At 42.7% G+C, this 57,671-nt stretch carries 54 protein-coding genes and 1 tRNA gene (2 of these 55 cut by a window edge); 48 read left to right on the plus strand and 7 right to left on the minus strand.

Translation table 11 applies throughout. The annotated features are described in order from the left end of the window. The 29 genes from MTO98_RS28270 to MTO98_RS28410 form a co-directional block, all read left to right on the plus strand. Nucleotides 1-21: the 3' portion of a hypothetical protein gene (locus MTO98_RS28270; RefSeq protein ID WP_243482320.1), read on the plus strand. The gene continues 537 nt to the left of window position 1, outside the view; only the last 21 of its 558 coding nucleotides appear in the window; its start codon lies off the left edge, out of view; the stop codon is at nucleotides 19-21. 5 nt (nucleotides 22-26) lie between these two features. Further along, nucleotides 27-1,052: a glycosyltransferase family 2 protein gene (locus MTO98_RS28275; RefSeq protein WP_243482321.1), complete on the plus strand. Its 1,026-nt coding sequence runs from the start codon at nucleotides 27-29 to the stop codon at nucleotides 1,050-1,052. Between the two features lie 4 nt (nucleotides 1,053-1,056). After that, the gene (locus MTO98_RS28280) at nucleotides 1,057-1,968 is read left to right on the plus strand and encodes a nucleotide-diphospho-sugar transferase (protein WP_243482322.1); all 912 of its coding nucleotides are present in this window, start codon (nucleotides 1,057-1,059) and stop codon (nucleotides 1,966-1,968) included. Then, nucleotides 1,965-2,591, plus strand: a complete 627-nt coding sequence (locus MTO98_RS28285) for a DapH/DapD/GlmU-related protein (protein WP_243482323.1) — start codon at nucleotides 1,965-1,967, stop codon at nucleotides 2,589-2,591. Before MTO98_RS28280 ends, MTO98_RS28285 begins: the two co-directional genes overlap by 4 nt. Further along, on the plus strand, nucleotides 2,588-3,487 hold the full coding sequence (locus tag MTO98_RS28290) for an NAD(P)-dependent oxidoreductase (RefSeq protein WP_243482324.1): 900 nt from the start codon (nucleotides 2,588-2,590) through the stop codon (nucleotides 3,485-3,487). Before MTO98_RS28285 ends, MTO98_RS28290 begins: the two co-directional genes overlap by 4 nt. After that, complete coding sequence (locus MTO98_RS28295) at nucleotides 3,466-4,611, plus strand: glycosyltransferase (protein WP_243482325.1); 1,146 nt, start codon at nucleotides 3,466-3,468, stop codon at nucleotides 4,609-4,611. The genes MTO98_RS28290 and MTO98_RS28295 overlap by 22 nt, the downstream gene beginning before the upstream one ends. Before the next feature lie 9 nt (nucleotides 4,612-4,620). Continuing rightward, nucleotides 4,621-5,544: a glycosyltransferase family 2 protein gene (locus MTO98_RS28300; RefSeq protein ID WP_243482326.1), complete on the plus strand. Its 924-nt coding sequence runs from the start codon at nucleotides 4,621-4,623 to the stop codon at nucleotides 5,542-5,544. 16 nt (nucleotides 5,545-5,560) lie between these two features. After that, nucleotides 5,561-6,274: an FkbM family methyltransferase gene (locus MTO98_RS28305; RefSeq protein WP_243482327.1), complete on the plus strand. Its 714-nt coding sequence runs from the start codon at nucleotides 5,561-5,563 to the stop codon at nucleotides 6,272-6,274. A gap of 4 nt (nucleotides 6,275-6,278) precedes the next feature. Further along, the gene (locus tag MTO98_RS28310) at nucleotides 6,279-7,076 is read left to right on the plus strand and encodes a glycosyltransferase (protein WP_243482328.1); all 798 of its coding nucleotides are present in this window, start codon (nucleotides 6,279-6,281) and stop codon (nucleotides 7,074-7,076) included. An 8-nt stretch (nucleotides 7,077-7,084) separates the two neighbouring features. Then, entirely contained in the window at nucleotides 7,085-8,473 is a 1,389-nt protein-coding gene (locus MTO98_RS28315) for an MBOAT family protein (protein WP_243482329.1), read from the plus strand. Continuing rightward, on the plus strand, nucleotides 8,473-9,585 hold the full coding sequence (locus MTO98_RS28320) for a hypothetical protein (RefSeq protein ID WP_243482330.1): 1,113 nt from the start codon (nucleotides 8,473-8,475) through the stop codon (nucleotides 9,583-9,585). Before MTO98_RS28315 ends, MTO98_RS28320 begins: the two co-directional genes overlap by 1 nt. Nucleotides 9,586-9,605: 20 nt before the next feature. Continuing rightward, nucleotides 9,606-10,448 (plus strand): glycosyltransferase family 2 protein, encoded by an 843-nt coding sequence (locus MTO98_RS28325; RefSeq protein WP_243482331.1) that lies wholly within the window; start codon nucleotides 9,606-9,608, stop codon nucleotides 10,446-10,448. Then, nucleotides 10,445-11,656 carry a glycosyltransferase family 4 protein gene (locus MTO98_RS28330; RefSeq protein WP_243482332.1) on the plus strand — a complete coding sequence of 404 codons (1,212 nt, stop codon included), beginning with the start codon at nucleotides 10,445-10,447 and terminating at the stop codon, nucleotides 11,654-11,656. The genes MTO98_RS28325 and MTO98_RS28330 overlap by 4 nt, the downstream gene beginning before the upstream one ends. Further along, nucleotides 11,656-12,579 (plus strand): glycosyltransferase, encoded by a 924-nt coding sequence (locus MTO98_RS28335; RefSeq protein WP_243482334.1) that lies wholly within the window; start codon nucleotides 11,656-11,658, stop codon nucleotides 12,577-12,579. The genes MTO98_RS28330 and MTO98_RS28335 overlap by 1 nt, the downstream gene beginning before the upstream one ends. Then, nucleotides 12,580-13,497 (plus strand): hypothetical protein, encoded by a 918-nt coding sequence (locus MTO98_RS28340; RefSeq protein ID WP_243482336.1) that lies wholly within the window; start codon nucleotides 12,580-12,582, stop codon nucleotides 13,495-13,497. Between the two features lie 3 nt (nucleotides 13,498-13,500). Further along, on the plus strand, nucleotides 13,501-14,436 hold the full coding sequence (locus tag MTO98_RS28345) for a hypothetical protein (RefSeq protein WP_243482338.1): 936 nt from the start codon (nucleotides 13,501-13,503) through the stop codon (nucleotides 14,434-14,436). An 11-nt stretch (nucleotides 14,437-14,447) separates the two neighbouring features. Further along, nucleotides 14,448-15,368 (plus strand): glycosyltransferase family A protein, encoded by a 921-nt coding sequence (locus MTO98_RS28350; RefSeq protein WP_243482340.1) that lies wholly within the window; start codon nucleotides 14,448-14,450, stop codon nucleotides 15,366-15,368. Continuing rightward, the gene (locus MTO98_RS28355) at nucleotides 15,358-16,536 is read left to right on the plus strand and encodes a glycosyltransferase (protein ID WP_243482342.1); all 1,179 of its coding nucleotides are present in this window, start codon (nucleotides 15,358-15,360) and stop codon (nucleotides 16,534-16,536) included. Before MTO98_RS28350 ends, MTO98_RS28355 begins: the two co-directional genes overlap by 11 nt. A gap of 39 nt (nucleotides 16,537-16,575) precedes the next feature. Continuing rightward, on the plus strand, nucleotides 16,576-17,604 hold the full coding sequence (locus MTO98_RS28360) for a glycosyltransferase family 4 protein (protein WP_243482343.1): 1,029 nt from the start codon (nucleotides 16,576-16,578) through the stop codon (nucleotides 17,602-17,604). Further along, entirely contained in the window at nucleotides 17,601-18,824 is a 1,224-nt protein-coding gene (locus MTO98_RS28365; RefSeq protein WP_243482344.1) for a hypothetical protein, read from the plus strand. The genes MTO98_RS28360 and MTO98_RS28365 overlap by 4 nt, the downstream gene beginning before the upstream one ends. Beyond that, nucleotides 18,821-20,104 carry a hypothetical protein gene (locus tag MTO98_RS28370; RefSeq protein WP_243482345.1) on the plus strand — a complete coding sequence of 428 codons (1,284 nt, stop codon included), beginning with the start codon at nucleotides 18,821-18,823 and terminating at the stop codon, nucleotides 20,102-20,104. Before MTO98_RS28365 ends, MTO98_RS28370 begins: the two co-directional genes overlap by 4 nt. Further along, the gene (locus tag MTO98_RS28375) at nucleotides 20,091-20,981 is read left to right on the plus strand and encodes an FkbM family methyltransferase (RefSeq protein ID WP_243482346.1); all 891 of its coding nucleotides are present in this window, start codon (nucleotides 20,091-20,093) and stop codon (nucleotides 20,979-20,981) included. The genes MTO98_RS28370 and MTO98_RS28375 overlap by 14 nt, the downstream gene beginning before the upstream one ends. Continuing rightward, the gene (locus MTO98_RS28380) at nucleotides 20,982-22,145 is read left to right on the plus strand and encodes a glycosyltransferase family 4 protein (protein WP_243482347.1); all 1,164 of its coding nucleotides are present in this window, start codon (nucleotides 20,982-20,984) and stop codon (nucleotides 22,143-22,145) included. Beyond that, entirely contained in the window at nucleotides 22,132-23,541 is a 1,410-nt protein-coding gene (locus MTO98_RS28385; RefSeq protein WP_243482348.1) for an exosortase Y-associated Wzy-like protein, read from the plus strand. The genes MTO98_RS28380 and MTO98_RS28385 overlap by 14 nt, the downstream gene beginning before the upstream one ends. Before the next feature lie 70 nt (nucleotides 23,542-23,611). After that, complete coding sequence (locus MTO98_RS28390; protein ID WP_243482349.1) at nucleotides 23,612-24,235, plus strand: bifunctional 2-polyprenyl-6-hydroxyphenol methylase/3-demethylubiquinol 3-O-methyltransferase UbiG; 624 nt, start codon at nucleotides 23,612-23,614, stop codon at nucleotides 24,233-24,235. Further along, nucleotides 24,232-25,095 carry a glycosyltransferase family 2 protein gene (locus MTO98_RS28395; protein WP_243482350.1) on the plus strand — a complete coding sequence of 288 codons (864 nt, stop codon included), beginning with the start codon at nucleotides 24,232-24,234 and terminating at the stop codon, nucleotides 25,093-25,095. The genes MTO98_RS28390 and MTO98_RS28395 overlap by 4 nt, the downstream gene beginning before the upstream one ends. Beyond that, a complete protein-coding gene (xrtY, locus tag MTO98_RS28400) occupies nucleotides 25,092-25,658 on the plus strand; it encodes an exosortase Y (protein ID WP_243482352.1) in 567 nt (188 codons plus the stop codon). The genes MTO98_RS28395 and xrtY overlap by 4 nt, the downstream gene beginning before the upstream one ends. After that, complete coding sequence (locus tag MTO98_RS28405) at nucleotides 25,645-26,196, plus strand: WcaF family extracellular polysaccharide biosynthesis acetyltransferase (RefSeq protein ID WP_243482354.1); 552 nt, start codon at nucleotides 25,645-25,647, stop codon at nucleotides 26,194-26,196. The genes xrtY and MTO98_RS28405 overlap by 14 nt, the downstream gene beginning before the upstream one ends. Nucleotides 26,197-26,271: 75 nt before the next feature. Next, the gene (locus MTO98_RS28410) at nucleotides 26,272-27,798 is read left to right on the plus strand and encodes a hypothetical protein (protein WP_243482356.1); all 1,527 of its coding nucleotides are present in this window, start codon (nucleotides 26,272-26,274) and stop codon (nucleotides 27,796-27,798) included. Between the two features lie 169 nt (nucleotides 27,799-27,967). Here the strand turns inward: MTO98_RS28410 and obgE are convergent, their stop codons facing one another. From obgE to MTO98_RS28430, 4 genes are all read right to left on the minus strand, one after another. Then, the gene (obgE, locus tag MTO98_RS28415; protein WP_243482360.1) at nucleotides 27,968-28,975 is read right to left on the minus strand and encodes a GTPase ObgE; all 1,008 of its coding nucleotides are present in this window, start codon (nucleotides 28,973-28,975) and stop codon (nucleotides 27,968-27,970) included. A 112-nt stretch (nucleotides 28,976-29,087) separates the two neighbouring features. Then, nucleotides 29,088-29,666 (minus strand): adenylate kinase, encoded by a 579-nt coding sequence (locus MTO98_RS28420; RefSeq protein WP_243482362.1) that lies wholly within the window; start codon nucleotides 29,664-29,666, stop codon nucleotides 29,088-29,090. 100 nt (nucleotides 29,667-29,766) lie between these two features. Continuing rightward, nucleotides 29,767-29,840 (minus strand) — tRNA-Arg (locus MTO98_RS28425). 60 nt (nucleotides 29,841-29,900) lie between these two features. Next, entirely contained in the window at nucleotides 29,901-30,362 is a 462-nt protein-coding gene (locus tag MTO98_RS28430) for a redoxin domain-containing protein (protein WP_243482363.1), read from the minus strand. A gap of 192 nt (nucleotides 30,363-30,554) precedes the next feature. On the opposite strand from MTO98_RS28430, the gene MTO98_RS28435 reads away from it, so the two are divergent. The 5 genes from MTO98_RS28435 (at nucleotide 30,555) to atpC (ending at nucleotide 38,943) form a co-directional block, all read left to right on the plus strand. Next, on the plus strand, nucleotides 30,555-32,954 hold the full coding sequence (locus tag MTO98_RS28435) for an ABC transporter permease (protein WP_243482366.1): 2,400 nt from the start codon (nucleotides 30,555-30,557) through the stop codon (nucleotides 32,952-32,954). Nucleotides 32,955-33,025: 71 nt separating this feature from the next. Continuing rightward, nucleotides 33,026-35,428, plus strand: coding sequence for an ABC transporter permease (locus tag MTO98_RS28440; RefSeq protein WP_243482368.1), 2,403 nt, complete (start codon nucleotides 33,026-33,028; stop codon nucleotides 35,426-35,428). 452 nt (nucleotides 35,429-35,880) lie between these two features. Beyond that, nucleotides 35,881-36,867, plus strand: a complete 987-nt coding sequence (locus MTO98_RS28445) for an NAD(P)H-quinone oxidoreductase (protein ID WP_243482369.1) — start codon at nucleotides 35,881-35,883, stop codon at nucleotides 36,865-36,867. Between the two features lie 173 nt (nucleotides 36,868-37,040). Next, entirely contained in the window at nucleotides 37,041-38,546 is a 1,506-nt protein-coding gene (atpD, locus tag MTO98_RS28450) for a F0F1 ATP synthase subunit beta (RefSeq protein WP_110585555.1), read from the plus strand. 145 nt (nucleotides 38,547-38,691) lie between these two features. After that, on the plus strand, nucleotides 38,692-38,943 hold the full coding sequence (gene atpC / locus MTO98_RS28455) for an ATP synthase F1 subunit epsilon (protein WP_091174059.1): 252 nt from the start codon (nucleotides 38,692-38,694) through the stop codon (nucleotides 38,941-38,943). A gap of 208 nt (nucleotides 38,944-39,151) precedes the next feature. Here atpC and MTO98_RS28460 read toward each other — a convergent pair whose 3' ends face one another. After that, the gene (locus MTO98_RS28460) at nucleotides 39,152-39,448 is read right to left on the minus strand and encodes a hypothetical protein (RefSeq protein ID WP_243482370.1); all 297 of its coding nucleotides are present in this window, start codon (nucleotides 39,446-39,448) and stop codon (nucleotides 39,152-39,154) included. Nucleotides 39,449-39,556: 108 nt separating this feature from the next. Then, nucleotides 39,557-41,062: a TlpA disulfide reductase family protein gene (locus tag MTO98_RS28465; protein ID WP_243482371.1), complete on the minus strand. Its 1,506-nt coding sequence runs from the start codon at nucleotides 41,060-41,062 to the stop codon at nucleotides 39,557-39,559. Between the two features lie 170 nt (nucleotides 41,063-41,232). Between MTO98_RS28465 and MTO98_RS28470 the strand changes: the two genes are divergently transcribed. From MTO98_RS28470 to ilvA, 14 genes are all read left to right on the plus strand, one after another. Next, entirely contained in the window at nucleotides 41,233-41,466 is a 234-nt protein-coding gene (locus tag MTO98_RS28470) for a hypothetical protein (protein WP_243482372.1), read from the plus strand. 354 nt (nucleotides 41,467-41,820) lie between these two features. After that, on the plus strand, nucleotides 41,821-43,527 hold the full coding sequence (gene ilvD / locus MTO98_RS28475; protein ID WP_243482373.1) for a dihydroxy-acid dehydratase: 1,707 nt from the start codon (nucleotides 41,821-41,823) through the stop codon (nucleotides 43,525-43,527). Between the two features lie 142 nt (nucleotides 43,528-43,669). After that, nucleotides 43,670-45,406, plus strand: coding sequence for a biosynthetic-type acetolactate synthase large subunit (gene ilvB, locus MTO98_RS28480; protein WP_243482374.1), 1,737 nt, complete (start codon nucleotides 43,670-43,672; stop codon nucleotides 45,404-45,406). Between the two features lie 36 nt (nucleotides 45,407-45,442). Next, nucleotides 45,443-46,045 (plus strand): acetolactate synthase small subunit, encoded by a 603-nt coding sequence (gene ilvN / locus MTO98_RS28485; protein ID WP_243482375.1) that lies wholly within the window; start codon nucleotides 45,443-45,445, stop codon nucleotides 46,043-46,045. Between the two features lie 208 nt (nucleotides 46,046-46,253). Continuing rightward, nucleotides 46,254-47,312: a ketol-acid reductoisomerase gene (ilvC, locus tag MTO98_RS28490; RefSeq protein ID WP_243482377.1), complete on the plus strand. Its 1,059-nt coding sequence runs from the start codon at nucleotides 46,254-46,256 to the stop codon at nucleotides 47,310-47,312. A gap of 92 nt (nucleotides 47,313-47,404) precedes the next feature. Continuing rightward, nucleotides 47,405-48,823, plus strand: coding sequence for a 3-isopropylmalate dehydratase large subunit (gene leuC / locus MTO98_RS28495; protein ID WP_243482379.1), 1,419 nt, complete (start codon nucleotides 47,405-47,407; stop codon nucleotides 48,821-48,823). Between the two features lie 132 nt (nucleotides 48,824-48,955). Continuing rightward, nucleotides 48,956-49,291: an antibiotic biosynthesis monooxygenase gene (locus MTO98_RS28500; protein WP_243482381.1), complete on the plus strand. Its 336-nt coding sequence runs from the start codon at nucleotides 48,956-48,958 to the stop codon at nucleotides 49,289-49,291. 5 nt (nucleotides 49,292-49,296) lie between these two features. Then, complete coding sequence (leuD, locus tag MTO98_RS28505; RefSeq protein WP_243482382.1) at nucleotides 49,297-49,887, plus strand: 3-isopropylmalate dehydratase small subunit; 591 nt, start codon at nucleotides 49,297-49,299, stop codon at nucleotides 49,885-49,887. A 112-nt stretch (nucleotides 49,888-49,999) separates the two neighbouring features. After that, entirely contained in the window at nucleotides 50,000-50,794 is a 795-nt protein-coding gene (locus tag MTO98_RS28510) for a methyltransferase domain-containing protein (RefSeq protein ID WP_243482383.1), read from the plus strand. Nucleotides 50,795-50,852: 58 nt separating this feature from the next. Beyond that, the gene (leuB, locus tag MTO98_RS28515) at nucleotides 50,853-51,923 is read left to right on the plus strand and encodes a 3-isopropylmalate dehydrogenase (RefSeq protein ID WP_243487955.1); all 1,071 of its coding nucleotides are present in this window, start codon (nucleotides 50,853-50,855) and stop codon (nucleotides 51,921-51,923) included. A 15-nt stretch (nucleotides 51,924-51,938) separates the two neighbouring features. Beyond that, nucleotides 51,939-52,322, plus strand: a complete 384-nt coding sequence (locus MTO98_RS28520) for a hypothetical protein (protein WP_243482384.1) — start codon at nucleotides 51,939-51,941, stop codon at nucleotides 52,320-52,322. Between the two features lie 294 nt (nucleotides 52,323-52,616). Then, on the plus strand, nucleotides 52,617-53,375 hold the full coding sequence (locus MTO98_RS28525; RefSeq protein WP_243482385.1) for a methyltransferase domain-containing protein: 759 nt from the start codon (nucleotides 52,617-52,619) through the stop codon (nucleotides 53,373-53,375). A 198-nt stretch (nucleotides 53,376-53,573) separates the two neighbouring features. Then, a complete protein-coding gene (locus MTO98_RS28530; protein ID WP_243482386.1) occupies nucleotides 53,574-54,740 on the plus strand; it encodes a 2-isopropylmalate synthase in 1,167 nt (388 codons plus the stop codon). Between the two features lie 2 nt (nucleotides 54,741-54,742). Beyond that, nucleotides 54,743-55,993 carry a threonine ammonia-lyase IlvA gene (gene ilvA / locus MTO98_RS28535; RefSeq protein ID WP_243482387.1) on the plus strand — a complete coding sequence of 417 codons (1,251 nt, stop codon included), beginning with the start codon at nucleotides 54,743-54,745 and terminating at the stop codon, nucleotides 55,991-55,993. Between the two features lie 205 nt (nucleotides 55,994-56,198). Here ilvA and ftcD read toward each other — a convergent pair whose 3' ends face one another. Beyond that, nucleotides 56,199-57,671, minus strand: partial view of a glutamate formimidoyltransferase gene (gene ftcD, locus MTO98_RS28540; RefSeq protein WP_243482389.1) — the 3' portion only. It continues 219 nt past the right edge of the window; only the last 1,473 of its 1,692 coding nucleotides appear in the window; its start codon lies beyond the right edge, outside the window; its stop codon occupies nucleotides 56,199-56,201.

Genomic DNA, 57,671 nt, shown 5'->3' on the forward strand with positions numbered 1-57,671 from the left:
CCGGACAAATCGGTTAATTAGAAAAATTGAATAGCGGAGTATCAGTTATTGTGTGTTGTTATAATAGCAGCAAACGGCTTCCCGAAACCATTAAACACCTGGCCTTACAAAAGGTGCCTGCATCTGTTAAATGGGAAGTTATTATTGTTGATAACGCTTCGACAGATGATACCGCAGCTATCGCAAAAACTGAATGGGAGAAATACGGATTAACCAATCCCCCTTTTACCGTCGTGAACCAACCTGTTGCCGGATTGAGCCATGCCCGGGACATGGGTTTAAGTCATGCAAGATATGAATACCTCCTTTTTTGCGATGATGATAACTGGCTTTTTGACAATTATGTTGAGCGCGTGTTTCAAATAATGAGCAACGATAGCCAGATAGGTGTATTGGGAGGATGCGGATTGATAGAGGCCGAACAACCGGTGGCGCTTTCTGAAAAACTAATAAAATCCACTACAGTTTGGGGACCTCAAACATGGGCTGCCGATAGTCACTGGGTTTATGGTGCCGGGTCTGTTTACCGCAAAAGTATATTACTTGAATTAAAAAAGGCTAACTGGCACCAGGTAACAACCGGCCGCATAGGTAAAAAACTGCTTTCGGGCGAGGACGTTGAAATGTGCCTGATGAATTACTTAATGGGCTATAAGATAGTAGCCGATGATAGCCTGAAGTTTAAGCACTTTGTTCCGCTCGACAGGCAAAACATCGCCTATGTGTTAAAGGCGGCATTTTGGCTAAACTACAGCAGCGTTTTACTCAATGGGTATTTTACCCTGGTTAATAATAAACGGACTATTGAGCAAAGCATAAAGCATGACCTGCTTTTGGCAGCTAAATCGCTGGCCCGGGTTATAGTTAGTCTGTCTTATCAAAAAGCAGTTAAATTCCGTCCAATAAGCGTCGAACAAAAAATTTCATACTATCAAAAATGTGGTCAGCTCAAATCATTGCTAACTAACAGGGCGCTGATAAAAGATCAATATCAGCATGTAAAACAAATATTAAATACTGTAAAAACATCCCGGGCTTTAACCGGCCATTGAAATTATGGGCTATCCTGTACCCGTACTATTTTTAATATTTAACCGCCCGGATTTTACAGATATGGTTTTTGAAGCAATAGCCGAAATTAAACCTCAATACCTGTATATAGCTGCCGATGGGCCAAGGCCGGATAAACCTGACGATATCGGCTTATGTACCAAAACACGTTCAATAATAGAACGCATAAACTGGAACTGTGAGGTTAAAACGTTGCTAAGAGATAAAAACCTGGGATGCAGATCGGCAGTTAGTGAAGCTATCAGCTGGTTTTTTGAAAACGTAAGCGAAGGTGTTATTTTAGAAGATGACTGCCTGCCCGACAAAACATTTTTCCCTTTTTGTGCTGAGTTACTGGAAAAATATCGCTTTGACAACAAGGTAATGTCGATATCAGGTTCAAACTTATTGCCTGAGGGCTGGAAAAAAAACACACAATCATATCATTTGGCACACGGCGGCATTTGGGGCTGGGCTACATGGAAACGTGCATGGAGCCTTTATGATATAGAAATGAAAAGCTGGCCTGAACAGGAAACAAAAGCGAAGATCAAAACCCAGCTTGGTACTCCAGAATGGTATAACAGCTATTATGGCATGTTTGAATCATCTTTCAACAAATCATTAAATACCTGGGATATTCAATGGTTTTACAGCATCTTAATTAACAACGGCACGGCCATTAACCCGTCCGTAAATCTTGTAAAAAACATAGGTTACGGAAACGGCACCCATACACATTCGGCAGATGATGCCATTGCCAGTTTAACATTAAACGCAATGAACTTTCCGCTGATCCATCCCCAAAAAATGCTTTTGGATATCGATTATTTGAAGCAGGTTTACGCGTATCTTAACAAAAGATACAAAAGTTCTATATTGAACAAGGCATTGAGGTTATTGAAAATAAAATCATGAAACAGTTTATAAAAAGGGCACTACTGGCTTTTTTTGAAAAGATCAACCTTGTTCATTTAATTCACCTGCTTCAGGAAAAACAAAGCAAACGCAATATCCAGTTAAGCATTACCGACCTTGGCGCTACCTTTTACCCGGAGGCAGTAGTATCAAATTCGCTTGATAAATCAAGGATAATAGTAGGCAAAGGAACCCATATCCGCGGAATGCTTAACATATTTAAATACGGCGGCAAAATTACAATTGGCGAAAACTGTTACATTGGCGATCATACCAGGATCTGGTCGGGCGAAAGTATAACCATCGGCAATTTTGTGCAGATCTCGCACAATGTAAATATTATGGATACCAACGCTCACGAGCTTGAAGCTATTGAGCGGGCCGACAGATGGATGGATTTGTTACGCAACGGGCATTGGGCCGATAAAGGCAACGTACTTACTGCCCCAATCATCATTGATGATTATGCATGGATCAGCCTTAACGCTGTAATTTTAAAAGGCGTCACTATTGGTAAAGGAGCCATTGTTGCAGCCGGAGCAGTGGTTACTAAAGATGTTGAACCGTTTACTATGGTTGCAGGTAATCCCGCACAATTTATAAAAACACTACCTCAGCAATGAAAATACTTATCATAGGCTCTAAAGGATTTATTGGTTCGGCTTGCTATAGCTACTTTAAAAGCCAGCCAGGTCATGAAGTTTATGGTGCCGATGTAATGGTAGAATATGACGATCCTAACTACTTTTTAATTGATGCTACCAATGCCGATTTTAAAAAAGTATTCAGCGATCATCGGTTTAACTGGTGTATTAATTGCGCAGGTGCAGCATCGGTACCAGAATCATTCAATAACCCTGAGCGCGACTATCTGCTAAATGTTCATCACCTGGTGAGTATCGTCAACGCAATAAAAGAGGGCAACAGCGGCTGCAGGCTCATCCAAATGTCGAGCGCGGCAGTTTACGGCAATCCACAAGTACAACCAATTAAAGAAACTCATACGCTTGCCCCCCTTTCACCTTACGGTATTCATAAAAAACAGGCCGAAGAACTTTGCCGTTTGTATCATGATCATTTCGGATTAAGCGTTCATATCTTCCGCGTGTTCTCGGCTTATGGGGAAGGTTTAAAAAAACAACTGTTTTGGGACCTTTACAAAAAATCACAAAGCCAGGACAACATAACACTATTTGGCACTGGAACCGAAACACGCGAATTTATTCATGTAACTGATATTGTAAAAGCCATGGGCCTGTTTATCACTGCGAATAAACCGGGATTTAGTATTACAAATATTGCCAATAATAATACAATCACTATAGCAACAGCTGCCGAAACATTTTTAAAGTACATAGGCTTTAGCGGCGCTTTATCATTTACAGGTACCAACCGCATTGGCGACCCATTGTACTGGCAGGCAGATAACAGCCAATTGATCAGCATGGGCTATCAACAACAAGTAAGCTTTGACGACGGCATAAATAACTATTGTAAATGGCTAAAAGGAAAAGAATAGGGTTAAGTTATGCCTATAACGAAAACTGGATAGGCGGCACCTATTATATCGAAAACCTTATAAACGCATTAAACTCGCTCAATGATGAGGAGAAGCCGCATATTGTTTTACTTACCGATAGTTACGAAAACTTTAAAGTAGCCCGGCAAAAGTTCAAATACCCTTATATCAGCTTTCAACTCGGTTCGGGCGAAGCTAATAAAGCATTTCAATTTATGAACAGGGTAACAAACAGGCTGTTTAAAATCCGCTTGTTTAATCAGAAAATTAAAGGACTCGATGCTATTTTCCCTTATTATAAAAGTGAACAGCAATCAGCAGCAAAAAAGAAAATATATTGGGTGGCTGATTTCCAGGAGCATTTTGCACCTGAATTTTTCAGTAAAGAAGATATTGCCCCTCGTCTGCAATATCAGGAAGAAATTCAGGTTTCGGCCGAGCATTTGATTGTAAGTAGTAATACAGCTCTTGGGCATTTTAAATCTATTTTCCCTAAGCATAAGGTTACTGTAAACGTTATGCCTTTTGCGGTAACGCATCCTCCCTATCATAACCTTGATATTAAATCACTGCTCGAAAAATATCAGTTACCTGAAAGATATTTCATTTGTCCCAACCAGTTTTGGAAACATAAAAACCAATTAGTGGTACTAAAGGCTGTTAAAGCGTTAAAAGCCAAAGGCATCGAAATTACGGCGGCCTTTACCGGTAATACCAACGATTATCGAAATCCACATTATTTTACAGAATTGAAAGCTTTTGTTGAACAAAACAACCTGAGCAACAATATTAGCTTCCTGGGATTTATTGACCGGCGGGACCAGCTTCAGCTAATGAATAATGCTATTGCCATTATTCAGCCCTCGTTGTTTGAAGGCTGGAGCACGGTTGTTGAGGATGCCAAGCTGATGAACAAATTTTTGCTGGTTTCTGATATCGAAATCCACAGAGAGCAACTGGCTGACAGTTCGGCCCGCTTTTTTGATCCTTATGATTCCGGTCAGCTGGCATTATTACTTGAACAGGCCAATGAACAGCTGTCCCCTCCCCCACTATTTGAAAAAAATACTTATCATGAAAATGTTAAAAAGGTGGGCCGGACATTCCTGGAGATCGTAGGTTAAACAATAAATATGAACCTTCCCGATCTTCAATCATATCGTTCAAACTTTATCAGCAAAGGTGTTCAGTTGCCTCTACCTGTAGTAGCAGGCACCAGTAACGGATTATTGCACCTTTTACCATCGCCTCCACCCGACAGAACAGGCTGGCCCTGGAACGAGCAGGTGGAACCAACCGTTTATGATAACAAAATAAACTGGCCAAAGCTTACCATCGTAACGCCATCCTATAACCAGGCTAATTTTCTGGAGCAAACCATCAGGGCTGTGCTCCTACAAAATTACCCCAACCTGGAGTATATCATTATTGATGGCGGCAGCACTGACCAATCCAAACAGATCATTGAAAAATATGCCCCCTGGCTTAGCTATTATCAAAGCGAAAAAGATAACGGGCAAAGCCATGCCATTAATATGGGGTTCAGCCTTTCATCGGGCAGGTACCACGCTTGGATCAATAGTGATGATTATTACCTGAAGGGCGTTTTTCACAAGGTTGTAAGCAAATTTATGAGCACCAAAGCCGATTTTATATACGGCTACGGAAACGACTATAATGTACTATCAGGTAAAACAAGTATAACAAGGGTATTACCTTTTATCGATTATTTTATCAAGATCCCCAGCCTTGTTCAGCCATCTACCTTTTGGAGCGCCGGTATTCATGAGCCGGTTTGGGAAGAGCTTCACTGCTCCCTTGACTTCGAACTGTGGCTCAGGCTGGTAAAAGGACACAGCAGGGCGTTGATCAAGGAGCCGCTTTCTGTAGCTAACGTACATGACCAGGCCAAAACCCATTCATCCAAAATGAAAGCACAATGGGAGGCCGATCATCAGAAAATATGGGCTGCCGACGCACATGGCACCGTTCACGAATGGAAAAAGATCGTTTTTTTAAACCGGATCAGGATTAAGCTTTACAGCTGGTTTAGTTGATCACTTAAACTTTAACATGGGTAAATATTATAGCCAATACGAACAGGATAAGTTTTTAAATGAGGTGTTATTTAAAAATAAAAAGAATGGCGTATTTATAGATATTGGTGCAAATGATGGGGTCACTATAAGTAACTCTTATTTTTTTGAGAAAAACTTAGGTTGGACCGGAATCTGTTTTGAACCGCTTGCCGAAGCATTTAATAAACTTGAAAAAAACCGAAATTCAATTAATATTAATGGTTGCGCATCGGATAAGGACTACCTGGACACATTTTACAACGTACATGGCTATGGTGAGATGCTAAGCGGCTTAAAATCACAGTACGACGAAAGGCATTTGGATCGGATTAACAAAACCATTGAAGAACACGGTGGCTATATCACCGAAACTGAAGTACAATGTTTTGATGTTAACAACGCATTGAAAAAAAACGGCATTAAAAAAGTTGATTTCATAAGTGTTGATACCGAGGGTGGTGAGCTAAAAATTTTGCATGCAATAGATTACGAAGCGTCGAAAATAAAAGTGGTTGTAGTTGAAAATAATTATTCGACACCAGATATTTTTCATTTTATGAGAAGCAAAGGCTATGTCAGGGTAGCGTATCTATCAACCGACGAGATTTATTTACACCCTAAATATTATGGTTATCTGAGTGCATTTATAATCAGATGCAGATTAAAGTTCACCCAACTCGGCTCCAGATTTAATTCGGCAAGCCATTAAACAATTGAAACTTCCCATTTCAGCTATAGTTGTTGGCTACAATGAGGCACCGCTGTTAAAAAACAGCCTACCCCAACTGTCCTTTTGTAAAGAGGTGCTGTATTTTGATTTGGGCTCTGTTGATGGTTCAAGAGAAATTGCCGAAAGTTTAGGTGCCCGGGTTATACTTCACGAAAAAGTTGACGGATGTGAATGGATCCATGCAAAATATGCAAACAGCACCCAATACGAATGGCTGCTTATTACCGACCCGGACGAAACACTAAGCCAGGAATTAATTGAGGAGATTTCGATGCTCTTCAGCAAGCCTGATGAACTTGAAAAAGTGGGTGAAATTACAGCCCCCTGGATATTTTATTTTAAAAATAAAAAGCTAACGGGTACCCATTGGGGAGGCATTAGCCGAAGGACCCTCTTGGTACACAACAAACGTTTTGAATTTAAAGCACTGGTACACGTTGGCCGGAAAGTTTTACCCGGATATTCTACCCTCAATATTGAATATACCGGCAAAAACTTCATTCATCATTACTGGATGTCGGGCTATAAAAAACTGTTTGAAAAACACCTGAGATACTTAAAAAACGAGGGCGAGGCCCGTTATAAAACAGGAAGGCGGGCTACCATTAAAGGTATCATAGCCGAGCCTTTCCGCTCCTTTAAATATAGTTACAAATCCAGGCAGGGGTATAAAGACGGCCTTACTGGCCTGTTCCTTTCTGTATTTTGGGCATGGTACGAGTGTACTGCCCAAATAAAAAATTACAACTACCAGCGTGCTGTTCAAAAAAAACACAATTAAATTCCTAAATGCTTTTTAACTCCCTGCTGTTCCTGGTATTTTTTGTAATTGTAACCATTACCTATTACCTGCTGCCGCATAAAATAAGGTGGATGTGGCTTTTAGCCGCAAGCTGTTATTTTTACATGTACTTTAAGCCGGTATATATTCTTATTATTCTTTTTACCATTGTTGTTGATTATTGTGCTGGTATCCTGATAGAAAAAGCCACGGGTAAAACCCGCAAACTTTATCTTATTTTAAGCCTTGCAACTAATATTGGCGTACTGGCATTTTATAAATATTTCAACTTTTTAGCAGGGAACCTGAACCTGCTGTCGGGTGCATTGCACGGCCCGCAACTACCATTGCTTGATTTTATATTGCCAATCGGCCTATCGTTCCATACGTTTCAGGCTATGAGTTATACCATTGAGGTTTACCGGGGCAATCAGCCTGCCGAGCGACATTTTGGCCTGTATGCATTGTATGTAATGTTTTACCCGCAAATGGTGGCAGGCCCAATTGAGCGGCCTCAGCATATTCTGCCGCAATTGCATCGCATTAATAACTTTCAGAGCCGAAACCTGGTAACAGGTTTGTTTTTTATGGCTATGGGATTGTTTAAAAAAGTAGTAATTGCCGACAGGCTGGGCCTCTACGTCGACCCTGTTTTTACTAATGCACATAACCATTCGGCGCTCGAGTTACTGGTAGCTACTTATTTTTTTGCATTCCAGATTTACTGCGACTTTAGCGGTTACTCGGACATTGCCATTGGTACTGCCTTAGTTTTGGGTATCGAGCTGATGCAAAACTTTAACTTCCCTTACCTTGCCGCCAATGTTTCTGACTTTTGGAAACGCTGGCACATCTCGCTTTCTACCTGGTTTCGTGATTACCTGTACATCCCGCTTGGGGGCAGCAGGGTTAACTTTCAGGTAACCTGCATCAATTTGCTTATTGTGTTTATGATAAGCGGCCTTTGGCACGGAGCCAACTGGAAGTATCTTGTTTGGGGGCTAATTCATGGGCTGCTGCTTATTGCTTACCAGCTGTTCAATAAATATAATATCCGTATTAAAGGCTTTACTTTCTTGAAATGGCTCATCACCTTTAACCTGGTTTGCCTGGCCTGGGTATTTTTCAGAGCAGATACTGTAACCGATGCTTGCTATATTTTAAATAAAATATTTAGTGGTAACAGTTTTACCTATTCGGCGGGCAACCTCATGTCGGTACATGAAATTTGGTATTGCTCTTTAGTCATTATTGCCCTGCTATTAGGTGAACGCCATTTGCGAAAAGCGAAGGACTATTCAAACACCGGCAAATTGTTAATTACAGGTGTATTAGTGTTGGCCTGTTACTTTTTGGGGATATTTAATGAAGCTCAGTTTATTTATTTCCAGTTTTGATGCGTAAGATCATCGGGCTTTTCATATTGCTTATCAGCGTGGCATTGCTGATTACTTCCATGAACCAGGCGTTTGTTACTAAAATAAAGTTTGAAAAACAATTTGATCACCTGAACCCTCAAATGGTGCATGAAAGCGCCTTGTATAAAGCGGCTTTTGTTCATTCAGACAAATGGGATTACGGCGATCTTTACGGTGTTTCTTTTCTGCCCCAGTATAAATTCAGGCTTGAACCGTTTAAGCAATATAACCGCAAGCCGGGTAAGCAAAACACCAATAATATACTCTATATAATAGGTGATAGCTATTTGGCCGATAAAACACTTTCAGGAGCTTTTGATGCCTTTGATGATGTGATATTTCTTGACCGCCGTTTCGCTTTCGGCCCTATTAAACTGGATACAACTAAACAAAACTACCTGGTAATGGAATTTACAGAGCGTAACCTTATTGGTTATGATATTAATAAAACCTTTGAAATTCGATGGACGGCCAATGACATTAACAAAGCTGTAAATTTCAGTAATGCACCCTCTCCCGGAGGTGTGCCACTTCCGCATGAATCTATCTTTGATCGCCTGGGGAGGATCATCTTTCATAAAGATTTGAGCCGTAACCTTGAACTTATTCTTTTCGATAATAAACTGGCAACACCTTTCAAAGAGGCAAAAGCATCAATAAACTATAAGCTTTTTGGCCGTGTTGTTAACGAAGTAGTTGTAAGCACCGATAAAAAAAGATTGCTTTTCAATACTACGGTAGATACCACCAGCGTACAATCAGCTTTCAGGCCTAAAACTGAAAATGAAATATATGCTATCACCCGTAACCTGGGTATCGCACGTGATTATTACCTGGATATCGGCTTTAAAAAAGTCTTTCTTTCGGTGATCCCTAATCCGGTTTCTGTTTATGACGATAAAAGGATGCGCTATAATCACCTGTTAGAAAGGGTTGAGCAAAAAACAGATCTGCCTGTATTATCGTTATATAAAACCTTCAGATCCGATAAGCGCAACCTGTTTTACCGCAGCGATTCGCACTGGAACCCATTGGGATTCGATATCTGGATAAATGAAGCAAACAAGGTTTTAATCCCGGTTATTAATTGAGCCCGTTTTTTTCAATCATCATGCCCTTGTATAATTGTGAGGGCACCTTACAGCAAGCGCTTGACAGCATTACCGGCCAGGGCTTTAAAAACTACGAACTGGTTTTGGTTGATGGCGGCTCAAATGATGATACCCAGTACATCATCAGTAATTTAAAAAAAACAGGCAATTACCATATCCAGTTTATCTCCGAACCCGACAGGGGGATTTACGATGCTATGAACAAAGGAATAGACATGGCAACCGGTCAATGGCTCTATTTTATGGGTGGCGACGATATTTTAAGCAGCCTCTCGGTATTAGACCAGGTTTACCTCAACATTCAACATGAACATGCGCAGCTTGTATACGGCAATGTAACCGGTGCTGTATCAAACATAAAATATACCGATGATACTATAAATAAAGTGCTATCGCGGGGCATTCATCATCAGGGCATTTTTTATAAACGCGAGGTTTTTGACTACACAGGCAAATACAACTTAAAATTTAGAGTTGCTGCCGATTATCATTTAACACTCAAAGTATTTTGTAACCCGGCGCTTAAAACCAAATATACCGATCTGGAGATAGCACGTTTTGGTGAAAGCGGCTTAAGTTCATCAACTTACGACTATCGTTTTTACAGCTATCATTATAAATTCCTGTCTATAAATAAGGCGTTAAACAAAATTGAGGATAAGGTCACCTGCCTGCAGCAATCAATTTACTGCTGCCTGTGGCTGGTGAAGGAAAAACAAAGCATGACTTTTGCCTGGCTCAATATTTTGTATTACATAACCGGTTTAAACTCACTTGGCATTGCGTTCAGGTTTAAAACCTTTTTAAGGATGATATACTGGAGCCTGAAGCCCAAACCATGATCATAGCACTGGTAACACCTTATTTTCCTGATAAACATACTATCGACAGCGGTATAGCTAATCACTGCCTGCTGCTGGCGCAAAACTTAGCAGCAAAGGGCAATAAGGTTATTGTATTACACATTCGTCCGCGTTATAACGATGAGCAGGATACTTTTAGCAAACACACCTTTGCTGAAAGTATTACGATTCTTACCTACAAGGTTAATGCACCAGCCATTATCAATAAGCTTTTTAAAAGTAAATGGGCCATCATTGATTTTGCATTGAAGATAACGTCCATGCGCATTACATCGCGGGTTTTAAACACAATCATACAACAGTACGGTGTTGAAGTAATTGAAACAACCAGCTATTTTTCGTTGTGCTATTTTTCTCTTTATAAAAAAATTAAAGCTCCTATAGCCGTGAGGGTAAGCACCACCTTTTCGCAGATCATGAATGAACATTACCCTTTTAAATCAAGAGTGATGGATTTGATAGCCAAGATGGAGATAGCTTTCATCAAAAGGAGTAAATACGTCATTACCCACGCGCACAGCCACGCCCAGGAGTTGGAGCGTCTTTATGATATTGATTCTGAAAGGTTCCAAATTATCCCGCATGGTATTGAATTGCCGGTTATAACCGAAGATGCGCATACAACGGACGATATTAAAATATTATACACCGGCCGGTTGGAGTACCGAAAAGGCACCGATGTGTTGCTTGCGGCCATTCCCCTTGTGTTGCAGCAAAAACCTGAAGTTTTGTTTGAACTGATCGGCAGCGACACCGGTAACGATTATCAAACCAGGTTCAGGGCCGATAATCCTGAAGCGGTTTTGGAAAAAGTTATTTTCAGCGGAAAGGTTGATAATGATAAATTATCTCAAGCCTACCGGGCCTGTGATATTTTTGTGGCCCCCTCAAGGTACGAATCGTTTGGGCTGATATTTATTGAAGCCATGAGCTATGCCAAACCGGTTATAGGTTGCAGCGTTGGCGGCGTACCCGAAATTATAGCCGACAACTACAACGGCTTCTTTGCCGAAGCCGGTAACGCACAAAGCCTCGCTGATAAAATCATCCAATTGGTTAATGATGATGAATTAAGGAAACAAATGGGCCGCAATGCACGCAAAACTGTTGAAGATAAATTTACAGGCGCGCGGTTAGCTTCTAACTCATTGGCATATTACAATAAGATCATTAAGGATTTCAATTAATGCAACTTTCGGTAATTATCCCTACTTATAACCCTGATGCAGCAAGGCTACTGCAAACGCTTTCGGCTTTAAAAAACCAATCGCTGCCTGCTGATGAATGGGAGCTGATTATTATCGACAATAATTCAGCCAATAATTTTGGCCAGCAAATTAACTTGAGCCAACACCCTGCTATTAAAATTGTAGCGGAAACAAAGCAAGGCCTTACTTATGCCCGGCTTAAAGGGTTTAACGAGTCGACAGGTGAGATCATTGTAATGGTTGATGATGACAACATACTTGATTCCGCTTACCTCGAAAACGTTGCAGACATCTTTGGTAAAAACCCCGGGATGGGCGCGATAGGAGGCAAATCGATACCATTGTTCGAAACCACTCCCCCCGAATGGCTGGGCGAATTTTACGGAAGCCTGGCCTTGCGCAATTTGGGCAACGAACCTATCACCGCAACATGGAACAACGAATACCCAAATGCTGCCCCCATTGGTGCCGGAATGGCGATAAGGCGGGAAGCACTGGTATCATACATTAAAAAAATAACATCCGGCAACAGCAGCATCAGCGACCGGACAGGCAATTCCCTAAGCTCGGGCGGAGATAATGATATCGTGATCGAAATCCTTAAAAGTGGCTGGCAGGTAGGGTATTTTCCTCTGCTTACGTTGCAGCATATTATTCCGGCTCAACGTATGGAAGCATATTACCTTAGCCGTTTACTCAATAATACCAATAAATCATGGGTACAGTTACTGCAAAGTCATGGCATAAACCCCTGGCAGCAGGTTACAAAAACAGGTGCATTATTACGGAAAGTAAAAGCCTGGTTTACCTATAAAGCGTGGAAAAACAAGCCCGGCTATATCAAATGGCGCGGGGCATGCGGCACATTTGATGGATTGGCATCAAACACGATAAATAACTAAATGCAATCACTCATCAATTTTCTATATCGCAACCCGCGGTCGCAGCTGCAAAAATTCAGGCGTTTTGGCGGTTATCTTAACTATCGCAGCATGATGAACGGGCGAAGGGAGATGGAGCGGCGTTCGGTTGAATTGCCGCCGGTAATTTCACATGCCGATGGGTTACCGGTTTACTTTTTAACAGGTAAAAACTACCTGTATCAAACGCTTTATTGCATCCAGTCATTAACTAAATTTCCGGCTGCATCATTTAAATTTATATTGGTTGATGACGGCAGTTTTAATACGGAGCTGATAGCAAGAGTGGCAAAGCAATTACCGGGAGCACAAGTTATCACCCAGGCCCACATCGGGCAAAACCTGCAAAAAAATTTGCCCGAAGCGCGTTATCCATATCTTCATAAAAAAAGAGCGGTTTATCCTCATATTAAAAAACTGACTGATGTGCATACCATTCCGGGTGATGACTGGAAACTGGTGCTGGACTCGGACATGCTTTTCTGGCATAAACCTGCCGAGTTGATCAATTGGCTTAACAACCCACAACAGCCCCTGCATATGGTTGATTGTACGGAAGCTTATGGTTATTCGCAACAGCTGATGGAACAACTGGCCGGCTCATCTATCAAGCCATTGCTTAACGTAGGTGCTATCGGTTTAAAAAGCGCAGGTATCAATTGGGACAAACTGGAAAACTGGGCCAAAACACTGGAAGAACAGGAAGGCACTTCTTACTATTTAGAGCAGGCGCTCTCAGCAATGCTGATAGGCAACGCCGATGCTACCGTTTTAAAAGCCGGAGACTATATTGTTAACCCTACGCCCGATCAGATCAAAACCCAAACAGGCGTTCTTCATCATTACGTCGATCTTTCAAAAGAAGGTTACTTTAAACACGCCTGGAAACATTTTTTATAACCTGTGTCATTAGGTAAAATAGCATACAAGTATTTTTTTAAACCCACCTTTTCGCTACGGTATCACTTCAGTCATTTTGGGTTGTGGGGCTGGCTGAACATGCAAAGAGGTGAACAGCAAATGAAAAAGGCGGCATTGAAGCTGTCGCCTGTTAATCTTTCGGCAGATAAAGCACTCGAAGTAAGCTTCCTAACCGGGGCCAACTACTGGCACCAAACCATTTTTTGCGCCCATACGCTGGCGGGGTATCTGGGTGGCCGGCTGGGGATCAGGCTTTACTCAGATGGAACGCTTACAGATGAACATATCGGTTATATAAACAAAGTTCTGCCGGGCGTCGAGGCCATCTCCGAGCGCCAAGTGTTACAGCATCTTGATACCGTTTTGCCAAACCATAAATATCCAACATTAAGGCATTTGCGTAACTGGCACCCTTTTTTTCGCCGGCTAATAGATATTCATACTTCACCCTCATGGACAATTCACATGGATAGCGATATGATCTTTTTTGGTAAACCTGATCAAATACTGGAGGCGTATCAACAAAAGAGAGCGGTTTATATGAAAGAACAACTGGCAAACTCCTACTTTGTCGACAGCGAGCAGGTACTGAGAGATAAATACGGCATTAACTGTATAAAAAGCGTTAACGGCGGCATCATAGCCTACGATAATGACAAAATTGATTATGCCGATCTTGAAGAAAAAGCCAAACTACTGCTACAGCACTATCCTAACGCCGGTCCCGCCCAGGTTGAACAAACGCTTATGAGTTACGTGCTGCATCAACAAAATGCCGGAGCGCTTGACGAAAAGTTATACAGCATCTTTTACGATAGCAAACCCGGCTTTGATAATCAAAAAAACATCGTACGCCATTATATTTTCAAGGCTAAACTGCCGTATTTTACTGCCGAGTGGAAAAAAGTAATCCGTTAGTTTCTGTTTGCATGCCGGCATACAATGCAGGCAAATATATTGCCGAAGCCGTTGCCTCCGTACTTGAGCAAACCTACACCAATTGGGAGCTCATTATTGTTAATGATGGTTCTACAGATGATACTTCCATTGTACTTAAACAATTTACCGATCCGCGCATTAGCGTTCATCAGCAAAAAAACAGCGGGCAGTGTGCAGCAGCAAACAAAGCTTTTAGCATTTCAAAGGGCAGGCTTGTTAAATTTATGGATGCCGACGATATGATCTCGCCCGGTTTTATCGCCCAACAGGTTAACCGCATTGGCGATAGCGAACATGTGGTGGCCTCGGCCGCCTGGGGGCGTTTTTATAACGATGACATCAGCACTTTTAAACTAAATGAAGATGTAATTACCAACGATTGCAAACCTATCGACTGGCTGGTATCATCTATGGATGGCAAGCAGGCCATGATGCAGTGTGCCTTGTGGTTAATTCCGAGAAGCTTGCTTGAAAGATCAGGATTGTGGGACGAGCGGTTGAGCCTTGTAAATGATTTTGAATTTATTACCCGTGTATTATTGCATGCAAACGAAATTCGTTTCGCAAAAAATGCCATTTTGTACTATCGTAGCGGTACCGGCAATTCATTATCCGCACTAACTTCCCGGCAAGGGGTTGAGTCGGCTTTTACATCTATTTACGAGGGCACTACATACATGCTGCAACATGAAAACAGCTCAAGAGTAAAAACCGCTGTTGCCGATTGTCTGCAAAATTTTGTTTATGCCTATTACCCCAATCATCCCGATATCATGAGCAACGCCCAACAACGTATTAAGGAGTTGGGCGGTTCAAAGGCACCGTTTCCTGCGGGAGGCTACACAAAAATGCTAAACCGGCTTATCGGCTGGAAATTAACACAAAAGTTTAAAGCCTTATTTGGCCGGTAATACCTCCATGCGCATACTGCTTTCATTTTTACAGGATCAGGTAACCACACCCCACCCTGTTCCCTCATATCGCTTTTGGCAGCACTATATTAAAAACGGCATCAAGGAGGCCGGTATGAGCTATATCGAAGTACCGGAGGTTGATTGGGCCGAAGGCTTGGTGTACAATGAAGGTTCTGCTGCTTTGCAAAACTGGCAGGAACGGAGCTGGCAGGCAACTATCAGTTATATTAAAGCCAACCGGCAAAACATAGATATTTTTTTAACTTACCTGTACCCAAAGCAAATAAATGCCGATGCAATAAAACAGATCAGGAAAATGGGGATCCCTTGTGTTAACTTCTATTGCGACAACATTAGGGAATTTAAAACAGTACCTGCAAAGTTTAGCGTATTTGATTTGATTTGGGTGCCTGAGTATGAGGCTTTGCCCATGTACAGGAAAGCCGGTGTAAAACATATCAATTTACCGATGCCCATGTGGGTTGAACCTCAATTACGCCACCGAAACCAGTTTACCGAACAGCCGGGGGTATCATTTATTGGTTCAAAAGATATGCTGAGGGAAAATCTTCTGGGGCAGGCTATTCAACAAGGACTTCCATTAAGCGTACGCGGTGCCGGATGGCTGCCACAGCACAACGGCCCGGCAGTTGAAACAGGTTCAGTTTATCAAAAGCTTATAAACCAGGTTAATTTTACCAAACAGCATGGGCTGTCCGGTTTGGCCGTCAAAATGCAGCAGCAATTAAACAAGCTCGCTGTAATCCCGGTTAGTAATGATCATATATTCACAAGTCCTGATTTTGATGAGTATATCAATATTACTCAAAACAGCATGGTTACTTTAGGTATTAACCGGGTCCCAACTTTTAAACGTACCCATCATAAACCACTAACATATTCACGGCTGCGCGATATAGAAGCCCCAATGCTTGGAGCCTGCTATCTTACCGAATATTGCCAAGGAATTGACCGGCTTTATGATACCGATAATGAAATTAATGTTTACCGAACAGTAGATGAACTGGTGCAAAAAGCTACCGAACTGCTCAGTAACAAAGAAAAAAGGGATAAGTTAAGGATTAACGGGCAACAAAGGGCATTGAATGAGCACAGCATCCCTTCATCGCTAAACAAAATAAAGAGGACTATTTTTGACAAATAAGCAGGTACCTCAGCGCACTTAGCAAATAACATTTAAAAATTGAAAATAGCCATCATAGTAAACCCGCTGATCCCTGTGCCGCCTGAGCAATATGGCGGCATCGAACGCATTGTTTTTATGCTGATCCAGGAGCTTAACAGAAATGGGCATGATGTTACGCTGTACGCCAATGAACATTCGCAGCCCGGCTGTAAACTCGTTGGTTACCGTGAATCGGCGCAATACGGTATTAAAGACCTCGTAAAGATCAACCGGCTTACTTCAAAGATTGCTTTTCAGCATTTTGATATTATACACACGTTTGGCCGGATGAGCAATATTGCTTTGCTTATGTTAAGCCGCGTCCCTAAAATTGTATCATACCAATTGCCGCCCACGGTATCGCAGGTTAAAAAGGCAGTAAGCATTGCTTACAAAAATTCACTACGGTTTACGGCATGCAGTAATTATATAGCCAGCCAAATCAATGCCTTTGCTAATGTAACCACCATTTATAATGGTGTGGATATTAACGATTACGATTTCAATGCGGTTGTGGCAGAGGATGCCCCGCTTACTTTTTTAGGCCGCATTCAACAGGAAAAGGGCACTGCTATTGCCATACAAGTGGCAAAAAAGACTAATCAAAAACTGGTGATTGCGGGCAATGTACCTAACGAGCCAATACACCAGCAATATTTTAATGAACAGGTAAAGCCCCATATCGACGGCAAACAAATTACATACATAGGCCCCGTCAACAACAGTCAAAAAAACCAATTGCTCCGTAACTCAAAAGCCTTCCTGATGCCGGTAACCTGGGACGAGCCATTCGGTATCGTCATGGCCGAGGCGCTGGCCTGCGGTACACCTGTTATCGGTTTTAAACGCGGCGCTGTTCCGGAAGTTGTAACCAACGGGGCAAATGGTTTTGTATGCAATACGGAAGCTGATATGATAACCGCGATAAACAATATCAGCAGTGTTAACAGGGCAACCTGCCGGCAGGTTGCCGAACAAAAGTTCAGTGCAGGGGTACTGGCTCAACAATACGAAGAATTATACCAGTTGGCAACCCGTAAAAATTGAAGAACGTTACTTTTATAACTACCGGCCAGCCAACTACCAATCCGCGCCTGGTTAAAGAGGCCGAAACCTTGCACAGGCTTGGCTATAGCGTTAAAGTGATCTGCTGTTTTTACCAGCAATGGGCGCAAAAACCTGATGAAACTTTAACAAGCAAGTATCCCGGCATGTATATTTATTGCGGCGGAGATCCTGTTATACAGAAACCGGCTTACCTTAAAACCCGCATTCGCCAAAAGCTAAGTACGTTTCTTTTTAAATACAGCCAAAAATTTGGCATCCCGGAAAATGCTATCAGCCGTACTCATGCCGAAGCATTAGCCATCGCCAAAAAAATCAAGACCGATCTCTATATAGCCCATAATCTTGGTGCCTTGCCTGCTGCAATGCTGGCAGCACAACATAATGGCGCTAAAATTGGCTATGATGCGGAGGATATGCATTCGGGGCAGTTTACCTCAACTCACGACGAAAGTTATCGCCTTAATAAATACATAGAAGAAAAATATTTTAACAGGGTTGATTATTTTACAGCCGCAAGTCCGCTGATTGCCCTGTATTATAAACAGGGGTACAGCTATCTGAACCCCGTTGTAATAAACAACGTGTTCCCCAAAACAACATTGAAAATCGGCCAAAACTATAAAGCCAATGAGCCATTAAAACTATTTTGGTTTTCGCAAACCATAGGCCCCGACCGGGGATTAGAAGATGTGATCAAAGCAATGGCCGCTGCCGCAGGTAAAGTTCAATTACATCTTTTAGGCAGTTGTAATGAAACCCATAAAGCGGCTTTATTAAACCTTGCCCGTACACTAAAACTGAGTACAGATCAACTTTGGTTCCATGAACCTGTTGCCGCCGATGAGATTTTTAACTTTGCAAACCAGTTTGATATTGGCGTAGCCACCGAAACAGGTATTCCCTTAAACAGGGACATTTGCCTTACCAACAAGATCTTCACCTATATACAATGCGGACTTGCTATGATAGCAAGCGATACACAGGCGCAAACACTGTTTGTGGAACAATACCCAACTGCCGGGAAATTGTACCAAAAAAGTAATCTGCAATCGCTGACAGATTGCATTAACTTTTACCTTCAAAACCCGGATGTATTATACCAAACCCGTTTAGAAAATTACCGGCTGGGACAAACGGAATTAAACTGGGAAACCGAAAGCCACGTATTTTTGGAGCTGGTTCAAAACGTATTAAATTGAATAAAAAGCTACTCATTATTTCGCCATACTTCCCGCCGGTAAATGCAGCGGATATGCAGCGCGTGAGGATGAGCCTGCCTTATTTTGCAGCTTATGGCTGGGATGCCGAGGTTGTTACCATAGATGAGCGATATGCCGACATGGCAAAGGACGAGCTATTGCTGCAAAGCGTTCCTCCCGGCATTAAAGTTCACAAAGTAAAAGCCTTAAGCAAAACGTTCACTTCAAAAGTTGGATTAGGCAGCGTTGCTATACGTTCACTATGGTACTATCGCAAAACAGTTAACCGCCTGCTTAGGGATAACAAATTTGATCTTATTTATTTCTCAACCACACAATTCCCGGTTTGTACATTGGGCGCTTACTGGAAAAAGCGCTTTGGCATCTCCTATGTTATCGATATGCAGGACCCATGGCACTCAGACTATTATATCAACAAGCCGAAAAACGAGCGGCCTCCCAAATACTGGTTTGCCTATCAATTAAATAAATACCTGGAGCCAATCGCCATAAAAAATGCAGCCGGACTTATCAGCGTATCTGCAGCATACATTGACGAACTTAAATCGCGCTATCCTGTAATTCAAAGCATCCCGGCGGCAACCATAACATTCGGAGCCTTTGAACCGGATTTGCAAATAGCAAAGGATAATCAAAAGCTTTTTACCAGCTTGCTTGATAAAAACTCCGTCAACATAGTATATATCGGTCGTGGGGGCAAGGATATGCATAAAGCTATAAGCCCGGTGTTTAAGGCATTGCAAACGGGGCTAAAAGAAAACGGCGAGCAATACGCCAAAATAAAATTATATTTCATTGGCACCAGCTATGCCGCTGCCGGTAAGGGAATAGCTACTATACTCCCGCTGGCAAAGCATCTTGATATTGAAGACCACGTTATTGAAATTACAGACAGGATCAGCTACTATCAAACCCTGCTCACCCTGCAGCAAGCCGATGCACTTTTTATCCCGGGATCGGATGATCCTAAATATACTGCGTCAAAGATATTTCCTTACCTGCTTACCCGGAAACCAATACTGGCCATATTTAATGCTGCAAGTTCTGCAATACCTATCATGCGGCAATATGGGGTAAAGCATGTTTATGATTATGATAATATAACCTCAGAAAAGCTTTCTGCATTTTTTGAACAATTAATTAAAGCAAATTTCAACCCTGTTGAATACAGTGCCGATGCTATTAAAAAATATTCGGCACAGGAAATGACATTGGCGCAGTGCCGCTTATTTGATAAAATTACTAATGAATGCTGTTAAACGAACCGTTGGTTTTATATTAGATCATCCTTTGGGGAAAAGGCACCCTGTAAAAACATTATGGCGCCTGGTTTGGTGGCAGGTTCAGTTACAGCTTTCTCCAAAAAAACTTATTGTAAAGCGCTTTGTTGGCCCTGTTAAATTTTATGCAAAAAGAGGGTTAACGGGTATTACAAGCAATATTTATACAGGTCTGCATGAGTTTTTCGATATGCTTTTCCTGCTTCATTTTTTAAAAGCCGAAGATGTTTTTTTTGACATTGGGGCTAATGTGGGCTCCTATACGCTATTGGCATCGGGTATAACAGGTGCAAAAAGTATTGCACTTGAACCTGTAAAAAGCACATTTGATATTTTAAGCAGCAACATTGAACTTAACGCATTACAGGGAAAGGTTAAACTCATTAATGCCGGTGCCGGACCGGTACCGGGCGAGATCAGGTTCTCGGCAGATGAAGATACCAGCAACCATGTTATTGCCGAAAATGAAAACAGCGCAAACAGCATTGCCGTACCCGTGATCACTATCGATTCATTATTAAACCAATATCAGCCATCATTGATCAAAATAGATGTTGAAGGCTTTGAAACCGAGGTGCTGAAGGGCATGACCGCGACGCTCAATTCACCTGCACTAAAAGCTATTATTATCGAATTAAACGGCAGCGGTGCACGTTATGGTTTTAATGATCTTGATATCCATAATTTGCTGCTATCAAAAAACTTTGCTGCCTACTATTATGATCCCTTTACGAGGCAACTAAAAAACGCCCCGTCCTACGGCACCCATAACACGCTTTATTGCCGCGACCTTGCTTTTGTACAAGAGCGAATTGAAAAAGCAACACCTGTCAAAATATTGGGCGAAGCTATTTAAATGAAAAAATTAGCCATCATTATTACTCATCCTATACAATACTATGCCCCGGTATTTAAGCTGCTGCATCAACGGCAAAAAATAAATATCATGGTATTTTATACATGGGGCGAAGGAAGCGCACAAAAGTTTGATCCCGGCTTTGGCAAAAACATTAACTGGGATGTTCCGCTGCTTGAGGGCTATCCCTATGAATGGGTAAAGAATATTTCACCAGATCCCGGTTCACATCACTCAAAAGGGATAGATAACCCAGATCTTATCAATCAGATTAATAACTGGAACCCTGATGCTATAATGGTATATGGCTGGTTTTATAAAAGCCACCTTAAAACTCTTAAATATTTCAAAGGCCGGATACCTGTTATTTTTCGGGGCGATTCAACTTTACTTGATGATGCGGGCGGGGTTAAATCATTATTACGAAGTCTGTTTTTAAAACGAATTTACCGCAATGTTGATTACGCCCTGTATACAGGATCAAACAACAAGGCCTATTTTAAAAAATTCGGATTAAAAGAAACGCAATTATTTTTTGCACCGCACGCCATAGATAATGACCGTTTCACTACCGGCAGAACGGATGAAGCCCTGGCCTTGCGCAATCAGTTAGGCATAACTGAACACGAAAAGCTACTGCTTTTTGCAGGCAAGTTTGAAGGTAAAAAAAATCCGCTGCTGCTGCTTGAAGCATTTATAGAAATAAACCAGCCCAATACTCACCTGCTGTTTGCCGGCAATGGCATTTTAGAGATAGAGTTGAAAAATCGGGCGAGCCGGCATAAAAACGTACACTTTATTGATTTTCAAAATCAGCTTAATATGCCGGTTGTATACCAGGCCTGTGATATTTTTTGCCTCCCCTCAAAAGGGCCCGGCGAAACCTGGGGATTGGCCATAAATGAGGCCATGGCCTGCAGCAAACCCATCCTTATATCCAACAAGGTTGGCGCCGGTACCGACCTGGTAAAAGACAATATAAACGGTTTTATATTTAACTCAGGTGATATTGGCGATCTTAAAAGCAAATTAAATACTTTGTTTCTGTATAATAAAACAGCTTTATTTACAATGGGGCAACAGTCCAGGCAAATAATAGCCGAATGGAGCTTTGATAAACAGGTGGGGGCGATTGAACAATTAGTAATAAATGCAGCAAAGTAAATCGATAGAGCGGTATATTATATTGTTTATACCATGGCTGCTGGCACTGGCATGTAAAAGTGATAGCGTATTATCATATTTTATTGCGTGGGGCGGCTCATTTTTCATATTTCTGATAACACTTACCGGCTGGGTACGCCCAATCCCTGGCGATCGTCCGATGGCCGAACAGCTGATGAGGCCCTTATTTATCATCCAGATAATTTTTGCAGGGTACATGTGTTGTACATCTATTTTTTATTTCATGAATACGCTCGGCTATGAAAACTTCAAGCACGTTTTTATTCACACTTTAAATGATAAGGATACCTTGGGTTTAATTGCGCAATGCCAGCGTTATTATTGCCTTGGGCATGCGTCTTTTGTAATGGGCGTTCTCATTTTCATGAACTACCCGGTAGTTAAAAAATACTACATCGAAACCGAAAAGCTGGCCAACCTGCTCATGATGTCGGCTATAATCAGTTTCCCGCTTTCACTGTTATTTCTTAAGGTTCCCGGCCTTTCGCAGTTTTATTACCAGTTTAGTTCATTAAGTTTTATTGCAGGCACGTTAGCACTGGCCTTTGCTATCCCGTTAAAAAAAGCTGCTAACACGCTTATCTGTTTTTTACTATATGGCTTTAACTTTTATCAGGCGCTCACTTCGGGGTTTAAAGAGCCCATTATTATAAGTGTGTTGGTTTTGGGTATTTTTCTGTACCCTACCTATAAAAAATTGGTGGCTATAACTTTTATCCCCATTATCTTTTTACTATTCACTGTACTGCCCACGTATAACCATATTTACCGGGCCAACGCCTGGAATGGAGATACTAACAGCGACGAAGCCTCCCAACTGGCACTTGATGCCGCATTGAATGGAGATGATAGCGATGTTAAAGAAACTAACTGGGATTTTTTAGTATACCGCTTGAGTGAGATCGACATGTTTACCCGTTTTGTGCAGTCGACCCCTAAAACTATCGATTTTTATGGCTTTGATCTTGTAAAGCAATCAGCCATCGCTTTAATACCCCGGATATTATGGCCTTCCAAACCCATAACCGAAGACATGATCATGCAGCGTGTTTACGATGCCGGGGTTGTTAACCGCAACTCTAACGTATCGGCCAAACCTGCCTACATAGTTGATGCATATCTATCGGGCGGTGATTTGGCAATCTTCATTTTCCTTTTTGGTTACGGTGCCATTGCCCAGCTCATAGCCGTTAAGGCCGAGAAACTTTTTGGTGGATATATATTAGGCACGGCACTTATATTTTCGGGCCTGTTCCAGATCATGTGGCGCGGTATCAGTTTCGAGTTTTTGTTCAATACTATTTTTTGGAGTTATATCAGCATGCTGCTTATTCATAAGGCATTGATAAGTTCTAAAATTTTAAAAGTGATTTAAAGATCAACGGGGCTTAAAAGAGCCGCGATAACGAAAAACATATCAATATGCACCTGCAATTAACAAGTATATGAGCGCTTATAAAGATTACGATTATCCAGATGCAAGTCCCTGCCACGTATTTAAGGAAATCGAGAAACCGCTTATGTCGTTATTAAATAAAGATATCAACAGCAGTATTCTTGACCTTGGCTGCGGCAACGGGCACCTGGTAAACTATTTGCTTGCCAGGGGATTTAATGCTTACGGCATTGATGCATCCAAACCCGGCATTGCTATAGCTGATAAGATAAACCCCGGCAGGTTTTTCGTACATGACCTTTCTGTTGAAGGCTTGCCGCAACCGTTGAAAGGAATGCGGTTTAACACCATCATCTCAACCGAAGTTATTGAGCATTTATACGATCCCTATGCTTTTATACGCCTTTGCCGGGATGTTTTAAGCGAATCAAAAGGAGAACTTATCATATCCACTCCTTACCACGGCTACTTAAAGAACTTATTTTTAAGTATCCTCAACAAGTGGGATAACCATATCAGCCCCTTATGGCAGGGCGGGCATATCAAATTCTGGTCGGTTAAAACGCTTACGCAAATCCTAAATGAACACGGGTTTGAAGTAACTGCATTCAGGGGTTGCGGCAGGTTCCCCTATTTTTGGATGACCATGTTAGTTAAAGCCAAACTCAAGTGAGCGAAACTCTCGACATTGTAATTTTAACTTTCAATGAAGAGAAAAATATTGGCGACTGCCTGCAAAGTGCATCGGCATTAAAGGCCAATATCTATATTGTCGATTCGGGCTCAACCGATAATACTTTAACCATTTGTCAAAAATATACGCATAATATTTTCAGTCACCCGTTTGAAAACTATGCGGCCCAACGCAACTGGGCGCTGGATACCCTGCCGCTAACAGGCACCTGGGTACTTAACCTCGATGCCGATCACCGGGTAACGCCAGAACTTGCACATCAGCTAAATGACATTTTTAGTAAGCCGGTAGACCCGGAAACAAACGGCTTCCTGATAAGCAGGCGTACCATGTTCATGGGTAAGTGGATAAAACATGGTGGCCACTATCCTACCTATCACGCCAACCTGTTCAGGAAAGGTTTTGGGCGCTGCGAGGAAAAACTATATGACCAGCATTTTAAAGTCACCGGCAAAACACAGGTACTTAAAACCGACATTGTTGACGTTATAACTGACTCGCTTACCAGTTTCATTGCCCGGCACAACCATTGGGCAACGCTGGAAGCCCAATACCTTGTTGAGCAGCAAAACACGCCTATAATTGATGATAACGGCAAACTGGTACATCCCCGCTTATTTGGCAACCCGATGGAGCGCCGCCGTTTTATGAAAAAACGGTACGAAGCATTTCCTTTATTTGTAAGGCCTGTAATCTATTTTACGATAAGGTATTTTATGAAGCTTGGTTTTTTAGATGGGAAAACCGGATTGGTATTCCATTTTTTACAGGGCTTTTGGTTCAGGTTTTTGATTGATGCTAAAATTTATGAGTTACGAAAGGAGAGCAAAAAACGATGAAACGGCCCGCATTTTTTAACAATCCTGCAACACGGTTCATGCTGTTGTTTGTATTACTGTTTGCAGTTTTTTACAGCTTTAATATTATCTTTTTTGGCATTACCACCCCCGGCGGAAATTACAACCCTTTTTTGGCCGAACATTTAAATTACATTGCAGTTTTAAGGCAGGCTTTGCTGGATTGCAGCGTAATGATCCTGAAGTGGCTCGGGTACGCCGCTATCGATAATAATTACGAGCTATTGGTTGCAGGCAAAGGAACGCTGGCCATAGTTTACAGCTGCCTCGGTTTGGGATTGATCAGCTTTTTTTCTGCCTTTGTACTGGCTTATCCATCTCCGCTGCGCTCAAAATTGATATTTCTGATCTCGGGCATTTTAGTGATCGAATTTTTAAACGTAATGCGCTTTGTTCTGCTGGCCATCTTCTGGTCAAAAAAGGCAAACCGGATAGTTGACCATCATACCATTTTTAATATCATACTTTACATCATTATTGCGCTTAGCCTGTATATTTGGATTAAACGTAACGACAAGCTTACCGGTACTGATGCCCAGAACTGATCTATCAACTTATAACAATCATCCATACAATCCGGGCGGCAATGCTTTTAAACGTATTTTATGGTATTATTTTAATGCGGTATTCTTTAAAACAAGCATTATACCCTCAAGCGGGTTCAAAGTATTTTTCCTGAGGTTATTTGGTGCCAGGATTGGTAAAAACGTGACTATAAAGCCCTGTGTAAATGTTAAATATCCGTGGAACCTCCATATAGGCGACGAAACCTGGGTAGGTGAAAATGTTTGGATAGATAGTTTGGTACTTATCCAAATTGGGGCGAATGTGTGCCTGTCGCAAGGGGCTGTGCTGTTAACCGGCAGCCATAATTACAAAAAAACATCCTTTGATTTGATAACCAAAGGTATAATTTTGGAAGATGGCGTATGGATCTGTGCCGGGGCAATGGTAAACCCGGGTGTAACGGCCGCATCACACGCTGTACTGACAAGCGGGTCCATCGCCACAAAAAATCTGGAAGCTTACAGTGTTTACCAGGGCAACCCTGCAATAAAGGTCAGGGAGCGGGAAATCAGTTAAAAAATTACATCATCTGCTTAAAATAACTTTATGTTAAATCAAAAACTACAAACCCATCAAATCATTTTATTGGTTATGAGCGGGATTGTTTTTATTATGGGCATTATGCTGATCTTAGCCCCGGCAGCTATTTATCCCGATCCCAGTAAGGGCTTCCAGGTTATGCGCTCAATGGAACTGGGATCTGCGTTTAATATCAACGTAAAGCCCGATCAGAGCGATATCAGCAAAAACACATCTGAGTTTTTAGCATGGTGGTCGCCGGGCCAATACCTGGTTCCTTATTTTTTCAAGCTCGTTTTTGGCGTCAACACGGGTCAGGCATCTTCTGTAGCAACTTTACTGTTCTCGTTATCCGGAATCTTCGGATTTTATTATTTTTTTAAAAAAGCAGGCTTTACGCCAATGATCTCGGCTTTAAGCGTGCTGTTCATCTTACTTCAGTTATCTTTTTTTACACCCTATGTATTTTATAACGGAGGCGAGGTACTACTTTTTGGCTATACCGGCTGGTTTTTATACGGATGCATAGCCATTGAAAAAACCGACTGGAAACTGGCTGCATTCCTTTTTATAGGCGGGATATTCGGCTTCATTTGCAAATCGTCATTTTTATGGATGTATGCTGCCGCCTGCTGCTTTTTATGGCTTAGGCTTTCGATGGGGAAAAAAGATATCATAAGCTGGATAAAAAATGGCGTATGGATAGGGCTCCCTGCTGTGCTTTCATTATTTACCATCTATCATTTTTATCTTTCAAAAGGCGGTAATCCATCGTCGATAACCGGGAGCATAAAACTGGCGTGGGAAACTTTCGGCTTCCCGTTGGCCTCACCAATATTAACCGCCTTTTCAATAGATGACCTTACCAACGGCCTCTTATTTCATGATGACCCTCCTATGTTTACCTACTTTTGGGGAGTGATAATTGTGCTGATCTGTGCTGTGTTAAGTATTTTGCTGATCTGGTTTATTGTAAAAAAGGTACACTATAAAAGTTACGTGCTGCTGCTGGTGGTTTTTTACGTAGTATCGGTATTGTTTTTTGGGCAATCATTTTTGAGACAGGCCAACATATCATATGAAGCAAGGCATTTAAGGCTCATCGGACTCATTGCTGCCCCGGGTATCATTTATTTGATAAGCGAGCTGCAAACGGGTTTCAAATACTTATTTTATTTTGTGTGTTTTGTCATAGCCTATTCAAGCTACAAATATTTTGTACCAAGTTATTTTCAAAATAAAAATATAAGTGCACATGGATATTCTGGGATAGCACAGCTATTTATCGATCAGCCATCGTTAAACTACATCCGTAACCTCGATAAGCAAAACTCCAATGCTATTTTTGTATTTACCAGTCCTGATCTGAGCCTGGAGATTGAACATAACCGCACCATAACCGTTGAGGCCATTGGCCCCGATGTAGCAATTGATTACGACGATTATGTTTACAAAGGTCATGCAGGTCCGCTGTATATCGTTTTGCCTTCCGATTATATCGGGCCCAAATCAACCATAATGCGCAAATGTTTTCCGGGCTATAAGGGTTTTAAGATGACTATGTTAAGCAATAGTTATATTTTGTGGGAGGCGAAGTAAGATGATTGCTCTTCGATATTGTTGTCAATATTGAAATCTATAATAAAAAACGTCATTGCGAGGTACGAAGCAATCCCAAACTATACAGAGCGGCTCTGCTTATCGGGGATTGCTTCGTACCTCGCAATGACGTTTTTTCTATTCTATTTTTTTCCTTTTTAAACGGCTATTAAATCACACTCGCGTTGATCTCTTTCCAGAGAAGGTCTTTTAGCTGATCGATGTTTTTCTGGGCTACAGACGATATAAATATAGAGGGGATTCCATCAGGGATCTCCTTTTTCATTTCGGCCTGTAACTCATCGTCAAGCATATCGGTTTTTGTAACGGCCAGTACGCGGGGTTTGTGCATCAATTCGGGGTTATAGTCTTCCAGCTCACGCAGCAAGATCTCGTACTCTTCTTTGATGCTGCGCGATGTATCGGCAGGTACCATAAACAACAATACCGAGTTACGCTCGATGTGCCTCAAAAACCTAAGCCCTAATCCTTTTCCCTGCGATGCACCTTCAATAATACCCGGAATATCGGCCATTACAAATGAACGGCCTCCGCGGTATGATACGATGCCCAAATTAGGAACAAGAGTGGTGAAAGCATAATCGGCAATTTCGGGCTTAGCTGCTGATACTACCGAAAGCAAAGTTGATTTACCGGCATTAGGGAAACCAACAAGGCCAACATCAGCCAATACTTTAAGTTCGAGGATGTTCCAGTCTTCACGGCCATCTTCACCGGGTTGGGCAAAGCGCGGGGTTTGTTGGGTTGACGTTTTGAAGTGCCAGTTACCTAACCCTCCGCGGCCACCGGGAGTAAGAATTTTTGTTTCGCCGTCTTGAGTTATCTCAAAAAGTACTTCGCCGGTTTCGGCATTTTTTACGGTTGTACCAAGGGGCACTTCCAATATTTCGTCGCGACCGGTTTTGCCTGAGCGTAATGAACTGCCGCCCGAATCACCGTCGCCGGCAATAACGTGCTTGCGGTATTTGAGGTGCAGCATTGTCCACAATTGGGCGTTACCTTTTACAATAACATGTCCTCCCCTGCCGCCGTCGCCGCCATCAGGGCCGCCTTTTGAAGTTAATATATCACGATGCAAATGGGCAGAACCAGCACCTCCGTGGCCTGAGCGGCAACAGATCTTTACATAATCAACAAAATTAGAACCCTGCGACATAACTTTTTATTTGAACTAAAAGTCCAAAAGTCAGTAAAGTCCGAAAGTTAAGAATATTGATGTTCCCAACCTGCGGACTTTACCGACTTTCGGACTAAAGATTTCCGAACGACTATTTACTATACTCTTCTATTACATCAATTATAGCGCCGAAGATATCTTCTACCGAACCTACACCATTGATGTTTTTAAATTTATTTTGATTTTGATAAAAGCCGGCTACAGGAGCAGTTTTATCATTGTATTCTTTAATGCGCTTGCGGATCACCTCCGGGTTGGCATCATCCGGCCGACCTGATTCTTTACCACGCTCCAACAGGCGGCGTTCCAGCTCGTCATCGTTAACTTCAAGTGCTGTCATACCTGATATTGCCGACTGTTTTGACTCCAGCAATTGATCTAAAGCCTCGGCCTGTGCAACTGTACGTGGAAAGCCATCAAAAATAAAACCCTTAGCTTCTTTATTAGCGTCGAGCTTATTGCTGATCATGCCAATAACTACGGCATCCGGAACTAATTTTCCATCGTCCATTAGTTTCTTGGCTTCCAAACCCAAATCTGTTCCCTGTGCAATTTCGCCGCGAAGTAAATCCCCAGTTGAAAGGTGGATCAAATCGTATTTTTCAATAAGTTTTTTCGATTGAGTACCTTTCCCGGCACCGGGAGGGCCAAATAAAACCAGATTTAGCATGCTCTTGATAAATTAAAAGCCTTTCGGTAATACAACAGAAAGGCTTACAGTTAATTTGTGCACCTGCGGTAGAAAAATCCTGAGCTGCAGTGCTTTATTGTGCACTCGAAGGGAGTCGAACCCCTAACCTTCTGATCCGTAGTCAGACGCTCTATCCAATTGAGCTACGAGTGCTTTCCGAAATGGAATGCAAAGATAGATTTTAAAACTTTGGTTGCAAACTTTTATTTAAAATTATTTTACAATTTTCGCTATAGCCTCAAAATCAGGCAGCTGCCCGGCATCTTCAAGCACCTCGGCATAAATGATATTTTGTTCTTCGTCAATTACAAAGGCTGCACGCTTGGCTACACCCTTAAGCCCCATTACAAATTGATCATAAATAGCGCCATAGGCTGTTGATACATCTTTGTTAAAATCAGAAAGCAGGTCGAACTGGTAATTATTCTCTTCTTTAAATTTAGCCAGTGTAAACGGCGAATCAACGGAGATACCCAGTATACTTGCATTTAAGCCGTCATAATACCCAAAACTATCGCGCATAGTGCAAAGCTGCGTAGTACAAACGCCCGTAAATGCCAAAGGAAAAAAGTGGATAACTACCTTACGGCCCTTAAAATCAGCCAATGAAACACTTTTTAATGCTGATGAAATCAAAATAAACTGTGGAGCCGCCTGGCCTGGTTGTAATGACATAATTTTTGTTTTTGTAGTGCAAATAAATCATAATTAAATATCACTTGCTAATTATGCCCATAATTATATTGTCAATTTAGCTATTGCATAGTGTTTGCATGCCCAAACACTTTTTAACTTTATTTAACAATCAGTTTTACAATTGGTTATATACCTTAGCAAAGGTAACATCACTTATTAACCAATCCTGTCATGTTAAAAAATTTTATCCGCATAGCCTTTCGCGGGCTTTTAAAAAATAAAGCTTTCACCATCATTAATATTCTTGGGCTTGCCCTTGGCCTTGCAACCTGCCTGCTGATTGTTTTTTATGTGTTTGATGAATTGAGTTACGACAGGTTTAACCTCAACGCCAGCCGCATATACCGGGTTAACATGGATATGAAATATGGCGGCAATGTAGCTTCATATGCCATCACTCCTCCACCGCTGGCGGCAACATTAAAAAACAACTATCCCGAAGTTGAACGAAGCGCCCGGCTTATCCATGACCAGGGTGTGCGCATAAAAAAAGAAGGCGAATATGTTCAGGAAGAAAAGGTAGTTTACGCCGACTCGGAGCTTTTTGGCGTATTCACCCTACCCCTATTGGAAGGCGATCCAAAAACTGCGCTTACCGAACCAAATACGCTGGTGATTACCGAAAGCACCGCAAAAAGATATTTCAATAATACTCATGTACTGGGCCGGGTTATTAATTTGAGCGATAACACCAATTATAAAATAACGGGGGTAATGAAAGATATTCCCTCACAATCGCATTTTAATTTTGATTTTTTCTTTTCGATAGCGCAGCGAGCCGATGCTAAACTTGCCGACTGGAATAACTTTAGCTACACAACCTATGTGTTACTAAAGGCTGGTACAGATCCTAAAGCTTTTGAAGCCAAGTTACCTGCTTTAATGAAAAAGCAACTTGGCGAAAACTATGCGCGACTTGAGCAAAGCGGCAACTATTTTCACCTTAACATTTCGCCGCTAACTGATATCCATTTAAAATCAAACAGGCAGTACGAGCTCGGGGCAAATGGCAACGCAAGTTATGTGTACATATTTTCGGCCATAGCGCTGTTTGTGTTGCTGATAGCCTGCATTAACTTCATGAACATGTCTACCGCCCGATCAGCCAACCGGGCCAGGGAAGTTGGCGTGCGTAAAGTGTTAGGCTCTTCGCGCGGGTACCTGGTAGCCCAATTCCTTTCCGAATCGTTACTTATAACACTATGTGCCTCAATAGTAGCCATTGCAGCTGCTTGGTTTTTACTGCCTCTATTTAATGAAATATCGGGTAAACATCTTACTGTAACATTACAAGTATTTTCATGGCTTGTGCCTGCCATGCTCCTGATCATTTTGCTGGTAGGCTTACTTGCGGGTGCTTACCCGGCATTTTACCTGTCGGCATTTCAACCTATCAATGTACTTAAGGGCAAAATATCAACCGGGTTTAAAGGCGGCAGGCTGCGTAACTTCCTGGTTGTTTTCCAATTCTCCATATCTATATTTTTAATAATCGGCACATTGGTTATTTATAACCAGCTTAACTATATCAGGCATAAAAACTTAGGCTTTAGCCGTAACCAGGTTATGGTGATCAAAGATGTTGGTGTAATGGAAAATGCTAAAATGTTTAAACAGGAAATTAAACAACTGGCGGCAGTTAAAAACGCTTCACTAAGTGGTTTTTTGCCCACCGGTGTTGTACGGGCACCCGATGCAGTATTCAGAATCAGATCTGCAAATCCTAAAAATGCGCTCTTTACCGAGGTTTGGCCTGTTGATGCCGACTATTTGTACACCATGGGCATGAGCCTTGCAAAAGGCCGCAATTTTTCAAATCAGTTTGCAACCGACTCACTGGGCGTTATCATCAATGAAACTGCGGCGAGGATGCTGGGTTTCGCCAATGATCCACTAAACAAAACAGTATACCGTACTACCAGTCAGCCCAATCAGCCTTTAAAAGAATATCACATTATTGGCGTTGTGAAGGATTTTAATTTCAGTTCGTTAAGGGATAATATCACCCCGGTGGTAATGTTTTTTAATGATGATGTGGGCGCACTGAGCGTTAAAATGGAATCGAAAAATACAGCAACTTTCATAACGCAGGTGCAACAGGTGTGGAACCGCTTTGCCCCAAATCAGCATTTCTCATATTCATTTATGGACCAGGATTTTGATGCAGCCTATCGTACCGAACAGCGTACGGGCAAGTTGTTTTTAATTTTCACCGCCCTTGCGGTGATCATTGCCTGCCTTGGCCTGTTCAGTCTCGCTGCTTATGCCGCCGAACAGCGTAATAAAGAAATCGGTATTCGCAAAATAATGGGCGCAAGCGTTTCGGCCATAACGGGTATGCTTTCAAAAGATTTTATCAGGCTGGTTATAATTTCATTTGTAATAGCCGCTCCCCTGGCCTGGCTGGCTATGTATAATTGGCTGCAGGGCTTTGCCTACAGGCAAAATGTGCAGTGGTGGGTGATAGCAGTGTCGGGAATTGGAGCCATATTTATTGCGTTTATCACCATCAGCTTTCAATCAATAAAAGCAGCATTGGCCAACCCTATTGAAAGCTTAAGGAGCGAATAACTAAAAAATTAGTTAAAATACCCGAATAACTAAAAACTTAGTTTTAACTTTATAGCATAAATCTACATGCTATGATCAGGAACTATTTTAAAACCGCGCTGCGAAGCCTGCTGAAAAACAAGGGCTTCACATTCATTAATATTTTAGGATTGGCATTAGGGTTGGCCATTTGCCTGCTCATTACATTTTATGTAACAGATGAATTGAGTTATGATCGTTATAATAGCAAACACGAAAGGATCTACCGGGTAAACACCGACCTTAAATTTAGCGGAACGCTTACGGAATATGCTATAACAGCTATCCCGGTTGCCTATGTTTTAAAAACAGAATGCCCCGAAGTTGAAACAGCCGTACGTGTAACACCGGCATTAAACATCCGCTTTAAAAAAGGCGACGAAATTGTACGCGAAGATGGCGCGACATTTTACAGCGAACCCAATATCTTTGATGTATTTACCCTCCCCCTACTCTCCGGCGATGCCAAAACGGCTTTAAAAGAACCTAACTCAGTTGTAATCACAGAGACTATCGCTCAAAAATACTTTAACCGTACCAACGTGGTGGGGCAAACGCTCTTTTTAGTAACAACCGGCGCATCGCTTAAAATAACCGGGGTAATGAAGGATATGCCCGCTCAATCACACTTCAGGGCAAACTTTTTGCTGGCAACTGACCACCCAATTAATAATGATGCTCCGTGGAATAGGTTAACCGCCTTCGCTACTTATGTGTTGCTTAAACCCAACGCAAACATCAGCCGCCTTGAAACAAAACTTAATGCAGAAATGCAAAATGGCCTTAAAGGTTCAAGCACTATGAACTATAGCAAATTTTCATCGGGCGGCAATTATTTTAAACTTAGCCTGATGCCTTTAACCGACATCCACCTTAAATCAAACAGGGTGATGGAGCTGGGCGTGAACGGTAATAGCCAATACGTTTATATCTTTTCGGCGGTGGCGATTTTTATTTTGTTGTTGGCATGTATCAACTTCATGAACCTGTCTACCGCCCGCTCGGCCAACCGGGCACGTGAGGTTGGTGTGCGTAAAGTTTTGGGTTCATCGCGCAGGCACCTCATTTTCCAGTTCCTTGCCGAATCGTTGATCGTAACCTTTGCAGCGGCTATCATAGCGGTACTCACAGCCTTGGTTTTACTGCCAATGTTCAATCATTTATCAAACAAACAATTAGTAATCAATCTGCAAACCATAAACTGGTTGCCACCCGCTTTGTTAAGCATTGTTATTATCGTAGGCGTTTTGGCCGGCTCTTATCCCGCCTTTTTCCTTTCGGCTTTTCAGCCAATTAATGTTTTAAAGGGTAAGATCGCCATCGGTTTTAAAGGTGGTGCTTTCCGGAGCACACTGGTGGTTTTCCAGTTTTCTATTTCGATATTTTTGGTGATAGGTACTTTGGTTATTTACAACCAGCTTAACTATATCCAAAATAAAGACCTCGGCTTTAACCGCAACCAGGTGCTTATCCTCAACAACGTTAACACATTGGAACATCCTGAGTTGCTGAAACAGCAAATTAAACAACTGCCCGGAGTTGTTAATGCCACGCTTACTGGCTTTTTACCTACTGCCAATAACAAAGCATTAAACTATGTATCGCCAGGTGAAAAAGAGGCCCAGTCTACCCAGTTCTGGAAGATAGATGAAGATTACATCAGCACCATGGGTATGCAGATGAAGACCGGTCGCGGTTTTTCCGGGCTGTTTAAAACCGATTCGACAGCGATGGTCATTAACGAAACAGCTGCAAAAGTATTTGGCTACGGCAATGATGCTATTGGCAAAACCATAACCACGGGCATGGCTAAGGATTTGAAAAAATATCATGTTATAGGCGTGGTAAAAGATTTCAACTTCAGTTCGTTAAGAGATAATGTAACCCCATTGGTGATGGCATTGGATAACGACTGGCTGGCGCGCTTAAGCATCCGGGTAAATACCCATAACCTTCCTGCCCTGATGACACAAATAGAAAAAACGTGGAAAACCATTGCCCCTAATGAACATTTTGAGTATTCATTTATGGATGCAGATTTTGACGCACTTTACCGTACCGAACAGCGTATGGGGCAACTTTTCATTGTGTTTGCAGTTTTGGCTATTGTAATTGCCTGCCTTGGCCTCTTTGGCCTTGCCGCTTATGCCGCCGAGCAGCGCAACCGGGAGATCGGAATCCGCAAGGTGCTGGGTGCAAGTATCACAGCCATCGTAACCATGCTATCGAAAGATTTTGTGAGACTGGTGATCATATCATTTATAATAGCCGCACCGCTGGCCTGGTTAACTATGAACAAATGGTTACAGGGCTTTGCTTACCGGCAAAATATACAATGGTGGGTGATAATATTAGCAGGCGCGGGGGCTGTGGTTATCGCGTTTGTTACTATCAGCTTACAATCCTTCAGGGCTGCAGCGGCTAATCCGGTTAAGAGTTTGCGTTCTGGTGATTAGTTTTATCAGGTTAAAGGCGAAAGGTAAAAGGATAAAGGTCAAAAATATCAACTGGCGCAAGTATGAAGGGCAGGGAAAGGAGGGCAATGGCAACTTGTGACATTTCTGCTTGTATCGTTGTACTATATCTAAAAACGAGTACGACAACGTTTTGTCCGCGTTGTATACTCGCAACGATTAACGCATAATCTCTTTTAAAAGACGAGGCACCTACGGAGCCAAAATGTCACTTTATAAATTTCTATAAACACGGTACTCCTAACGGAGTTTTACTTAACGACAAATACCCCAGCGGGGGTATCGTGTTTATAGAAAATGAAAACTTTAAGGCTTCGTAGGTGCCTCGTATCAATAGGTGCCTCGTATCAACTATTGATTTTAAAGCGTATTACTTGCCGCTTACATCCTAAACCAAACATTTTAGCTCTAACTTAGCTTTCAATGTTATAACCATGAAAGTAATAGTGATCACCCAACCCGGCGGCCCTGAAGTTTTGCAGCTTGCCGACAGACCAAAGCCGGCTATTGGCCCTGATGAAGTGCTGATAAAAGTAATGGCGGCCGGTATCAATCGGCCCGACGTTTTTCAGCGCAAAGGCAATTATCCGCCACCTGCCGGTGCTCCGCCGGATATTCCCGGACTTGAGATAGCAGGCGTAGTTGCCGAAGTTGGCGCTGCGGTTACCCATTGGAAAACCGGCGACAAGGTTTGCGCATTGGTTGCCGGCGGTGGTTATGCCGAATATTGTAAAGCGCCCGAAGGTCAGTGCCTGCCCATTCCTTCAAACCTAAGTTATCTTGAAGCAGCTTCCCTCCCCGAAACATTTTTTACTGTGTGGAGCAATGTTTTTGATCGTGGCGGCCTTCAACCTGGCGAATCACTGTTGGTGCATGGAGGCTCAAGTGGCATTGGCGTTACCGCTATCCAAATGGCTAAAGCTTTAGGCAGTGCTGTTTACGTAACGGCAGGCTCTGATGATAAATGCAGCTTTTGCGAGCAGCTTGGCGCCGATAAAGCTATCAATTATAAAACCGCCGATTTTAAACAGGAGATCAAAGCGCTGACAAATGGGAAAGGTGTTAATGTGATATTGGATATGATAGGTGGTGACTATATGCCGGGAAATATCGATTCATTGGCCGTTGAAGGGCGACTGATTTTTATCAACGCCATGAATGGCCGTGAGGTGCAGCTTGACCTGAGCAAGGTGATGGCTAAAAGACTGATCATTACCGGCTCCATGTTACGAAGCAGAGAAGTGGCGTTTAAAGCTGCAATCGCTAAAAACCTGGAGCAAACAATCTGGCCGCTGATTGAGTCGGGAGCTATAAAACCTGTGCTATATAAAATTTTCAATGCCGACGACGCGGCGGCGGCTCACCGGCTGATGGAAAGCAGCACACATACGGGCAAAATAGTGCTGAGTTTTGAACATTAAAACCCAAATTGAACAATGTTAAAATTATCGTTTAAAAAACTTGGTTCAGTATTTAAATAATTGGATAGAAATCTTAACTTTGCGCCTCTGAAATAGCATCTTATACATTCCTGTTACAAATGATGTATGTTGCTGTTCAGTAAAAGCATTTTTTAAAAAACACCAGGTTATATATGCCAAACATTGGAAAAATTTCAAGGATCATTGGTCCGGTAGTTGACGTAAGTTTCGCTGATGACGCTCATTTGCCTAAAATTTATGATGCGTTAGAGATCACGAAAGACAATGGTCAGAAAGTTATTTTAGAGGTTCAGCAGCACTTAGGCGAAGACCGTGTACGTGCTATCGCGATGGATTCGACTGACGGTTTGTTACGCGGAATGAAGGTTTTAGATACCGAAGCTGCTATCAAAATGCCGGTAGGCGATAATATCAAAGGCCGCGTATTTAACGTGGTTGGTGATGCTATCGACGGTATCGCTGATCTTGACAAAACAAATGGTCGCCCTATTCACGCAACCCCTCCAAGGTTTGAAGACCTATCTACCGAAACTGAAGTACTTTTTACAGGTATCAAAGTTATCGACCTTTTAGAGCCTTATGCAAAAGGTGGTAAAATCGGTTTGTTCGGTGGTGCTGGTGTAGGTAAAACAGTATTGATCCAGGAACTGATCAACAACATCGCGAAAGCTTATGCAGGTTTATCTGTATTTGCAGGTGTTGGTGAGCGTACACGTGAAGGTAATGACCTTTTACGTGAGATGCTTGAGTCAGGCATTATAAAATATGGCGACGCTTTCATGCATTCAATGGAAGAAGGCGGCTGGGATCTATCTAAAGTAGATACCGAAGCCATGAAAGATTCAAAAGCAACATTCGTGTTCGGTCAGATGAATGAGCCTCCTGGTGCACGTGCACGTGTGGCCCTTTCAGGCTTAACAATTGCCGAGTATTTCCGTGATGGTGATGAAGATGGTAAAGGCCGTGATATCCTTTTCTTTATCGACAACATCTTCCGCTTTACACAGGCAGGTTCTGAAGTATCAGCGCTTTTAGGTCGTATGCCATCAGCAGTAGGTTACCAGCCAACACTGGCAACTGAGATGGGTACCATGCAGGAGCGTATCACTTCAACCAAACGCGGTTCAATCACATCTGTACAGGCCGTTTACGTACCTGCGGATGACTTGACCGACCCGGCGCCGGCTACAACCTTCGCCCACTTAGATGCTACTACCGTACTTTCACGTAAAATTGCCGAGCTTGGTATTTACCCGGCGGTGGATCCATTGGATTCAACCTCACGGATCCTTAGCCCAGCTGTTTTAGGTGACGAGCACTACAATACCGCTCAACGCGTTAAAGAAACTTTACAACGCTACAAAGAGCTTCAGGATATCATCGCCATCTTAGGTATGGACGAGCTTTCTGAAGAAGATAAGTTAGTTGTATCACGCGCACGTCGTGTTCAGCGTTTCTTGTCACAACCGTTCCACGTTGCCGAGCAGTTCACCGGTTTAAAAGGTGTATTGGTTGACATTAAAGATACCATCAAAGGTTTCAACATGATCATGGATGGTGAAGTTGACGAATACCCTGAAGCAGCCTTCAACTTAGTTGGTAACATCGACGACGCCATTGAAAAAGGCAAAAAGCTGTTAGCTGAAGCTAACGCTTAGATATGAGATTTGAGATATGAGATTTGAGATGAAAAACTTAAATCTTATATCTCATCTTTTAATATAAGAACAAGAGATATAAGATACCAGATCAGGACAAGCAAAGTCTCACATCTCACATCTCATATCTCACATCTCAACAAAAATGACATTAGAAATTCTTACTCCCGATAAAAAAGTTTACGAAGGCGAGGCCACCTCGGTAACCTTACCTGGTGCTTTGGGATTATTTGAAATACTGAACAACCACGCCCCTATCATTTCCACCCTTCAGGATGGCAAGCTTACCGTACGCGGTGGTGCAGCTAAAGAAGAAGTGTTTTTTATAAAAGGCGGTGTTGTGGAAGCATTAAACAATAAAGTAACTGTTTTAGCCGAAGGTATTCAGCACAAATAAGTAATACAATATTTCATTAAAAATACAAAGCCCGGATAAGTTTTTATCCGGGCTTTTTTGTACCCTTTTTTAAGCGGATACGTAAAACATCATTATTGTAATGTACGAAGCAATCTCCTATTACCCGAGTGGCCCATGCAAAAAACTACCCCTGTAATTGCCCTGGGATTGCTTCGTACCCTACAATGAAATGGCGTTTAATAAAAGTTTATCTCAAAGCCTCGCCCAGCCCTTCCGTTTCTTCATCAATATTGATGGCGTTATTAAAATTACCATCCTTATCAACAGGTATAGTTATAGAGTAATTGGCAAAACCGCCGGTTACAGCCATTTCCCAGTATTTATCAGTAAAATTTTTGACGTTTCCTTTAATTACATCAGTAACTTGGGGAACAGAAGAGGTCACCGGATTATTTTCGGTAATTGTTTTAACAGCCTTCTTTTTTGTTTGGGCATTTACAGTAACTGTTAAACAAAGTAGGACTAAATATAGCAGGTTTTTCATTTTGACTGATAAGACTTAGGTTATATCAAATATATAGAAATAAAACTATTCGAATAAATTCAAATCTCATTTTTAATTCTACAAATAAAGACTGTCATTCGTTAACACTCATTTATTACTCAACGCTTTATCGAGTTCGTTAGTTAGTTCAGTTCCAAATGATGGCCTTGCACTGTTATTATTTACAATTTTACCATTTCTCCCAATTATAACATAATGAGGAATACCGGTTACATAGTATTTTTGACATACCTGATTATTCACCCAGCCTTCCGCAATAAGATTAATCCCCTCTACATTCATTGAAGCAAGGCTATTTCTCCAGGTTCTCTCATCCGAGTCAACACAAATATTCAAGAATACAATGCTCTTATCTTTATATCGCCCGTGCAAATAAGGAGTAGCATGTTGTATCTCGCTTATACAAGGTGCACAATTCACACCCCAAAAATCAATGTAAACCACCTTACCCCGCAGGCTTTGTAAGGATATCATTTCGCCCTTATCACTCTTCAAGCTAAATTCCGGCGCGGGGCTACCTGGCTTTAACAGCAACATCGTTGCATATAACTGTTTAAGACTATCCGCATATCTTGGTGTTCTAACTTTTGGCATCAAATCGTCGAAAATGCTTTTTGCGTCAGTGAATGAACGTGTTCCGAATTTTATTTTTAGCATGTAAGTTATATACCAATCACGTAATTCACCCGAAAAGTTGAGGTTATCGATAGCAGCACTATGCCCGCTGATCGTAGGGGTAGGATGATCTACTCCTGTTCTCAAAGCCGGATCATTTATTCTTGTTTCCTTCAGCGCTTTACCAGAATTCAGGTAACTGTAAATAAAGTATTTATAATTATTGCAATTTCTGTAAGCAAACTCCGATTTTATACTGTAAGCTTCCGGGCCAAAAAGCTGGTTAAGTTTTTTGGCAGCGTTGCTGTTACCGCCAACACGTAAATGATATTTACCCAATAAACCGTACTCATTCAATAACCCGGTATATTTATAATATACATCAGTTATCAACTTTCTTGTTTCGGGATGATCAAGATTTTTAGCAGCAGTGAAAATCTCCTTATTATAAAGACTATTGATCTTGTTAAACCTTACCGAATCGGTTATATTATCGCTGTACAAAGTATCCGACAATTCCGTTATTTCTTTTCGGTAAAGATTATAAATGGAAATCATGGTTTGCAGGCGCTCATTTGTTCCTTTCTTTGGCGAAGAGATACTGAAAGTATTTTTGAAGTTTTTATTATCCCAGTTAATAGTTAAGATATCGTTTTTTTGAGCGCAAACTGTGATAGCTTCATCATTAAGATACAAGTATATATCTTCTGTTTCGCCATCAATGTTGATGACTTTATTGAAGTTACCGTATTTATCAACAGGTATTTTTAGTGAGTAATTAGTTAAGTCGCCGGTTACCGCCAATTCCCAATATTTATCAGTAAAATTTTTAACGTGCCCTTTAATTACGGCGGTACTTTTAGGAGCGGAGATGATTAACGGTTTAAATATAATAGCTGTTTGAGCAGGTTTCTTTGTTGTTTGAGCAGTGAGAGTTTCCGTCAAAAACAGGAGCGCCACAAATAGCAGGTTCTTCATTGAGTAGATAAGATTTAGATTGGGATAAATATAAAGGAAATAAAATAATAAGAGTAAAACAGATGTACCGCTATTTTCTTATGGACTTTTGAGAATTCAAATATGAAGATTCGATATCAATTACTGTGCATCCCCATCAAAAGTTAAATTTGTATTACAGCGTATAAATCATGGCAACATTAACTATTCGGCAAAAATTGATGATTTATTTGGCAGATGCCGATGATAGTAAGATCAAAGCTATTTACACGCTTTTGGAAAATGATATCAAGGATGAGAATACCGTTAATCTTACCAAAGAACAATTAGCAATCCTTGACAAGGAGCGTGAGATGCATTTAAGCGGTCAATCAAAATCTTATACTCGCCAGGAGGCCAATCAGACCATCAAAGCCACACGTTAAAACGTTAATCAAAACAGGGCTTCTTAACCTCCCTAATTACCAATTCCAACCCATCCTCCCCCAATTTCAGGCAGAAAATCGGCAACTTACTATGCATGCATAAAAAACATACCGAATACCGTTTTGAACTTTGGTATATTTCATTAAAAATTTTATATCTTTATAAATAAAATTTACAGAATTAAATTCCTAATAAATAAAATAATTAAAATAAAATACTTATTTCAAAAAATCCGTGGCGACTATTGCTATTACCTGACGCGATGGCTACCTTACATATATTGATTTTCGATACCAAGTAAACCAGTATCATCAACAAAATTAAATACTAACACTGTCTACATATCTAATAAAATGAGTTCATCATCAGATACCACCAAGGCTATAGAATTGAACAAGTATAGCAAAACCTTTACCCAGGACCCAACGCAGCCTGCCGCGCAAGCCATGCTTTACGGGATCGGCTTAACCGACGACGATATGCGCAAAGCACAGGTCGGCGTGGCCAGCATGGGTTACGATGGTAACACTTGCAACATGCACCTGAACGACCTTGCCAAGCTGGTTAAACAAGGTATCTGGGATGAAGATATGGTGGGCCTGATTTTCCACACCATTGGTGTAAGTGATGGCATGAGCAACGGTACCGAAGGTATGCGTTATTCATTGGTAAGCCGCGATATCATTGCCGATTCTATTGAGGCTGTTACCGGCGCTCAATATTATGACGGTTTGATCACCCTGCCGGGCTGTGATAAAAACATGCCTGGTTCAATCATGGCTATGGGCCGTTTAAACCGCCCTTCGATCATGGTTTACGGTGGTACTATTAAACCAGGTCACTGGAAAGGTGAAGACCTTAACATCGTATCGGCATTTGAGGCTTTAGGCAAAAAGATTGCCGGCCAGATAGATGACATTGATTTCATGGGCGTAATTAAAAATGCCTGTCCAAGTGCGGGTGCCTGCGGCGGGATCTACACAGCTAATACCATGGCTGCAGCTATTGAGGCATTAGGTATGAGCTTGCCATATTCATCATCAAACCCTGCCTTAAGCGAAGATAAAAAAGCAGAATGCCTTGCGGCCGGTAAAGCCATTAAGGTATTGTTAGAGAAAGATATTAAACCGTCAGACATCATGACCCGCGCGGCATTTGAAAATGCTATTGTTGTGATCATGGTATTGGGCGGTTCAACCAACGCGGTATTGCACCTGATTGCAATGGCAAAAAGCGTTGATGTTAAATTAACCCAGGATGATTTCCAGGCCGTAAGTAACCGCATCCCGGTACTGGCCGATATGAAACCAAGCGGTAAATACATGATGGAAGACCTGCACAACATTGGCGGTGTTCCGGCTGTAATGAAATACTGTTTGGAACAAGGCTGGTTAGATGGCACTTGCCTTACTGTTACCGGTAAAACTATTGCCGAAAATCTGGCCAATGTACCGGCATTGGAATTTGATACTCAAAAGATCATCAAACCTGTTGAAAATCCGATCAAAGCTACTGGCCACTTACAGATCCTGTACGGAAACCTTGCCGAAGGCGGCAGCGTTGCCAAGATCAGCGGTAAAGAGGGTGAGCGTTTCACAGGCCCTGCCCGTGTATTTGATGGCGAGTTTGAACTGATTGCCGGGATCCAGAGTGGTCGCGTTAAAAAAGGCGATGTTGTGGTGATCCGCAATGTAGGCCCTAAAGGCGCACCGGGCATGCCGGAAATGCTGAAACCAACCTCGGCCATTTTTGGTGCAGGTTTGGGCAGTTCGGTTGCATTAATTACAGATGGACGCTTTAGCGGTGGTACGCATGGTTTCGTCGTCGGTCACATCACACCCGAGGCTTACGATGGCGGGTTTATAGCGATGGTGAAAGATGATGATATAATTAACATAGATGCTGTTGCCAATACCATAAACGTTTCGCTGCCGCAAGAAGAAATAGCCGCACGCCGTGCCGCATGGCAAAAACCGGCGCTGAAGGTTACCAAGGGTGTGTTATACCGTTACGCTAAAAACGTAACTACCGCTGCCGAAGGCTGCGTTACCGACGAATAGTTAATGAACAAAATGGCTTATTAAAAAAGCCATGAATAAAGTGAACACAAACTAAGCGCGTTCATTTTAGCAAATTAGAGAGAAATAGAGTAAAATCAATTTAGCACCCCTAAAAGTGCTATAAATATAAAAAAATACAGGTATGGAAGTTGCACAAGATACACTAACCGCACCCGCCACCATCGAAACCGTAAAGGTTTCAGGATCGGTAGCATTATTGGAAGCATTGATAACCGAAGGTACCGATACCATTTTTGGATATCCCGGCGGTGCTATTATGCCCATTTATGATGCTTTGTTTGATTACAATGACAAACTGAACCACATACTGGTACGTCATGAGCAGGGCGGTATTCATGCCGGCCAGGGTTATGCGCGTACATCAGGTAAAGTGGGCGTAGTATTTGCCACCAGCGGTCCGGGTGCTACTAACCTGGTAACAGGTTTAGCCGATGCCCAGATCGACAGTACACCATTGGTTTGTATCACCGGCCAGGTATTCGCGCACCTTTTAGGTACCGATGCTTTCCAGGAAACTGACGTGATCAACATCACCACACCAGTTACCAAATGGAACTATCAAATAACCGATGCCACCGAAATTCCGGAGGTTATTGCCAAGGCATTTTACATTGCCCGCAGCGGCAGGCCCGGCCCGGTATTGATCGACATTACTAAAAACGCACAGATCCAGCTGTTTGATTTTGCAGGCTACAAACCTTGCGATCATATCCGCAGCTACAGGCCAAAACCAATTGTACGCACACAGTACATTGATGAGGCTGCTGCTTTGATCAACAGCGCTAAAAAACCGTTCATCCTGTTTGGTCAGGGTGTTATTTTGGGCAGTGCCGAGCAGGAGTTTAAAGCTTTTGTTGAAAAAAGTGGCATCCCTGCTGCCTGGACAGTGCTTGGCGCAGGTGCTATCCCTACAGATCATCCATTAAACGTGGGCATGTTGGGTATGCATGGCAACTATGGCCCTAACGTTTTAACCAATGAGTGTGATGTACTGATCGCTATAGGCATGCGTTTTGACGATCGTGTAACCGGTCGTTTGGATAAATATGCAAAACAGGCTAAGGTTGTACATTTGGATATCGACCCGGCCGAAATCGACAAAAACGTAAAATCAACCGTACCTGTTTGGGGCGATTGCAAGGAAACACTTCCGTTGTTGACCAAAGCCATCGAAAAGAAAGAACACACTGAATGGCTTGCCAAATTTAACGACTACACCCGTCAGGAAGTTGAAGCCGTTATTCATAATGAACTAAACCCAACTACCGAAGAAATGACCATGGGCGAGGTGATCAAGCAACTTAACGAGATCACCAAAGGCGAGGCTGTTATCGTAACCGACGTAGGCCAGCACCAGATGGTAGCTTGTCGTTATGCGCAGTTCAATAACAGCCGCAGTAATGTTACCAGCGGTGGCTTAGGTACTATGGGCTTTGCTCTTCCTGCTGCTATCGGTGCCAAATTTGGTGCGCCAAACCGTACTGTGGTAGCTATTATTGGCGATGGCGGTTTCCAAATGACCTGCCAGGAACTGGGTACCATTATGCAAAGTGGTGTTGATGTTAAGATCATCATCCTTAACAACCGTTTCCTGGGTATGGTAAGGCAATGGCAGGAGCTGTTCAATTCGCGCCGTTATTCGTTTGTTGATATTCAAAGCCCCGATTTTGTAGCATTAGCTGCTGCGTACCGCATCCCAGGCAAACTGGTTGATGACCGTGCCGATTTGATCCCCGCATTGAATGAAATGCTGAGCGCACCGGGATCATTCCTTTTGGAAGTAATGGTTACCAAAGAGAACAACGTGTTCCCGATGGTGCCGCAAGGATGCAGTGTAAGCGAGATCAGGTTAAAGTAAAAAGCCCCGTTCGGGAATTTAAAAAAAATTGGAATCATGAGCGAACCAGAAGAAAAACAGGAATTTAACATCACGGTTTATACTGAAAACCAAATTGGTCTTTTAAGCCGGATAGCTATTATATTTACACGCCGTAAAATCAATATCGACAGCCTGAATACCTCTCCGTCGGAGATTGACAGTATTCACCGCTTCAATATCGTGATCAACGAATCGGAAGATGTGGTACGTAAACTTACCCGCCAGATTGAAAAGCAGGTAGAAGTACTGAAAGTATATTATCATACCAACGAAGATGTTGTTTGGCAAGAAATGGCGTTATATAAGGTATCAACCGATGTAATTGCCGAAAAAGTTAGCGTTGAACGTTTATTGCGCGAAAACGGTGCCCGTGCGGTAGTTATCCGTAAAGATTACACCGTGTTTGAAACCACCGGACACCGCGAAGAAACAGACAACCTGATCAGCATTTTACAGCCTTACGGCCTGATAGAGTTTGTACGCAGCGCCCGCGTTGCCATCATTAAAGACAGCGATGGCTTTAACCGTAAGCTCCGCGAATTTGAAAGGCTTGAACCAGGTGAAGATGTGATTGAAAACGAATATCTGAACCAGGGACAAAAGGTGTTTACGATGTAAGACCGCCAAAGGCGGAGAGATTAGTGATTGGAGAATAGAGATTAGGAAAAAAAGTAATCATTGAAATCATCTAATCACAAAATTATCAAAGAAGGAATCGGTGAAATCACCATCAATCGGTGAAATCCCAAAAGAATAAATTACTCATAAAACAAAATCGATGCAATCACTAAATCAGTGAAATCATCAAAATCAAACAATAAAAACAATGGCAAAACTAAATTTCGGCGGAACTGAAGAAAACGTAGTAACCCGCGAAGAGTTCCCTTTATCAAAAGCTCAGGAAGTATTAAAAGACGAAGTTGTAGCGGTAATTGGCTATGGCGTACAAGGTCCTGGTCAGGCCCTGAACCAAAAAGACAATGGGATCAACGTAATTGTTGGTCAGCGTAAAGGCACCAAAACATGGGATAAAGCTGTAAGCGATGGCTTTGTACCCGGCGAAACACTTTTTGAAATTGAAGAAGCCCTTGAAAAAGGAACTGTAATTTGCTACCTGCTTAGTGATGCAGCGCAAATTGCTTTATGGCCAACTGTAAAAAAACATTTAACTCCAGGCAAAGCCCTTTATTTTTCACACGGCTTTGGTATCACTTTCAACGAGCAAACAGGCATCGTTCCTCCTGCTGATGTTGACGTGTTCCTGGTTGCTCCTAAAGGTTCAGGTACTTCATTGCGCCGTATGTTCCTGCAAGGCCGTGGCTTAAACTCAAGCTACGCTATTTTTCAGGATGCTACAGGCAAAGCTTTTGAGCGTGTTATCGCTTTAGGTATTGCTGTAGGTAGCGGTTACCTGTTCGAAACTAACTTCAAAAAAGAAGTATACAGCGATTTAACAGGCGAGCGTGGTACACTGATGGGTTGTATCCAGGGTATCTTTGCAGCTCAGTACGAAGTATTGCGCAGCAATGGTCACTCTCCATCTGAAGCATTCAACGAAACTGTTGAAGAGTTAACTCAATCATTAATGCCACTTGTTGCAGAAAACGGTATGGACTGGATGTATGCCAACTGTTCAACTACTGCACAACGCGGTGCGCTTGACTGGTGGAAAAAATTCCGTGACGCTACTAAACCGGTATTTGCCGAGCTTTATGACAGTGTTGCTACAGGCAAAGAATCACAACGTTCTATCGATTCAAACAGCCAGCCAGATTACCGCGAAAAACTGGATGCCGAACTGAAAGAATTACGCGAAAGCGAATTATGGCAGGCAGGCAAAACCGTACGCAGCTTGCGCCCTGAAAACCAGGTTGTAGAAGCGTAATCCAAGTCTTGAGTCGGAAGTACTAAGTATTAAGTTAAAATCTTTTCACTTGGTACTTCTGACTTAATACTTTAGACTTAATACTTAAAAAAATGGGACAAACATTATTTGATAAGATCTGGGATGCGCACGTCGTCAGTAGCAATGAGGGCTTTCCGGATATTTTATACATCGATACACATTTCATTCACGAAGTAACCAGTCCGCAGGCATTTGATGGTTTGCGTACAAGGGGGTTACCCGTTTTCAGGCCAAAACAAACAGTGGCCACTGCCGATCACAACGTTCCAACCATTGATCAGCACCTCCCCATTAAAGAAGAACTTTCACGCTACCAGGTAGATATGCTCACTAAAAACTGTGCAGCATTCGGCATCGAGCTTTACGGCTTGGGCCACCCATACCAGGGTATCGTTCACGTTATAGGCCCCGAGCTGGGCATCACCCGTCCGGGTGGTACTTATGTTTGCGGCGACAGTCACACTTCAACCCACGGCGCTTTTGGTGCCATTGCCTTTGGTATTGGTACATCGCAGGTTGAGCAGGTGTTGGCTACACAATGTTTACTGCAATCGCGCCCTAAAAGGATGAAGATTGAAGTAAACGGCAAATTACAAAAAGGCGTTGGCGCAAAGGATATCATCCTTTACATCATTTCGCAGATCTCGGCTGCCGGTGGTACCGGCTATGCTGTTGAATATGCCGGCGATACCATTCGCTCACTAAGCATGGAAGGCCGTATGACCATCTGCAACATGAGCATCGAAATGGGTGCCCGTTGCGGTTTGATCGCACCCGACGAAACAACTATTGAATATGTAAAAGGCCGCGAATTTGCCCCTAAAGGCGAAGACTGGGATAAGGCCGTAGCTTACTGGAAAACTTTATACTCTGATGCTGATGCATCTTTTGATGAAGTGTTATCCTTTAAAGCCGAAGATATTGAGCCGATGATCACCTACGGAACCAATCCGGGTATGGGCATCGGTGTTACACAACACGTTCCTGAAACTGCTTCATTTGAGGCCAAAGAGCAGGGATCATACAAAAAAGCCCTTGATTACATGGGCCTGCATGATGATGAAACACTATTGGGCAAACCAATTGATTACGTATTCATCGGCAGCTGCACCAACTCGCGTATTGAAGACCTGCGCCAGGTAGCCGAGTTTGTAAAAGGCAAACACAAAGCTGATAATGTTACCGTATGGGTAGTTCCCGGCTCCAAACAAGTACAGCAGCAAGCCATTGCCGAAGGACTGGACAAAATATTTAACGAAGCCGGTTTCCCGCTCCGCGAACCAGGTTGCAGCGCATGCCTTGGCATGAACGAAGACAAGATCCCGGCAGGTAAATACTGCGTATCAACCTCAAACAGAAACTTTGAAGGAAGGCAAGGCCCTAACAGCCGTACTTTCCTTGCCAGCCCGCTTACTGCGGCCGCAAGTGCGATTACAGGGGTGGTTACGGATATCCGCACCTTTCTGAAGGAAGAGGAATTAGTAAGTTAATAACCATCATTAAGAGGAGCGAAAACCAGTATGTCATTGCGAGCGTAGCGTGGCAATCGCATACTATACAGGGCGAACCTACAGAGTTCGCGATTGCTTCGTACCTCGCAATGACATAGGTAGAGAAAACAAATGATACTCGAAGTAGCCATACTTAACGTAATCCCCGGCAAAGAAGATGCCTTTGTCGAAGCATTTTCAAAAGCCCGGGACATCATAGCAAAAATGGCAGGCCATATCTCACATCAACTTAAAAGATGTGTAGAAAATAAAAGCCAGTTTGTTTTACTGGTTGAGTGGGAAAAACTCACCGACCATACAGTAGGCTTCAGAGGATCAAAAGAATACCAGGAGTGGAAAGGATTACTACATCATTTTTATGATCCTTTCCCAACTGTTGAACATTATACAGACATTGAGTTGGAGGGTTCAAATTCTCATATCTCATATCTAACATCTCAAATCTAAAAAAGATGGCAACTAAAATATTTAAACACATTCAAACCAGCGTGGTGCCTTTGCCTATCGAAAACATCGATACGGATCAAATTATCCCTGCAAGGTTTTTGAAAGCCACTACTCGCGATGGTTTTGGTAATAACTTATTCCGCGATTGGCGTTTTGATGGCGACGATAATCCTAAACAGGATTTCGTGCTTAACAACCCAAACTACAGCGGAAAGATCCTGGTTGCCGGCAAAAACTTCGGTTGCGGCAGTAGTCGCGAGCATGCTGCCTGGGCCATTGCCGATTATGGCTTTGATGCTGTGGTAAGCAGCTTCTTCGCCGATATTTTTAAAGGCAACGCGCTTAACAACGGTTTGCTACCGGTGCAGGTAAGCGAAGATTTTTTAAAGAAGATCTTCGATGCCGTTTATGCAGATGAGCACGCCATAGTTGAGATTGACCTGGTTGATCAGTTCATCAAAATAGTAGCAACAGGCGAACAGGAAAGCTTCGAGGTTAACCCCTACAAAAAAGCCTGCATGACCAACGGTTACGATGATATCGACTACATCCTGAGTAAAAAGGACGAAATAGCCGAATTTGAGTTAGCGAGGTAAAAGGCGAAAGGTTAAAGGCAAAAGGTAAGAGAGATCAAAAAATGACTCAATGACCTAATGACGCGAAGCTAATGAACAGACAAGCCCAATGAACTAATGAACCAGTGAACTAATGAACCAAAAACACATCCAGAGAGAAGGTAAAGGTACTGCCAAGTTATTTGACGAACGGAGTTTAGCGAATGATTATGCAACCCTTGCCCCCCTGCTCAAACCAGGCCTGAAGGTGCTGGATGTGGGTTGCGGTACAGGCGCTATCTCTAAAGATATTGCTGCATTAGTTGGTGAAAGCGGTCATGTTACGGGCATTGATAACACCGAATATTTTATCCAGAGCGGTAAGGAAACTTATGCTTCAGTTCAAAATATGGAGTTGATCTATACCGACCTGTTCAGCTTTGCGCCGGAGGAAAATTACGACCTTATTGTTTCGGCAAGGGTATTACAATGGTTGAACAATCCGGTTGAGGCTTTGAAAAAAATGTATTCGCTGTTAAAACCTGGTGGTACAGTGTCCATTTTGGATTATAACCACGAAGCTTTGGAATGGCAACCGCAACCGCCCGCAAGCATGCAGCGCTTTTATGCTACCTTTTTAAGGTGGCGGGGCGATGCCGGCATGAACAATCATATTGCCGAAGACCTGCCCGAATATTTGCAGGAAGCAGGCTTTACTGGGATCGAGGTTTTTAATGCCGATGAAGTTTACCAAAAAGGTGAAGCAAACTTTGTACACAAAGCAGGCATCTGGGCAAAAGTAGCCCAGTCAAAGCAAATGGTTGAGGAAGGCTATATTGATGATGAATCGCGCCTGCTGGCTATTGATGAGTATACCCAATGGGTAGAAAACGACGCTGAGCAAATGGTGATGAAACTAAAAGAAGTACGCGGCGTAAAACCCGAATAAATAAAACATCTATAAAACAAAAACACCGCTGCCTATGGCAGCGACAAGGGTTATGGGAATTAAAAAACACATTTTAGTAATACCCGGCGACGGGATAGGCCCCGAGGTTACCACCTGGGGTAAAGCAGTTTTAGAAAAGATAGGTCAGGATCATGGCCACGAATTTACTTTCGACGAAGCCCTGATGGGCCACGCCGGTATCGAAGCAACCGGTAACCCGCTGCCTGACGAAACACTGGCTAAAGCTAAAGCAAGCGATGCTATCCTGTTTGGCGCTATCGGTCACATCAAGTATGATAATGATCCTTCGGCAAAAGTTCGTCCGGAGCAAGGGTTGTTAAAGATCCGTAAAGAGCTTGGCCTTTATGCTAACCTGCGCCCTATTATGTTGTTTGATGAGCTTCTGGATGCGTCAAGCCTTAAGCCCGAGATATTGAAAGGTACCGATATCCTTTTCTTCCGCGAACTAACCGGCGACGTTTACTTCGGAGAGAAAAAACGCAGTGAAGACCGCAATACAGCATCTGACCTGATGATCTATTCACGTTACGAAGTTGAGCGTATCGCTATCAAAGCTTACGAAGCAGCCCGTGTACGCGGTAAAAGGTTATGCTCTGTTGATAAAGCAAACGTACTGGAAGCGTCACGCTTATGGCGCGAGGTAGTACAGGAAATTGCGAAACAATACCCTGATGTTGAAACCGAGCACATGTTTATTGACAATGCAGCCATGCAGCTGGTTAAAAACCCTAAAAAGTTTGATGTGGTATTAACTGCCAACCTTTTTGGCGATATCCTTACCGACGAGGCATCACAAATTGCAGGTTCGATGGGGATGCTGGCCTCGGCTTCGGTAGGTGATGGTACAGGATTTTTTGAGCCAATCCACGGTTCGGCACACGATATTGCCGGTCAGGATAAAGCAAATCCGCTGGCCTCTATCCTATCGGTTGCCCTGATGCTTGAAATAAGCTTCGGCCTTAAAGAGGAAGCTAAAAAGATTACGGATGCCATTGATAAAACGCTTAAAGACGGCTACCGCACCGGCGATATCGCTGATGCCAATACCGACAAAGCCAAAATTTTAGGCACTACGGCAATGGGCCAAAAAGTGCTTGAATATTTATAGTAGATAGTTATTGTGATGATGACAAAGTTCAGCATCTTCATGATGATATTGTTCCTCTTCTGTGGCTATGGAGTCAATAACGGAGGAGGCACATTTGCTTTCATTGAGGTGCTGATGGCCATGAGCATGGATGATAACGAAAAGCTCGAAAACCTGGTGCTATTATTTGCGATAGCAGGACAGATAGCCGGCGTTTATGCCATCATCCGCTCAAACAACAAACTGATGCTATGGGCGATTATAGCTTTGAGCCTGGTGGTAATAATTGTAACTGCTGCTTCGGCTGATGCCATTGGCAAGGTAATTTGGGTGAATAGCTTTTTTGTGTTGTGTGCAATAACCTATGTGTTAACGTACTTCAGGAACAAAAACAAAGAAGAAATCGTTATATCTAATTGAGATAACGGGATAATAAAAAGTGCCCGCGCTTTTAAATTCCCCTCTTGAGAGGGGGCGCGGAGGAAACGAGCGAAAGCAGGGGTGTGTTATGCAAGCGATAAGCAAAATGTAGAAACACACCCCTCCACCCCTCTCAAGAGGGGAACCGCACGAATCCAGGGCTCTTTTAAGCTAAAGACCCTCCCAAGGGAGGGAACTAAAAAAAGTAATCGGCGAAATCATCAATCAATTGGTGAAATCCCAAAAACAAAAATCGGTGTAATCAAAAAATCATCGGTGTAATCATAGAAAACAATGAAATGGAACGCTGATTTATACGACCAAAAGCATGCCTTCGTATTTAAATACGGTGAGGATGTGCTTGAGTTTTTGGATGTGAAACCTGGTGAGCGCATCCTTGACCTGGGTTGCGGCACAGGCCATTTAACTAAACAAATACAAGATAAAGGTGCCATTGTAAAAGGCACTGATTACTCGCCCGAAATGATAGCCCAGGCTAAGCAACTTTACCCGGATGTTGATTTCGCGGTGGAGAATGCTGCTGATTTTTTCACTGATGAAAAGTACGATGCCGTTTTTTCAAACGCGGCTTTGCATTGGGTACTTGATGCTAACGGCGCAATCCGTAGTGTGTTTAACAGTCTAAAAAAAGGCGGCAGGTTTGTGGCCGAAATGGGAGGCAAAGGCAATGTTGAGCGGCTGATAGATGCCACTAAACAGGTACTGCATAATCATGGTTACAATGAAAAGGCTGACACCAAAGTTTGGTACTTCCCTTCGGTAGGCGAATACACAACCAAACTGGAAGAACACGGATTTAGGGTAACTTACGTTATTCATTATGACCGTAAAACACCGCTTCAGGATGGCGACCAGGGCGTTGCCAAATGGGTTACTATGTTTGGTGCGCAATTTTTAGATGGCATCCTGGCAGAGGAAAAAGAACAGATCCTGGCTGAGATCACCAAAAAACTCGAGCCTTTTTATAATGAGAATGGCCAATGGTATGCCGATTATAAAAGGCTCAGGTTTATCGCTATAAAAGAGATTTGAAACGTGAGATTTGAGATATGAGATTTTTTTCTCTAACTTGAATATTCGCTATTTCAAATAGTTATAAAATAAAATACAAACAGATGAAAAAAGGATTCATATATCCTATACAACATCTCAAACTAAAATAAAAAACAATTGATAGAGGGTAAGAGTCTCAAAGCTCATATCTAACATCACAAATCAAAATAAAAAGATATGTTACACGATCCCAACCGCGTTTATGTTTTTGATACTACGCTCCGCGATGGCGAGCAGGTACCGGGTTGCCAGTTAACAACCCCCGAAAAGATTGAGATAGCTAAGGAACTGGAACTACTGGGCGTGGATATCATTGAAGCAGGTTTCCCGGTTTCAAGCCCGGGCGATTTCCAAAGCGTTGTTGAAATTTCAAAAGCTGTAAAAGAGCCAACTGTTTGCGCGCTTACCCGTGCCAACAAAGGTGATATCGATGCAGCTGTAGCATCTCTGCAATATGCAAAACGTCCGCGCATCCATACGGGTATCGGTTCGTCTGATATGCACATCAAGCATAAATTCAACAGTACCCGCGAAGAGATTTTAGAGCGAGCCGTTGAAGCTGTTAAATACGCTAAAAAATCTGTCGAGGATATCGAATTTTATGCCGAAGATGCCGGCAGGGCAGATGTGGTTTACCTTGCGCAAATGGTTGAGGCCGTTATCGCCGCCGGTGCTACTGTAGTAAACATTCCGGATACCAACGGCTATTGCCTGCCTGATCAATACGGCAGCAAGATCAAATTTTTGAAAGAGAACGTTAAAAATATTGATAAGGCTATCATCTCCGTTCATTGCCATAATGACCTTGGTTTGGCTACCGCCAACTCTATCGCCGGTTTACAGAACGGTGCCCGCCAGATTGAAGGTACCATCAATGGTATCGGCGAGCGCGCAGGTAACACTTCTATCGAAGAAGTGGTGATGATCCTGAAAACGCATCAAACCTTAGGTTTGCATACCAACATCGATTCTAAAAGATTCTATGAATTAAGCCAGATGATTCGTACGCAAATGCGGATGCCTGTACAGCCTAACAAGGCTATTGTTGGTGCAAATGCTTTTGCCCACAGCTCAGGCATTCACCAGGATGGCTTTTTGAAAATGCGTGAAAATTATGAGATCATTCGTCCTGAAGATGTAGGCTTTCCGAGCGCCACAATAGTGCTAACCGCGCGCAGCGGCAGGCATGCTCTGAAGTTCCATCTGGAACGTTTAGGCTTCAGTTTAGATAAGGAAGAACTGGCCCAGGTATACAACAAATTTTTAACGCTTGCAGATGCCAAGCTTGATATAAACGACCAGGACCTGCAAGGCTTAATGGCCCACAGGCTGGTAAAGAACTAACAATGGAAACTGACACAAAAAGCCAGCTTGATTTTGAAGCGGCATATGAGCGGATAAAGGACGTTGTGAAACGCACTCCGCTGCAATATAACGCCGGTCTTTCGGCAAAATATGAATGTGATGTTTATTTAAAACGCGAAGACCTGCAGGTCGTTCGCTCCTATAAGTTGCGCGGCGCATACAACATGATCAGTCAGTTAAATGACGATGAATTGAGCCGCGGCGTAGTTTGCGCCAGTGCGGGTAACCATGCTCAGGGCGTAGCCTTTTCGTGTAATAAAAAGAATATCAAAGGCGTAATTTTTATGCCCGAGATTACCCCCAAACAAAAGGTTAAACAAACCGCTATGTTTGGTAACGGTAATATAGAGATTGTGCTTACAGGCGATACTTTTGATGATTGCCTGGCCGAAGCGCTCATTTACACCGAAAAAAACAAGATGACTTTCATCCCTCCTTTTGATGACTACCGCGTTATTGAAGGCCAGGGAACCGTAGGTGTTGAGATACTGCAGGACCTGCCAGATGTTGAAGTCGCGATTATGCCCATCGGCGGTGGCGGTTTTGCGTCGGGAACAGGTACTTATCTTAAAAACAATGTCCCAAATATCCATCTGATAGGCGTTGAGCCTGAAGGTGCCCCATCAATGCTGGGAGCTATAAACCATGGCAAACCCATTACATTAGATGAAATAGACCGCTTTGTTGACGGTGCTGCCGTTAAGCGTGTTGGAGCATTAACTTATGATATCTGTAAAGAGATCCTGAATGATATGCTACTGGTACCTGAAGGTAAAATTTGTACCACCATACTGAAACTTTACAACGAGGATGCCATAGTGGTTGAACCAGCCGGCGCATTATCTGTAGCTGCACTTGATGCCTGTAAAGAGCAGATCAAAGGTAAAAAGGTGGTTTGTATCATCAGCGGCGGTAATAATGATATTGCCCGGATGCAGGAGATCAAAGAAAAATCACTGCTGTACGAAGGCCTGAAACATTACTTCATTGTTCGTTTCCCGCAGCGTCCAGGTGCTTTGAAACTGTTTGTGAATAGTGTATTAGGCCCTGGTGACGATATTACCCGTTTCGAGTTCATCAAAAAGAACGAGAAAGAAAACGGCCCGGCGCTGGTAGGTATTGAGCTAAAAAATGCCGAAGATTATCCTGCGCTATTACAGCGTATGCACGCGCACCGTTTCAATGTTATTGAATTGAATAAGGATCAGACTTTGTTTGAGTATTTGGTGTGATACACTAAGTTTCAAACTTACCGTCATTGCGAGGCACGAAGCAATCCCCGATTTGCAGGTTTGTCCTGTATAGTTCGCGATTGCTTCGTTCCTCGCAATGACGTTTTAAAAAGAGCTTCGGCTACCCTAACCCGATTTGCAGGTTCGCCCTGTAAAGTTCGCGATTGCTTCGTTCCTCGCAATGACGTTTCGGGAAGCGCTTCCGCTATCCCAACCCTATTTTCGCATTCACCAACGCAATGATCTCCGCTTCCAGCGCAATGGCTTTCCGCTCAATTTCATTGCCCCGGTAAATAATATCAATCACATAATCTTTATCCTTATAGCCCGAAGCGTTGATTTTCACATTCATGAACGCTCCTAATACCGCGGTACGGGCACAGAGGGCGGCTACACCTGCATCCGTTATGGAATTGGGATTACCGGTCAGCGTCATTGCTTTAATTACCTCCATGCTATCCAAAGCGACCTCCATCACTTTAAAGGGAATTTCAATAGCATAGCGGGTAGCATCCTGTATAGCTATATCACGGGCAGCCTTTTCTTCATCGTTTGATTTTGGTAAGGAGAAAGCCTCCATGATCTGGTTAAAGGCTGTGGTATCCTGGTCAACCAATGCCAGCAGTTCATTTTTAAATTGCTGTCCTTTTTGCGCCCAGTCGCTAAATTCCTGCCAGCGGCTGTCCCATCCTTTTTTGTGCGAGCTCAGGTTAGCCACCATGGTAGCCAACGACGCACCTAATGCACCAACAGCCGCCGAAATAGAACCGCCACCCGGTGCCGGACTTTCGCTGGCCGTTTCATCGGCCAGGTCGGTAAGGCTCATGCTGATGAGTTCACCGTCGGCTTTATTTTTCAGCAAATATTCAATGATGCGTTCTTCGGGTTTAAACGGCGAAAGCTCATCCAATCCCATTGATTTAATGGCGATCCTGATCAGTTCCTTTTCGCTTACTCCTACCGAGCGCTGCTGTTTCTCCAAAAAATACCCGCCTGCATCAAGCATCGCTTTCAATGGGATCAATCCAACCAGCTCACTGCCTGTCACCCTGATGCCGCGTGCAGCAGCTTTATCGCACACTTCATCAAATGCCTTGTGAACCGGGGTAACGTTGATATTGGTTAAATTCATAGAGATCTGGGCAACGCCGTATTCCTCTATAAACCAGCCGATGGCTTTTACCGCCTTTAATGAACCGGGAATAGTTTTGGCTTTGCCATGTTCGTCATAAACTATTTTACCGTTAACCGGATCGCCCTCACGCAGGGTGCGACCAGCCTCGCGCACATCAAAAGCAATAGAATTTGCCCTGCGAACGGATGTAGTGTTCAGGTTAACGTTATAAGCCACCAGAAAATCCCTTGCACCAATTACAGTAGCCCCACGTTTAACATCATTCTCTGCCGGACCGAAATCGGGTGCCCATTCCGGTTGCTTGATCTTTTTAAAGAAACCTTCGTACTCCCCCGCACGGATCACAGATAGGTTGCTCCGGCTTTTGTTAGGTTGTGCTGCCTCGTACAAATAAACCGGGATCTGTAACTCCTCACCCACACGCTTGGCCAGCTTTGTCGCATATTCGGCAGTTTCCTCCATCGTGATATTACTAATCGGGATCAGTGGACAAACGTCCGTTGCGCCCATTCTTGGGTGCTCGCCTTTTTGTCTGCTCATATC

It is taken from the genome of Mucilaginibacter sp. SMC90 (genome assembly GCF_022811725.1).
Lineage (GTDB): Bacteria > Bacteroidota > Bacteroidia > Sphingobacteriales > Sphingobacteriaceae > Mucilaginibacter.

Coding starts and splice junctions, on each gene's coding strand:
- MTO98_RS28280 (WP_243482322.1), top strand. CDS start 1,057: ATGGGCTATCCTGTACCCGTACTATTTTTAATATTTAACCGCCCGGAT.
- MTO98_RS28285 (WP_243482323.1), top strand. CDS start 1,965: ATGAAACAGTTTATAAAAAGGGCACTACTGGCTTTTTTTGAAAAGATC.
- MTO98_RS28290 (WP_243482324.1), top strand. CDS start 2,588: ATGAAAATACTTATCATAGGCTCTAAAGGATTTATTGGTTCGGCTTGC.
- MTO98_RS28295 (WP_243482325.1), top strand. CDS start 3,466: ATGGCTAAAAGGAAAAGAATAGGGTTAAGTTATGCCTATAACGAAAAC.
- MTO98_RS28300 (WP_243482326.1), top strand. CDS start 4,621: ATGAACCTTCCCGATCTTCAATCATATCGTTCAAACTTTATCAGCAAA.
- MTO98_RS28305 (WP_243482327.1), top strand. CDS start 5,561: ATGGGTAAATATTATAGCCAATACGAACAGGATAAGTTTTTAAATGAG.
- MTO98_RS28315 (WP_243482329.1), top strand. CDS start 7,085: ATGCTTTTTAACTCCCTGCTGTTCCTGGTATTTTTTGTAATTGTAACC.
- MTO98_RS28320 (WP_243482330.1), top strand. CDS start 8,473: ATGCGTAAGATCATCGGGCTTTTCATATTGCTTATCAGCGTGGCATTG.
- MTO98_RS28325 (WP_243482331.1), top strand. CDS start 9,606: ATGCCCTTGTATAATTGTGAGGGCACCTTACAGCAAGCGCTTGACAGC.
- MTO98_RS28330 (WP_243482332.1), top strand. CDS start 10,445: ATGATCATAGCACTGGTAACACCTTATTTTCCTGATAAACATACTATC.
- MTO98_RS28335 (WP_243482334.1), top strand. CDS start 11,656: ATGCAACTTTCGGTAATTATCCCTACTTATAACCCTGATGCAGCAAGG.
- MTO98_RS28340 (WP_243482336.1), top strand. CDS start 12,580: ATGCAATCACTCATCAATTTTCTATATCGCAACCCGCGGTCGCAGCTG.
- MTO98_RS28350 (WP_243482340.1), top strand. CDS start 14,448: ATGCCGGCATACAATGCAGGCAAATATATTGCCGAAGCCGTTGCCTCC.
- MTO98_RS28375 (WP_243482346.1), top strand. CDS start 20,091: ATGAATGCTGTTAAACGAACCGTTGGTTTTATATTAGATCATCCTTTG.
- MTO98_RS28380 (WP_243482347.1), top strand. CDS start 20,982: ATGAAAAAATTAGCCATCATTATTACTCATCCTATACAATACTATGCC.
- MTO98_RS28385 (WP_243482348.1), top strand. CDS start 22,132: ATGCAGCAAAGTAAATCGATAGAGCGGTATATTATATTGTTTATACCA.
- MTO98_RS28390 (WP_243482349.1), top strand. CDS start 23,612: ATGAGCGCTTATAAAGATTACGATTATCCAGATGCAAGTCCCTGCCAC.
- xrtY (WP_243482352.1), top strand. CDS start 25,092: ATGAAACGGCCCGCATTTTTTAACAATCCTGCAACACGGTTCATGCTG.
- MTO98_RS28405 (WP_243482354.1), top strand. CDS start 25,645: ATGCCCAGAACTGATCTATCAACTTATAACAATCATCCATACAATCCG.
- MTO98_RS28410 (WP_243482356.1), top strand. CDS start 26,272: ATGAGCGGGATTGTTTTTATTATGGGCATTATGCTGATCTTAGCCCCG.
- obgE (WP_243482360.1), bottom strand. CDS start 28,975: ATGTCGCAGGGTTCTAATTTTGTTGATTATGTAAAGATCTGTTGCCGC.
- MTO98_RS28420 (WP_243482362.1), bottom strand. CDS start 29,666: ATGCTAAATCTGGTTTTATTTGGCCCTCCCGGTGCCGGGAAAGGTACT.
- MTO98_RS28430 (WP_243482363.1), bottom strand. CDS start 30,362: ATGTCATTACAACCAGGCCAGGCGGCTCCACAGTTTATTTTGATTTCA.
- MTO98_RS28435 (WP_243482366.1), top strand. CDS start 30,555: ATGTTAAAAAATTTTATCCGCATAGCCTTTCGCGGGCTTTTAAAAAAT.
- MTO98_RS28440 (WP_243482368.1), top strand. CDS start 33,026: ATGATCAGGAACTATTTTAAAACCGCGCTGCGAAGCCTGCTGAAAAAC.
- MTO98_RS28445 (WP_243482369.1), top strand. CDS start 35,881: ATGAAAGTAATAGTGATCACCCAACCCGGCGGCCCTGAAGTTTTGCAG.
- atpD (WP_110585555.1), top strand. CDS start 37,041: ATGCCAAACATTGGAAAAATTTCAAGGATCATTGGTCCGGTAGTTGAC.
- atpC (WP_091174059.1), top strand. CDS start 38,692: ATGACATTAGAAATTCTTACTCCCGATAAAAAAGTTTACGAAGGCGAG.
- MTO98_RS28460 (WP_243482370.1), bottom strand. CDS start 39,448: ATGAAAAACCTGCTATATTTAGTCCTACTTTGTTTAACAGTTACTGTA.
- MTO98_RS28465 (WP_243482371.1), bottom strand. CDS start 41,062: ATGAAGAACCTGCTATTTGTGGCGCTCCTGTTTTTGACGGAAACTCTC.
- MTO98_RS28470 (WP_243482372.1), top strand. CDS start 41,233: ATGGCAACATTAACTATTCGGCAAAAATTGATGATTTATTTGGCAGAT.
- ilvD (WP_243482373.1), top strand. CDS start 41,821: ATGAGTTCATCATCAGATACCACCAAGGCTATAGAATTGAACAAGTAT.
- ilvB (WP_243482374.1), top strand. CDS start 43,670: ATGGAAGTTGCACAAGATACACTAACCGCACCCGCCACCATCGAAACC.
- ilvN (WP_243482375.1), top strand. CDS start 45,443: ATGAGCGAACCAGAAGAAAAACAGGAATTTAACATCACGGTTTATACT.
- ilvC (WP_243482377.1), top strand. CDS start 46,254: ATGGCAAAACTAAATTTCGGCGGAACTGAAGAAAACGTAGTAACCCGC.
- leuC (WP_243482379.1), top strand. CDS start 47,405: ATGGGACAAACATTATTTGATAAGATCTGGGATGCGCACGTCGTCAGT.
- MTO98_RS28500 (WP_243482381.1), top strand. CDS start 48,956: ATGATACTCGAAGTAGCCATACTTAACGTAATCCCCGGCAAAGAAGAT.
- leuD (WP_243482382.1), top strand. CDS start 49,297: ATGGCAACTAAAATATTTAAACACATTCAAACCAGCGTGGTGCCTTTG.
- MTO98_RS28510 (WP_243482383.1), top strand. CDS start 50,000: ATGAACCAAAAACACATCCAGAGAGAAGGTAAAGGTACTGCCAAGTTA.
- MTO98_RS28520 (WP_243482384.1), top strand. CDS start 51,939: ATGATGACAAAGTTCAGCATCTTCATGATGATATTGTTCCTCTTCTGT.
- MTO98_RS28525 (WP_243482385.1), top strand. CDS start 52,617: ATGAAATGGAACGCTGATTTATACGACCAAAAGCATGCCTTCGTATTT.
- MTO98_RS28530 (WP_243482386.1), top strand. CDS start 53,574: ATGTTACACGATCCCAACCGCGTTTATGTTTTTGATACTACGCTCCGC.
- ilvA (WP_243482387.1), top strand. CDS start 54,743: ATGGAAACTGACACAAAAAGCCAGCTTGATTTTGAAGCGGCATATGAG.